General features: G+C 29.4%; 48 protein-coding genes and 1 other annotated feature. Of the genes, 10 read left to right on the forward strand and 38 right to left on the reverse strand.

Annotated features, from left to right (window positions below):
* A partial coding sequence (locus tag ACQ3F0_RS21565; RefSeq protein WP_428867605.1) for an IS3 family transposase occupies window positions 1–88 on the forward strand: 88 nt, incomplete at its 5' end.
* A 64-nt stretch (window positions 89–152) separates the two neighbouring features.
* On the opposite strand, the gene trpS is transcribed toward ACQ3F0_RS21565, so the two are convergent.
* The gene (gene trpS / locus ACQ3F0_RS21570; protein ID WP_428867795.1) at window positions 153–1,157 is read right to left on the reverse strand and encodes a tryptophan--tRNA ligase; all 1,005 of its coding nucleotides are present in this window, start codon (window positions 1,155–1,157) and stop codon (window positions 153–155) included.
* A 132-nt stretch (window positions 1,158–1,289) separates the two neighbouring features.
* Window positions 1,290–1,542: a binding site (T-box leader), on the reverse strand.
* A 256-nt stretch (window positions 1,543–1,798) separates the two neighbouring features.
* Here trpS and ACQ3F0_RS21575 point away from each other — a divergent pair.
* Window positions 1,799–2,014, forward strand: a complete 216-nt coding sequence (locus ACQ3F0_RS21575; protein ID WP_428867796.1) for a hypothetical protein — start codon at window positions 1,799–1,801, stop codon at window positions 2,012–2,014.
* A gap of 87 nt (window positions 2,015–2,101) precedes the next feature.
* On the opposite strand, the gene ACQ3F0_RS21580 is transcribed toward ACQ3F0_RS21575, so the two are convergent.
* From ACQ3F0_RS21580 to larE, 15 genes are all read right to left on the reverse strand, one after another.
* Entirely contained in the window at window positions 2,102–3,058 is a 957-nt protein-coding gene (locus ACQ3F0_RS21580) for a D-2-hydroxyacid dehydrogenase (RefSeq protein WP_428867797.1), read from the reverse strand.
* A gap of 229 nt (window positions 3,059–3,287) precedes the next feature.
* A complete protein-coding gene (locus ACQ3F0_RS21585; protein WP_428867798.1) occupies window positions 3,288–11,969 on the reverse strand; it encodes a glycoside hydrolase family 94 protein in 8,682 nt (2,893 codons plus the stop codon).
* A gap of 129 nt (window positions 11,970–12,098) precedes the next feature.
* Window positions 12,099–13,385 carry a diaminopimelate decarboxylase gene (lysA, locus tag ACQ3F0_RS21590; RefSeq protein ID WP_428867799.1) on the reverse strand — a complete coding sequence of 429 codons (1,287 nt, stop codon included), beginning with the start codon at window positions 13,383–13,385 and terminating at the stop codon, window positions 12,099–12,101.
* A 254-nt stretch (window positions 13,386–13,639) separates the two neighbouring features.
* A complete protein-coding gene (gene rfbG / locus ACQ3F0_RS21595; RefSeq protein WP_428867800.1) occupies window positions 13,640–14,719 on the reverse strand; it encodes a CDP-glucose 4,6-dehydratase in 1,080 nt (359 codons plus the stop codon).
* Window positions 14,720–14,750: 31 nt separating this feature from the next.
* Window positions 14,751–15,707: an NAD-dependent epimerase/dehydratase family protein gene (locus ACQ3F0_RS21600; RefSeq protein ID WP_428867801.1), complete on the reverse strand. Its 957-nt coding sequence runs from the start codon at window positions 15,705–15,707 to the stop codon at window positions 14,751–14,753.
* Window positions 15,708–15,711: 4 nt separating this feature from the next.
* The gene (locus tag ACQ3F0_RS21605; RefSeq protein ID WP_428867802.1) at window positions 15,712–17,964 is read right to left on the reverse strand and encodes a glycosyl transferase; all 2,253 of its coding nucleotides are present in this window, start codon (window positions 17,962–17,964) and stop codon (window positions 15,712–15,714) included.
* 28 nt (window positions 17,965–17,992) lie between these two features.
* Window positions 17,993–18,736: a sugar phosphate nucleotidyltransferase gene (locus ACQ3F0_RS21610; RefSeq protein ID WP_428867803.1), complete on the reverse strand. Its 744-nt coding sequence runs from the start codon at window positions 18,734–18,736 to the stop codon at window positions 17,993–17,995.
* 317 nt (window positions 18,737–19,053) lie between these two features.
* Complete coding sequence (locus ACQ3F0_RS21615; RefSeq protein ID WP_428867804.1) at window positions 19,054–20,496, reverse strand: lactate racemase domain-containing protein; 1,443 nt, start codon at window positions 20,494–20,496, stop codon at window positions 19,054–19,056.
* Window positions 20,497–20,532: 36 nt separating this feature from the next.
* Complete coding sequence (locus ACQ3F0_RS21620; protein WP_428867805.1) at window positions 20,533–21,369, reverse strand: ATP-binding cassette domain-containing protein; 837 nt, start codon at window positions 21,367–21,369, stop codon at window positions 20,533–20,535.
* Entirely contained in the window at window positions 21,323–21,979 is a 657-nt protein-coding gene (locus tag ACQ3F0_RS21625; protein WP_428867806.1) for an energy-coupling factor transporter transmembrane component T family protein, read from the reverse strand. Before ACQ3F0_RS21625 ends, ACQ3F0_RS21620 begins: the two co-directional genes overlap by 47 nt.
* Window positions 21,972–22,277 (reverse strand): PDGLE domain-containing protein, encoded by a 306-nt coding sequence (locus ACQ3F0_RS21630; protein ID WP_428867807.1) that lies wholly within the window; start codon window positions 22,275–22,277, stop codon window positions 21,972–21,974. Before ACQ3F0_RS21630 ends, ACQ3F0_RS21625 begins: the two co-directional genes overlap by 8 nt.
* Window positions 22,261–22,890 carry an energy-coupling factor ABC transporter permease gene (locus ACQ3F0_RS21635; RefSeq protein WP_428867808.1) on the reverse strand — a complete coding sequence of 210 codons (630 nt, stop codon included), beginning with the start codon at window positions 22,888–22,890 and terminating at the stop codon, window positions 22,261–22,263. Before ACQ3F0_RS21635 ends, ACQ3F0_RS21630 begins: the two co-directional genes overlap by 17 nt.
* A gap of 245 nt (window positions 22,891–23,135) precedes the next feature.
* On the reverse strand, window positions 23,136–24,191 hold the full coding sequence (locus ACQ3F0_RS21640; protein ID WP_428867809.1) for a LacI family DNA-binding transcriptional regulator: 1,056 nt from the start codon (window positions 24,189–24,191) through the stop codon (window positions 23,136–23,138).
* Window positions 24,192–24,333: 142 nt separating this feature from the next.
* Window positions 24,334–25,080: a nickel pincer cofactor biosynthesis protein LarB gene (larB, locus tag ACQ3F0_RS21645; protein ID WP_428867810.1), complete on the reverse strand. Its 747-nt coding sequence runs from the start codon at window positions 25,078–25,080 to the stop codon at window positions 24,334–24,336.
* Window positions 25,081–25,094: 14 nt separating this feature from the next.
* The gene (gene larE, locus ACQ3F0_RS21650; RefSeq protein ID WP_428867811.1) at window positions 25,095–25,907 is read right to left on the reverse strand and encodes an ATP-dependent sacrificial sulfur transferase LarE; all 813 of its coding nucleotides are present in this window, start codon (window positions 25,905–25,907) and stop codon (window positions 25,095–25,097) included.
* Between the two features lie 320 nt (window positions 25,908–26,227).
* Between larE and ACQ3F0_RS21655 the strand changes: the two genes are divergently transcribed.
* From ACQ3F0_RS21655 to ACQ3F0_RS21670, 4 genes are all read left to right on the forward strand, one after another.
* On the forward strand, window positions 26,228–26,989 hold the full coding sequence (locus ACQ3F0_RS21655) for a helix-turn-helix domain-containing protein (RefSeq protein ID WP_428867812.1): 762 nt from the start codon (window positions 26,228–26,230) through the stop codon (window positions 26,987–26,989).
* A gap of 114 nt (window positions 26,990–27,103) precedes the next feature.
* On the forward strand, window positions 27,104–28,339 hold the full coding sequence (locus ACQ3F0_RS21660) for a hypothetical protein (RefSeq protein WP_428867813.1): 1,236 nt from the start codon (window positions 27,104–27,106) through the stop codon (window positions 28,337–28,339).
* Between the two features lie 191 nt (window positions 28,340–28,530).
* Window positions 28,531–30,330, forward strand: coding sequence for a sensor histidine kinase (locus ACQ3F0_RS21665; protein WP_428867814.1), 1,800 nt, complete (start codon window positions 28,531–28,533; stop codon window positions 30,328–30,330).
* Window positions 30,331–30,349: 19 nt separating this feature from the next.
* A complete protein-coding gene (locus tag ACQ3F0_RS21670; RefSeq protein ID WP_428867815.1) occupies window positions 30,350–31,918 on the forward strand; it encodes a response regulator in 1,569 nt (522 codons plus the stop codon).
* A 79-nt stretch (window positions 31,919–31,997) separates the two neighbouring features.
* Here the strand turns inward: ACQ3F0_RS21670 and ACQ3F0_RS21675 are convergent, their stop codons facing one another.
* The 11 genes from ACQ3F0_RS21675 to ACQ3F0_RS21725 all read right to left on the reverse strand — a co-directional run bounded on the left by ACQ3F0_RS21675 (window position 31,998) and on the right by ACQ3F0_RS21725 (window position 43,379).
* On the reverse strand, window positions 31,998–32,702 hold the full coding sequence (locus ACQ3F0_RS21675) for a sulfite exporter TauE/SafE family protein (protein WP_428867872.1): 705 nt from the start codon (window positions 32,700–32,702) through the stop codon (window positions 31,998–32,000).
* A gap of 34 nt (window positions 32,703–32,736) precedes the next feature.
* Window positions 32,737–33,840, reverse strand: a complete 1,104-nt coding sequence (locus ACQ3F0_RS21680) for a class I mannose-6-phosphate isomerase (protein WP_428867816.1) — start codon at window positions 33,838–33,840, stop codon at window positions 32,737–32,739.
* A gap of 85 nt (window positions 33,841–33,925) precedes the next feature.
* Entirely contained in the window at window positions 33,926–34,783 is an 858-nt protein-coding gene (locus ACQ3F0_RS21685) for a class II fructose-bisphosphate aldolase (protein ID WP_428867817.1), read from the reverse strand.
* A gap of 18 nt (window positions 34,784–34,801) precedes the next feature.
* Window positions 34,802–35,614, reverse strand: a complete 813-nt coding sequence (locus ACQ3F0_RS21690) for a TIM barrel protein (RefSeq protein ID WP_428867818.1) — start codon at window positions 35,612–35,614, stop codon at window positions 34,802–34,804.
* 30 nt (window positions 35,615–35,644) lie between these two features.
* Entirely contained in the window at window positions 35,645–37,180 is a 1,536-nt protein-coding gene (locus ACQ3F0_RS21695) for an FGGY-family carbohydrate kinase (RefSeq protein WP_428867819.1), read from the reverse strand.
* Between the two features lie 17 nt (window positions 37,181–37,197).
* Entirely contained in the window at window positions 37,198–37,674 is a 477-nt protein-coding gene (locus ACQ3F0_RS21700) for a VOC family protein (protein ID WP_428867820.1), read from the reverse strand.
* Between the two features lie 32 nt (window positions 37,675–37,706).
* On the reverse strand, window positions 37,707–38,582 hold the full coding sequence (locus ACQ3F0_RS21705) for an alpha/beta hydrolase fold domain-containing protein (RefSeq protein ID WP_428867821.1): 876 nt from the start codon (window positions 38,580–38,582) through the stop codon (window positions 37,707–37,709).
* A gap of 54 nt (window positions 38,583–38,636) precedes the next feature.
* A complete protein-coding gene (locus ACQ3F0_RS21710; protein ID WP_428867822.1) occupies window positions 38,637–39,554 on the reverse strand; it encodes a carbohydrate ABC transporter permease in 918 nt (305 codons plus the stop codon).
* A 119-nt stretch (window positions 39,555–39,673) separates the two neighbouring features.
* A complete protein-coding gene (locus ACQ3F0_RS21715; RefSeq protein ID WP_428867823.1) occupies window positions 39,674–40,993 on the reverse strand; it encodes an ABC transporter substrate-binding protein in 1,320 nt (439 codons plus the stop codon).
* A 42-nt stretch (window positions 40,994–41,035) separates the two neighbouring features.
* Window positions 41,036–41,860, reverse strand: coding sequence for a carbohydrate ABC transporter permease (locus ACQ3F0_RS21720; RefSeq protein ID WP_428867824.1), 825 nt, complete (start codon window positions 41,858–41,860; stop codon window positions 41,036–41,038).
* A gap of 112 nt (window positions 41,861–41,972) precedes the next feature.
* Window positions 41,973–43,379, reverse strand: coding sequence for a sulfatase family protein (locus ACQ3F0_RS21725; RefSeq protein WP_428867825.1), 1,407 nt, complete (start codon window positions 43,377–43,379; stop codon window positions 41,973–41,975).
* 150 nt (window positions 43,380–43,529) lie between these two features.
* Here ACQ3F0_RS21725 and ACQ3F0_RS21730 point away from each other — a divergent pair, with 150 nt between their 5' ends.
* Complete coding sequence (locus ACQ3F0_RS21730; protein ID WP_428867826.1) at window positions 43,530–44,048, forward strand: uroporphyrinogen decarboxylase family protein; 519 nt, start codon at window positions 43,530–43,532, stop codon at window positions 44,046–44,048.
* A 63-nt stretch (window positions 44,049–44,111) separates the two neighbouring features.
* Here the strand turns inward: ACQ3F0_RS21730 and ACQ3F0_RS21735 are convergent, their stop codons facing one another.
* A complete protein-coding gene (locus ACQ3F0_RS21735; RefSeq protein ID WP_428867827.1) occupies window positions 44,112–44,924 on the reverse strand; it encodes an AraC family transcriptional regulator in 813 nt (270 codons plus the stop codon).
* Window positions 44,925–45,153: 229 nt separating this feature from the next.
* Here ACQ3F0_RS21735 and ACQ3F0_RS21740 point away from each other — a divergent pair, with 229 nt between their 5' ends.
* A complete protein-coding gene (locus ACQ3F0_RS21740; protein ID WP_428867828.1) occupies window positions 45,154–46,203 on the forward strand; it encodes a uroporphyrinogen decarboxylase family protein in 1,050 nt (349 codons plus the stop codon).
* Window positions 46,204–46,316: 113 nt separating this feature from the next.
* Here ACQ3F0_RS21740 and ACQ3F0_RS21745 read toward each other — a convergent pair whose 3' ends face one another.
* The 5 genes from ACQ3F0_RS21745 to ACQ3F0_RS21765 all read right to left on the reverse strand — a co-directional run bounded on the left by ACQ3F0_RS21745 (window position 46,317) and on the right by ACQ3F0_RS21765 (window position 51,228).
* Window positions 46,317–47,627: a M18 family aminopeptidase gene (locus ACQ3F0_RS21745; RefSeq protein WP_428867829.1), complete on the reverse strand. Its 1,311-nt coding sequence runs from the start codon at window positions 47,625–47,627 to the stop codon at window positions 46,317–46,319.
* Between the two features lie 15 nt (window positions 47,628–47,642).
* Window positions 47,643–49,004, reverse strand: a complete 1,362-nt coding sequence (locus ACQ3F0_RS21750) for an MATE family efflux transporter (RefSeq protein ID WP_428867830.1) — start codon at window positions 49,002–49,004, stop codon at window positions 47,643–47,645.
* A gap of 41 nt (window positions 49,005–49,045) precedes the next feature.
* Window positions 49,046–49,477, reverse strand: a complete 432-nt coding sequence (locus ACQ3F0_RS21755) for a hypothetical protein (RefSeq protein WP_428867831.1) — start codon at window positions 49,475–49,477, stop codon at window positions 49,046–49,048.
* Window positions 49,478–49,577: 100 nt separating this feature from the next.
* Window positions 49,578–50,273 carry a lysoplasmalogenase family protein gene (locus ACQ3F0_RS21760; RefSeq protein WP_428867832.1) on the reverse strand — a complete coding sequence of 232 codons (696 nt, stop codon included), beginning with the start codon at window positions 50,271–50,273 and terminating at the stop codon, window positions 49,578–49,580.
* Window positions 50,254–51,228: a DMT family transporter gene (locus tag ACQ3F0_RS21765; protein ID WP_428867833.1), complete on the reverse strand. Its 975-nt coding sequence runs from the start codon at window positions 51,226–51,228 to the stop codon at window positions 50,254–50,256. Before ACQ3F0_RS21765 ends, ACQ3F0_RS21760 begins: the two co-directional genes overlap by 20 nt.
* A 257-nt stretch (window positions 51,229–51,485) precedes the next feature.
* Between ACQ3F0_RS21765 and ACQ3F0_RS21770 the strand changes: the two genes are divergently transcribed.
* Window positions 51,486–51,956, forward strand: a complete 471-nt coding sequence (locus ACQ3F0_RS21770; RefSeq protein ID WP_428867834.1) for a 4Fe-4S binding protein — start codon at window positions 51,486–51,488, stop codon at window positions 51,954–51,956.
* Between the two features lie 96 nt (window positions 51,957–52,052).
* Here the strand turns inward: ACQ3F0_RS21770 and ACQ3F0_RS21775 are convergent, their stop codons facing one another.
* From ACQ3F0_RS21775 to ACQ3F0_RS21795, 5 genes are all read right to left on the reverse strand, one after another.
* The gene (locus tag ACQ3F0_RS21775) at window positions 52,053–52,820 is read right to left on the reverse strand and encodes a hypothetical protein (protein WP_428867835.1); all 768 of its coding nucleotides are present in this window, start codon (window positions 52,818–52,820) and stop codon (window positions 52,053–52,055) included.
* 367 nt (window positions 52,821–53,187) lie between these two features.
* Window positions 53,188–53,781, reverse strand: coding sequence for a QueT transporter family protein (locus ACQ3F0_RS21780; RefSeq protein ID WP_428867836.1), 594 nt, complete (start codon window positions 53,779–53,781; stop codon window positions 53,188–53,190).
* A 365-nt stretch (window positions 53,782–54,146) separates the two neighbouring features.
* On the reverse strand, window positions 54,147–55,319 hold the full coding sequence (locus ACQ3F0_RS21785; RefSeq protein ID WP_428867837.1) for a CapA family protein: 1,173 nt from the start codon (window positions 55,317–55,319) through the stop codon (window positions 54,147–54,149).
* A gap of 216 nt (window positions 55,320–55,535) precedes the next feature.
* Window positions 55,536–56,006: an LURP-one-related/scramblase family protein gene (locus ACQ3F0_RS21790; RefSeq protein WP_428867838.1), complete on the reverse strand. Its 471-nt coding sequence runs from the start codon at window positions 56,004–56,006 to the stop codon at window positions 55,536–55,538.
* Window positions 56,007–56,141: 135 nt separating this feature from the next.
* Window positions 56,142–57,011, reverse strand: a complete 870-nt coding sequence (locus tag ACQ3F0_RS21795) for a cation diffusion facilitator family transporter (protein WP_428867839.1) — start codon at window positions 57,009–57,011, stop codon at window positions 56,142–56,144.
* 209 nt (window positions 57,012–57,220) lie between these two features.
* On the opposite strand from ACQ3F0_RS21795, the gene ACQ3F0_RS21800 reads away from it, so the two are divergent.
* Entirely contained in the window at window positions 57,221–57,661 is a 441-nt protein-coding gene (locus ACQ3F0_RS21800) for a CBS domain-containing protein (protein ID WP_428867840.1), read from the forward strand.
* The last annotated feature ends 10 nt before the right edge of the window (window positions 57,662–57,671 follow it).

Here is a 57,671-nt window from a genome sequence, read left to right on the forward strand (position 1 = left end):
TATAAGATATTACAATAATTATAGATATCAATGGAACCTAAACAAGATGACTCCTGTACAATACAGAAATCATCTCTTAGCATCTTAACACCCTTTTTAAATTGTCCTTGACATAGGTACCATTTTATTTTGAGCAGACCCCCTAATGCTTTTTATCTAGGTATAAATCCTATTTTCTTTTTCATTTTTCTTAAAGTTTTATTAGCTATATAAGATGCTTTTTCTGCACCTGCTTGATATACACTTTCAAGATATTTTTTATCAGCTACTAATTCTTTTACTTTGTTTTGAACAGGTTGAAGTTCATCAACAATTACTTCAGCCACATCTTTCTTAAACTGAGCATATCCTAAACCTTCATAGTTTTTCACTATTTCTTCAGGTGTTATTCCTTTTATTGTACTCATAATATCAATTAGATTTTTAATTCCTGGTTGCTCATCAGTGTAATTTACAATACCGATACTATCTGTTACAGCTCTAGAAATTTTCTTTCTTATAACTTCTGGGGAATCCATAATTAATATATAGGAATTAGGATTTTCAGCTGACTTAGACATTTTTTTAGAAGGTTCTTGTAGATCCATTATTTTAGCACCAACCTTAGCAATATAAGGTTCTGGAACTTTAAATGTAGGACTATAAGTATTATTAAATCTAGCTGCTATATCTCTTGTCAATTCTAAATGTTGCTTTTGATCACTTCCCACTGGAACTAAATCAGTTTGATATATCAATATATCTGCAGCCATCAGTACTGGATAATCAAATAATCCAACTGCAATATTTTGTCCGTATCTCTGAGACTTATCTTTAAATTGAGTCATCCTACTTAATTCACCCATATAAGTAGAACAATTTAGCAACCATGAACCTTCAGCATGTTGTGGCACATGAGATTGAATAAATATAGTGTTCTTCTGTGGATCAATTCCTGCTGCTATATAAATTGCTAGAACTTCTAAAGTCCTTTGTCTTAAATCCTTTGGTTCTTGTTTTACAGTTATTGCATGCATATCTACTATACAATAAAAACAATCATACTCATCTTGAAGTTTAACCCAATTTTTTAAGGCTCCTAAATAATTTCCAATAGTCAATTGTCCTGAAGGCTGTATTCCACTAAATATTACCTTTCTTTGCTCTTTTTGTTCCATGTAAAAAACCCCTTTCTTTACGTGCTTAAGCGCGTGTATTATTACTTAGACCACTATAAAGTAAATTAAATTTAATTCTGCAGATAGCACCATAAAAACGTCCTAAATATTTTATACGTATCAGTATAGAATATTTAGGACGTTTTTCAAACGTGTTGCCACCTAATTTCGGAATTTATTCCCTCATTACAGACAGTTTTGCCAATGCACAATTGTGAATTGTTAATTGTATTTCTGTCCTATCCATTAACGTGGACATCCGTTTTAGTTTATTCACTAAAAATCTCCAAGATCCATTCAATCTAATCATAACTGCTACAATTCCAGCTACTGTAGCTCTCTAGAAGTCTGTTTTTAAATCTACTATTCTCTTCACTGATTATCATTTATTTATATATATTATTAGTTAAAGTAGTTTATCTCCACTATAAACATAATATTATATTTATTTAACATTATTGTCAACACCTTATATTAATATGCAGATAACTACCTCAATTTTCTTTTATTTTTTTAAATTTTCATATTAATAGCTTATTTTTTTTAGTGCATTTGGAATACTATATTTATACGTGGATATTTTAACTCAAGTATAAATTAAGTTTCTTTATAAATTCTCTACAATTAAAAGGAGTGACTTTATGACTAATAAAAATAAAACAGATAGAAAAATTTACGGACCTAAAGTAAGAGATTTTTTTGAGGATCAACCACAAATTATTAAATCACATTCTAAGAATGATTATGCTCTTCTACCCGATAATGTTACTGATCCTATAGTCACAAATAATATTTCTAATGTTGAATTTGATTATACTTACAACTGCGGAGACGATGTAGAAGACAAATTATTTTAATTAATCTTACATAATAAAAGAAAGCTTTTCTTTTCAATAAGCTTTCTTTTATTAGTTTGATTATACTGAATTTATTTTAAGAAATTATTAATTTACTACATTTTGGGGATTATCATTCAAATAAGCATTTAAATTATCAATAGCAATATTTATTAATCTATTTCTGGATTCTTTAGGTGCCCAAGCTATATGAGGAGTTATTATACAGTTCTTAGCACTAATCAAAGGATTATCCATTTCTGCTGGTTCTCTTGATAATACATCCAAAGCTGCACCTGCAACCTTACCTGTGTTTAGTGCCTCTGCTAAGTCCTCTTCAACAATTAAAGGTCCTCTTGATGTATTTATAATCATAACCTTATCTTTCATTTTAGAAATATTTTCTTTATTTATGATTCCTTTTGTATCTTCAAGCAATGGGCAATGCAAACTTATTACGTCAGAATTTACTAGTAATTCATCTAATTCAACATATTTAAACATATCATTCTCTAAATCTTTATTTTGAAATTTATCAAAGGCTAATACTTTCATTCCTAGAGCTTGAGCTATTTTAGCTGAATTTTGACCAATTCTTCCTGAACCTATAATTCCAAAAGTTTTTCCTGATAACTCTATCAGAGGGTAGTTCCAAAAACAGAAATCTATAGAATTACTCCATGCTCCCTTTTTTACAGCTTCACTATGCTCTTGCACATGATGGCACATTTCCAATAAAAGCGCAAAAGTCATTTGTGCTACCGCTGTTGTACCATAGGTAGGTATATTCGTAACTACTATACCCTTTTCCTTGGCAGCATTAATATCTACTACATTATACCCAGTTGCTAACACTCCAACGAATTTTATGTTTGGTATCTTATCAAATATTTCTTTAGTTAATGGAGTTTTATTTGTAAAAATTATTTCAGCATCACCTATTCTTTCAATAATTTTATTATTAGGTGTTCGGTCATAAACAACTAAATCTCCTAAATCTTTCAAACCTTCCCAGCTTAAATCTCCTGGGTTTAGAGTATATCCATCCAAAACTACTATTTTCATATTTTATATCCTCCCAATGGCAATAGATAAACTACTGCGTAGATTTATCTATTGTAGTTATAACTCACTTTCATTTTGCCACTTATTTTTAACATACAACTATTCTTTATAGCTATTATAACTAAAGACTAACCTGACGTAAACTTAAATCTTATACCTTACAACTATATAAATTGAGAAGCGTATTTCTTCGCAATTTATAAAAAAAGCCGACATTATGTCGACTTTTTTATTTACACATTTCTTCAATTCTAGCTTTTACATTTTTATAAACAACTTCAACATGATGTTCTCCACTTTCTCCGTACGGAATCAAAGAATCCTCAAGTTCCTTCCCATCAATTGAAATTTTACTCTGCTGACCTTTTTTCGCATCTATTATATAAGTAGCCCCTTTATGTTTATAAGTTATTTGGAATCCTTCCCAATCTTCCGGAACAACAGGATCTACAATAAAACCTTTATCACCCTGTAGTTTTAGTCCAAGAATTCCATCAATACCTACTCTATACATCCAACCTGCTGCCCCAGTGTACCAAGTCCATCCTCCTCGACCTGTATGAGGTTCTCTTTCATATACATCTGCTGCCATAACATATGGTTCAACTTTGTATCTCTCACATTCATAGTACGATCTTGTATGGTTGATTGGATTTATCATATTATAGATTTTCCATGCCTTATCTCCGTCTCTTAGTTTAGTTAATGCCATGACTACCCATGTAGCTGCATGAGTATATTGTCCTCCATTTTCTCTAACTCCAGGTACATATCCTTTTATATATCCTGGTTCTAATTTAGTTTTATCAAAAGCAGGTGTCAATAATAAAACCATTCCTTTATCATACTTAACAAGATATTTTTCTAAAGCATGCATTGCTTCTTTTGCTCTTTCTTCCTTGGCTGCATTAGATATAACAGACCATGATTGAGAAAGAGAGTCTATTTGACATTCTTCATTTTCTATAGAACCAAGAGGTGTACCATCATCAAAATATGCTCTTCTGTACCAGCTACCATCCCAAGCATACTTTTCAAGGTTTTCTTTAATAAACTCTTGCATTTCAGCATACCTTTGAGATCTTACATCATCATTCTTTTCTTTTGAGATGTCTTTAAAGTCATCTAAAATAGTGTAAAGGAACCATCCTACCCAAACACTTTCTCCCTTACCTTTGTTACCTATAGTATTCATTCCATCATTCCAGTCACCACAACCCATCAATGGAATGTTATGCTCCCCAAATTTCAAAGCTCTTTCGATAGCTTTAACACAGTGTTCATATATTGATCCTGTCTGATTTGATACTCTTGAAATTGTATATCTTTCATCTTCATCTTCTTTTAATGGCTCATCTTCCATGTATCCAGCCATTTCATCCAAAACAGAGTAATCACCTGTATTCTTGATATAATCAATAGTTACATAAGGTAGCCATAATAAATCATCAGAGAATCTTGTTCTTATTCCGCTTTCAACTACTGGATGCCACCAATGCTGAACATCTCCATCTGTATATTGTCTAGAAGCAGCATAAATAATCTGTGCTCTTGTAACTTCTGGTTTTATATAGCTAAGAGACATAACATCTTGAAGTTGATCTCTAAATCCAAATGCTCCTCCAGATTGATAGAATGCAGTTCTTGACCATAATCTACATGCTATTGTTTGATATAAGAACCAACCATTAAGCATAATATCCATTGTAGTATCAGGTGTTTTAACTTGAATTGTCTTTAATAATTCATCCCAATTTTGTTTTACATTTTCTATTTCAGCATTTATGTTATTAATACTGCTGTATTTTCCAATAGCTTTTTCAATATCTTCTACTTTTTCTTCTGCTCCTAACATAACGATTAATGTTTTTTCTTCATTAGGATTAAGAGAGAACTTTGTATTTTCAACCATACATGGATCTAATCCTCCACCTGAGTTATCAGATAATCTTGTGTATTTCATAAACTCTGGTGATTCTAAAGATTCATTTCTACCAATAAACTCTGTCCTATCACCTGTAAAACTCTCATTTTCTCCACCTTTGATAGTTAGATAGGCTAGTAAATTACCGAAATTAGCGCTATATGGATTTTGTGCATAAATATATTTTTTTTCTTTATTCAGCGTAGTTGCCACATGAATATTTGTATGTTGTGGAACAACACCCATAACAACTTGAGCATAGTAGCTTAACGATAATTTTCGTTTTTCAGAAGTATTATTCTTAAGTTTTACCAAACATATCTTCACCTTATCATCTCTTGGAACAAACATTTTCATTTCACCTATGATTCCATAAGCTTCATGTTTAAAGTTCGAATACCCATATCCATGTTCAACAATATATTCACCATTGTCTCTAACAGGTTTAGGAGTAATACTCCAATAAACGCCCATCTCTTCGTCTCTTATAAATGCTGCCTCTGATGGTATATCTTTAATCCAATCATTTGACCAAGCAGTAAGCTTATTTTCCCTACTATTTCTACACCATGTATAAGCTGAACCAGTTTCAGAAACATGGAACCCAAATTGCCCATTAGCTACTACATTTATCCATGGAGCTGGTGTATTAATACCATTCTTTAATCTAATAACATATTGATTATTTTGTAAATCAAATCCTCCAAATTGATTGAAATATTTTAGTTTATTTACTTCAAACTTATATCCACTTGTATGACAAGTAGCTTTCACAGGTTCCAGTTTTGCTCTCCTAAGTTTTTCTTTTTCATCATTTTTAATTTGGGTAAATACAAAACCTTTATCATTTTCTATTACTAACCTTGATATTGCCATTATTAAGTCTATATCTTCTTTATCCATGGTTGATTTACTTCTTAAGAAAACTCCACCTGACTTATTCAATTTATCTCTAGCATGACTTGTGCCTATTAAATCTCTCAAACTATCTTGAAGCGGTTGAAAATAAGCAGTGTTTTGTAGATTTAAAAACACTAAATCTACTTTTAATCCTTTAATACTCCAAAATTCATGAGCATTAAGCATCTGCCGTACTAAATCTTTATCTTTTTCTTCTTTAATTACCACTGTTACAATTGGAACATCACCAGAAATTCCATACTGCCACAGTGACGGTTGACTTCTCTTTACATTTTTAATTAGATCACTTCTCTTCTGAAGAGATTTATTCATAAATAAAATTCTAGAAGCCATTGCTTGATATAAATTCGCTTGAGGATACTTAATGCCTAAATAATTCATTTCAACTTGACTTTGAGTCCACGCAAGTTCAAATACCCTATCTATATTAGTAACCTCTCTATATTTTCTTGCTAAGTCTTTAATTCCATCTCTAGATTCTGCTACACCAGTAGAATAAGAAACTTTACAGGATTCTCCTGCAGCAATTTTAATTCGTCTTCTTATACTAATAATTGGATCCAATACAGCCCCAACGGTATTAGTAAGTGGTGTATCCCCTTCCATAGCTGTAGGACTATATAGATTTCTTCCTCTTCCAATAAAGTTCGCTCTACTCGTTTCGTATTGAATTTGACCAATAGAATTTCCGTCTACAACCACACTCTGCATAGCCCATGGTTTCTTAGACTTATGTTCTCTAGGCCTACGGTTAGCAATAATACAACTATTCTCTGCATCATACTCTGTTCTTATAAATAAGTTACTAAAAGCTGGATGCACTATATCTGAATTAAAAGGTGCTAAAGTCACTTCACAGTAACTGGTTATCTCAATGATTTTATCTTCATTTCCATGATTTGTAATTGTGATTTTTCTTACCTCAACATTGTCTTCATTAGAAACAGCAATTTCAGTTTTAGTATTTAACTCTCTATCAACTCTTCTGAATTCCGCTTTATCTAGAGAAAAAATAACATCATATTTTTCACCTATCTTTTTAGTAGGCTCATAAGTGGCTGAGAAAAATTCATTAGAATTAACATCTTTTATATAAAAATACATTCCTGTATTATCCATAGTGACATCTTCATGCCATCTATATACCGTCATATCATTTAATTTACTGTACCCACTCCCGCTATTAGTCATCATCAATGAATAAGAACCATTAGATAAAAGTTGAGTTTCTGGTATATCAGTTACTCCAGTAGAAAATCTTCTAACAATAACATTTTGCTTTTCTGCAATTGCATCAGATGCTTCAAATTTTTGTTCCCTTTCATAAACTATTCTCTTTGGCACTTTTTCTTGTAGTAATAATTCAGTAGCTTTAACTTCTGGTACAGAATGGAATCTTTTTTGCAAAATGTTTTGATTTAGTACATTATCCAACGAAAGTAAACTCATGCCCAAGTGGTGTACCATAAAGCATTTAACAACAGCTTTCTTTTTACCTTTAGGCATTCTATCCTTTGTGTAATCTATTGCTTCGTATAGCCCATATCTTCCTGACAATCCTTCGGATATCAATCTTTGAATATTACTCATTGCCGCCTGCTGATCAACCTGTAATGCCATCACAGTTGAATACGGTGAAATTACCAGTTCATTAACCAATCCTCTTTTTAACCCTATTCCCGGTATACCAAATGCTTTATACTGATAATTTAATCCTACATCAAAACTCCTGAAGGCAGATTCTGATATTCCCCAAGGAACTCTTCTATTTTTGCAATATCTCTTTTGACCATCAACAATAGATCTATATGTTTCATGAAGTAGGGTCTTTGGATAAGTTTTCATTATTAATAGTGGCATTAAATATTCAAACATTGTACCACTCCATGAAACTAGTCCTTTGCTTCTACCCATAACTGCCATTGCACGACCTAGTTTAAACCAATGTTTTTGATCTACATCTCCTTTAGCTATAGCTATAAAACTAGCTTGACGCGCTTCAGAAGCTAACAAATCATAATAACTTTTACCAATTGAATCTTTTTCAATATCATATCCTATAGAAAAAAGTTGCCTTTTTTCATCATATAAAATTCTAAAATCAGTGGCTGTAGCCATATTATTTATTCTACTTTTTAAATTCTCAATTTTAATAACTAATTTATTAATTTCTATCTTACTACTCTTTAATGAACTTAATAATTCTTTAGCCAAATATTTATCATCTTTATTTTTGAAATTAACCCTGTTTATATCTTTAGTTATTTTATCTAATTCCGCATTCAATTCAATTAAGCTCACTGAAGATGATACATCTTTTAATTTCTCAGAAACTTCTTTTAGCTTATTTGATCGTTCAATTAATAAATCTGCCCAAGGAAAAAGTTTTTGCATCTCAACCAAAAAGACTGTTAATGTATTTTTAACTTTTTCATTCCAATATAATTCATCTTTCTTTTTATTATCATTGGAAACTTTTATACATTTATCCCATAAATCAAGAAGTATTCTTTTATAATTTAAAATATCAGCATCTAAATTATCTACATCAACTAAAACACTCTGATAATAATTTTTTATTCCTAACTTATCTTCTAATTCTTTATTAGCAAGTAAAATTGTATCTTTTAGCCCACTGGCAAAATTTTTATCTATAATTGGTCTACTCAAATATTCATCCAATGCAGTTGAAGTCACCCACAAGTATCCTACTAAGTTACCACTATCAACTGTTGAAATATATTCTGGTCTTAGAATTTCTTTTGATTTTGTATTGTACCAATTATAAAAATGTCCTTTATATCTCTTTAAAGTTTCCATACTTATAATACATTTATCTATACGGTCAACACATTCTATTATACCTACATATCCCAAATCGTGGGCAACAACATTAGATATTATACCCATTCCCATATTTGTAGGCGATGTCCTATGAGCAACACCATTACTTGGGTCCTGTTGATAATTATCTGGAGCTAACCAATTATTGTCATCATCAACAAAATCTTCGAAATATGCCCAAGTTTCTCTTGCAAGTATTTTTAAAAGTTCCTTTTGATTCTCATTAAGTACATAATGAGTTTTTTCGATATCCTTACTAATATAGTAAGCAACATAAGGACTTACAAACCAAATAATACTTGAAGGCAACATAAATAATCCACTGTTAATAGATTGCATAAATGCCAACATCCCAATAATCAATGCTATTAAACTACCCGGCCACATTAATTTTACATAAAAACCAATATCATCCTTTGATTCAATATCAGCATCAGCAGCTGTTTGCCATTCTAAAAGATGTTTCTTGCTCACCTTAGTTCTATAGATTGTTCTTACAATAGCATCAATCATCAAGTAAGCTTTATGTGGCAAAAAACAGAATATCAGAAATATTTGTTCTATAACACTTTTCCAATTCTCTAATTTTCCGGTTAAATTCATTCCTCTCATAGGAGATACTATTACCTCTGTTACATCGAAAAGTAATGGTATCACTAATGCTACAACAGCAGCAATTATCCATTTATCAGTGCCATCAGGCAAAACATTGAAAGATAATGCAAACAATAGCATTATAGATGGTGCTAATAAACTACGTCTTAAGTTATCAAAAATTTTCCATATAGATAATCTATTTAATGACTGTTTATTTTTAAGCCATGGAATCAGCTGCCAATCCCCTCTAACCCACCTATGTAGCCTTTTTGCACTTGAATTATACGTAGCTGGATATCCATCAATTAATTCCAAATCAGTAACTAAAGCAGCTCTTACATAGGAGCCTTCTAATAAATCATGGCTTAATACTGAATTTTCCGGAATTTCTCTTTCCAACATATAATTAAAAGTATCCACCTCATATATCCCTTTACCCGTAAAGATACCTTCTTTAAATAAATCCTGATATGCATCTGAAACAGCTGTGGTATAAGTATCAATACCTGTTTCTCCTGAAAAAATAGTCGAAAACATAGTCTTATTTGCACTTACAGTACTTATACTTATTTTGGGTTGCATCAACCCATATCCTCTTGTCACTCTTTTTTGACCTTTGTCAATATGAGGAACATTCAAAATATGACTCATTGCACCAATCATTTTTTTAGCTGTATCTCTTGGTAACTGAGTATCCGAGTCAAGAGTTATAACATACTTTGCATTAATCAAATTATGAATATTTCCACTAACAATATCATAACTTGTATCTTTTGCTCCTCTTATTAGCCTATTAAATTCAATTAATTTACCTCTTTTTCTTTCCCAAGCTAACCATTTTTCTTCACTTTCATTATATTTTCTATATCTACTTAAAAAATAAAATATTTCATTTCCAGAATTACTATATTTTTTATTTAAATTTTTTACTGCCTCCAGTGCAGTTTTTATTAATTTACTATCATTTTTTTCTTCCTTTTTATTGCTATCTTTAAAATCTGCAAGTAAAGCAAAATATAAATTTTTTTCAGAATTAGCTAAATAATAAACCTCCATATCTGAGATCAATTCTTCAACTCTTTCTGGTGTATTAACAATAGTAGGAATAACAACTATTGTTTTATCTTTTTCCTCAATTCCGTCTTTTAATTCCATTTTGGGAATAAAATCTGGAACTGATAAATGATTTATACTCCAATTCAAAATTGATGTAACAATTTCACTGCATGGTATTAACAATGCTAATGCTGCAACAATATATCTCCATAGTGCTCTGTTAATATCATTTATGTAACTTATATAGAGGAAGAAACTCATTATTATTAAAGTTCCAACGATAATTATACCAACATATAATTGAACTTTATTTTTCTTATTAAAATCCTCATCTGCTTTTATTTTATTTGAATTTTTACCAATTTTTTCTTTTAATTTTCCAACACCATCATCTACCAGATAATATCCAACATGCTTTTTATAACTATATGCTTCATTAACATCACATTCTTCAGCACAATCAATAGCTTTTTTTGCAACAAAAGACTCTGGTTTATTTATTTTCTTTGACATTCTTTCAACATTATGTCGATAATAATCCCTTGATTCAAAATCCATTTTTGAATAAATATCACTTGGGTCTGTTCTCAGAATTTTTTCAACATAGCTTAATTCTTCAAAGCCATCTCTCCAATTTAATCCTTCTACCTGTCTTACTGAATGAACACAATTTCCCATTGATAGTTGATAATTTGCTTGTTTCTGGTGTTCTAAATTTATCATTTTTTCAGAATTTGTTTCTTGTAACTCAAGCTTTTCATCTATCCAAGTATATACTTCTTGATTATCTATTCCATTATCCCTAAGCACCTTCAATAATCTCTCACAAAAATGAGTCGAAAAAATTAACTCTTTTGAAGAAAGTTTATCAATTTCATCCTTTAAATTTCCTTCTTCAATTGAGTTTATTAAATTATCTGCAATAATATCTGCTTTTCTTTTTTCTTTTTGTGCTAGAATGATTTTTTCAGTAATCTTGCTAATATTTTGAATCAATGCAATTCTAAGCATTATAGGTAATGCCCACAGTTCTCCACTACTTAGTATAGTATTATTCTGATAAGCTTCTATAAATCTTAATATTGTATTTTCTTCAATTTTCCCATCAGTATGCGAAACCATTTCTACAGCTATGTGATAAATTCTTGGATATCCTTTCATTATTCCTTTATCTATTACCGGCAAATTATTATAGTAATCTTCAGGCATACTCTGTTTAATATGTTTATATTCTTTTTCAATTAAATATAAATTATCAAGTAACCATTCCCCTGCAGAAACAACTTCTCTTTTATTTCTAACATCTCTGTCGATGAATTCATATCCTTCGAGAATTTTTTTATAACTTCTATCAAGACTTTTAATAATTTTCCTTCTTGAATTTGTTATTTTAGTTTCTGAATACTCTTTTGAAATTTCTAGGGCATGCTTCTCTAAATCTTCATTTTTAACATCTATAGATGGTATATCATCTAATATATTCTCCTCGTTTTTATTCTTGCTGGAATAATACAAGTATGTAATGCCCGCTATTAGTGTAACTAAAATTGCTGCTAGTAAAAAATACATTTAATGTCACTCCTTTATTAATACATAGCTTGAGTTTACCTAAAGTATTATTCCCAAAAAATCGAGAAATTACTCAAATAGAATTTTGTTATAAAATAAAAGAGATGCGAAATTAATTTCGCATCTCTTTTATACTTCGTTTCTTATTAAATCTTCATAAGTTTCTCTTTTATAAGCGATTTTTACTTCTCCATCCTTAACCATAACAACTGATGGTCTAGGGATTTTATTATAATTATTAGCCATCGAGAAGCCATAAGCTCCAGTAGTAGACATTGCTAAAATATCTCCACTTTCAACATTCCCTATTTCTATATCATTTATTAATATATCACCAGACTCACAGCATTTTCCTGCTATTGTTACTTTTTGTCCTGAATCTTCATCCATTTTATTAGCAATTGTACATTCGTATTTTGCCTGATAAAGAGCTGGTCTAATATTATCTCCCATTCCTCCATCAACTGCAACATATCTCCTAATACCTGGAACATCTTTTATAGAACCTACTGTGTACAATGTTGTACCAGCATTTGCTACTATGCTTCTTCCCGGCTCTATAATTAATACTGGCATATCAAAACCAATTTCTTTACATACTTCTTCAGCAGTTTGAAGAATAGCTTCGCAGAATACTTCTGGTTCCTTCGGTTCATCTTCTTCAGTATAATAAATACCAAATCCTCCACCTAAATCTAATTCTTTTAATGTAATTCCATATTTATTTTGCACATCTTTCATAATATTTATCATTATTTTAACTTCATCAACAAATGGTTCAACATCAAAAATTTGAGAACCTATATGACAGTGAAATCCTGCTAATTCTACATTAGATAGAGAAATGCATTTTTCAACTGCTTTAAAAGCTTGATCTTCTAACAAAGTAAATCCAAATTTTGAATCTTCTTGTCCGGTTTTTATATATTCATGAGTATGTGCTTCTATACCTGGAGTAATTCTTAACATAATCTTTTGAATTTTACCCATTGTTTTTGCAATTTCATTGATTTTATCAATTTCATAAAAATTGTCTATAACAAATCTTCCAACTCCAAGTTCTATGCCCATACTTATTTCTTCCAAAGTCTTATTATTTCCATGGAAATAAATATTTTCTAATGGAAATTCGCTTTTATAAGCTGTAAATAGTTCGCCCCCTGATACTACATCTAAACAAAGCCCTTCTTCCTTAACTAATCTACACATAGATAATGTATTAAAAGCCTTACCAGCATACGCCACTTTATTTTTATCCTTAGCAAATGCATTTATATATCTCCTACAATTATCTCTTATCAATGCTTCATCCATTACATAGAGAGGTGATCCATATTTTTCTATAAGTTTTGTAGCATCAACCTCTCCAATATTGAGTTCATTATTTACTACTTTTGATGTACCAAATAATTTCATAAAAATTGCCCCCCTTTTTGAAAATATAATCATATATTATCACAATTATCAAAAAAAAAACACTTCTTATTTATAATTATTCATATAATTGCATAATTTATATTTTATTGTACTAAAACAATTTAAAAGTGCGGGGATTTATCCGCACTTCTATTTAGGAATCGTTTATGAACGACATCCACTAATTTCAAACAAAAATGCTTGAATATCACATATTTTTGATTGAAAAATAGAAGTAACTCATAAGCCGACCCTTAGCTACAATATTCTACAATTTGGTTTTCGCACATATCAAAAACATTTTTATTTAGATAATTTTTATACCATTCTACTATTTTTTCTACTGTTATATCTATATTCCAACGAGGATACCACTTCAAATAATACTTTGCTTTATTTATATCCAAACTTAATAATTTTGCTTCATGCAACTGTATTTTATTATTATTAATAACATAATTTCCTCCGCCCCACTTGTCAACCATCTTATTTGCCAAATCTAGAACAGTAACTATATTTCTATATTCTGGACCAAAATTCCATGCTCCAGAATACTTAATACCCTCTTTCATAAACTTAGCTCCAACTAGTAAATATCCACTTAAAGGTTCTAAGACATGCTGCCATGGTCTTACTGAATATGGGCTCCTAATAGAAATATTTTTCTTTTCTTGTAGCGCTTTTATGCAATCAGGAATTATTCGATTTTCTGACCAATCTCCCCCTCCTATAACATTTCCAGCTCTAACAGAAGCAATTAGCTTACCATGTTTCTCATATTTTTGTGGATTAAAAAACGAATTCTGATAAGAAGAAACTAACAGTTCTACGCAACTTTTACTACAACTATATGGATCATACCCGCCAAGTGCATCATTTTCTCTATATCCCCAAATCCATTCATCATTTCTATAACATTTATCACTAGTTATTACAATCCCTATCTTCGTTTCTTCACAATGTCTTATACATTCTAAAATATTAACTGCACCCATTACATTTACATCATAAGTGTATTTAGGCTTAGCATAAGAATGCATTACTAGCGGTTGTGCAGCTAAATGAAATACGATCTCTGGTTTATATCTATCAAATACTTTTTTTAACTTATCTAGATTTCTTATATCGCCTCTAATATCTACAATTTTATCCTTCAAATTAGATAAAACAAAATTATCATACTTTGTCTTGGGATCAAGTGAATACCCTATAACATTAGCACCTAGATTTAAAAGCCAAATACTTAACCATGATCCTTTAAATCCTGTATGCCCTGTAACTAATACATTTTTATTTTTATATAAATTTAGTAAATTAAAATCCAAATTTATCACCTCTGAAATAAACTTTAGTTCAATAGATCCATTAATAATACTCTAAATTTTTTTCAAACCAATTAATTGTTTTATTTAAACCTTTTTCAAAAGAAATTTTGATATCCCACTGAAGAAGAGTTTTTATCTTATCAACATTAGGACAAGGGCACCACATATCGCCCTCCCTCTGAGTATAATATCCGTATTTAGGTTTTAAATCACTTTTAGTTAATTCAAAAATTTTGTTTACATAATACTCTAATTTTTCTACCTTACCGCTACCTATATTAAAAATCTCATTTTTAATCCCACTCTTACAGGCTAATATCATCGCATCTACTAAATTTTCAACATATATATAATCTCTAAATTGTTGACATGAAGTTAATTTTACTTCTTGCCCTTTTAATATCGAAGTAATTATAAAAGAAAATATTTTGTGTTGTTCTTCCCGCTCACCAAATAACCCAAAAGGTCTAATAGTTACAATATTTTGATCATTAGTTCTTGCAATTTGATGCATAATTATAGTTGCTGCTGCTTTTGTGCTGCCATAAATATTCAATGGATTCAACACACCATCTTCAGTTTGAGGTCCATTTATTAATCCATATTCTGAACTACTTCCAATGTTTATAATTTTCTCACTACCTGTTTTACTCAACAACTCCATAATATTAACAGAGCCAACTATATTAGTTCTTATCGCCTTGTAATAATCTTTATTTTGTGAATTCACTCCATATGCCGCAAGATGAAACACATATTCAGGTTTATATGAAGAAATTATTTTTTCCAGACTATCTTTATCCTGTATATCCCCATAACAAATACTTATATGATTTTTTATATCATTCAGTTTCCATAGTTTTGTACTTTTTCTTACAATTACAGCTACCTGGGCCCCTTCTTCCAAAAGCCTTCGTACAAGATGAGACCCAATAAACCCAGCTGCTCCTGTTACAAGAGCTTTTTTACCAATTAGATTTATTTTTTTATTTTCCATTTTATTACCACCCAAAAGATAATTGATATAAATTTTGAGGATTCTTTTTATCTGATATTAGTTCATAAACATTTACTCCATTATTCACAAGATAATCCATTGTATTTATTAATTCTTTTAAATACGGTATATATATATTATTTACTACTTCTTCTTCGAAATCATTTGGGTATAATTTCCACAAATCAAATTCTTCATCCTCAAATATTAATAGACTTCCAAAATGATATACTATCAATTTATTATTATTAATATAAATGCCATCAGCTTTCTTATCTATTTTAAATTTATTATTCTCAACTATATTCCATGGCGCTGCATTGACTCCTAAATCTCTAACAACCTTTATAGATTTAAATTCAAATGGAATTTTATCTAGATATTTCTGATCTCCCCATCTTTCATTACCCTCATCAACATTATCGTAACACCATTCTAAACATCTATCCTTCCACCAATTCAAACATGGTATTCCATAATTGTCTCTTCTAAATCCAACAAGTCCTGCTTGGTAATATCCGTGTGTTCTTTGTAATTCACCCTTAGCTCTTTGATCACACATCAAGATTGAATAATCTTTCCATGATTCAAATATTTTACTAGGCTCATCAAAGAAATATAAATCTGAGTCTAAATATACAACTGATTGAATTCCATACTTGTCCATTACATATTTTATTAATGGAGCTTTTAATGTCCAGCAATATTCTTTAAGTGACCTGTGGCTTTTTATTTCATTCAATTCTTGGAATTCTTTTTCTACTGATAAATGCCTTATTAAAGTAACATTTACTAATTTTAGTTTTTTCAAAATATCATAAGCAGTATTATCCACACAAAGAATAAATAATTGGAAATTATTTATTTTATCTTTAATTGATCTATATAAAGTAATGGCTTTTATTAAATATTCTTTCGAAGTAATCGCACAAAAAGTATAAAACTCATCATATTTGTCAATTTTTTTTCTAAGATTATTGCACATATAAAAATTCTTTGCTTCATTTGAATTATCACTTGAATAGATATATTCCTCTACTCCACTTATATTAGAAGTTAATATATCAATTGATTGTCGTAAATCCCTAATATATTGTGAATATATATGGTTTTTAACTATTGAACTTATATTTATTGTCCATATATTCCATAAATCATATCGATCTTTATCAAAAATTGTAAATAAAGCAAAATGAAAAGCTACCAATTTATCATTATTAATATAAACTTGTTTACCTTTTACTGATATTCTAAAATTATTATTATAGATTATATTCCATGGTGCTGCATTCAATCCTAAATTATTTGATATTTTTACTCCTTTAAACATAGTAGGGATTTTATCTAAATATTTTTGATCTGCCCATCTTTCATTAGGCTCGTCTACTCTATAATAACACCACTCAATACATTTTCTTTTCCACCATTCCAATGCTTCCCTACCATTTGTATCATTCTTAAATCCTACTAAACCTGCTTGATAAGTTCCATAATCTTTTTCTACTGCTGGAACATCTCTTTGAGGACATAAAAAGATTGAATCTTCTCCCCACTCCTCAAAAATCACTGCTGGATTTGAATAAAAATACAAATCTGAATCACAATATAATATTGAATCTACGTGATATTCATTCATAATATACTCTATCAAAGAACCTTTTAATGTCCAACAATATTCACTCTCTGTTCTATCCATTCTAACATTTTTCAATTCCTCAGTTTCTAAACTTTCCAATTTAAATAAAAATAAGTTCTTTAGATTAAGCTTATTCAAAGCATTATATACCCTATCATCCATGCAACAAATCCAAAGCTTGAAATTATTAGAATTTTTTGATAACCCTCTATAAAAAGTTAAAACTTTTATCAAATACTTATAGCCTGCAAGTGTACAAAAATTATAGGTTTTTTTATCATTTTTATTTATAGGATAATATTCAGTAGCTCCATTATTATGCTTTCTTTCATACGGATATATATTTTTTTCTTTTACTTCTATTTCTTCTTCTTCCTCTATATAAAAATATTTATTATTATCTTCAAGTGTATATTGTGTATTATTATAAATTGTTTTTTGCTTTTCAATTTCTTTATATAATTCTGCCTTCAAAATTATATAAAGATTATTTAAAAAGAATAATTTAGCTTTAGTATTTAAATTTAATAAATAGATTAATTTAATACACTCTCTTAAATTTCCATTTTGAATGGATTTTAACAAATCATTTATATGATCGATTAATTCATTTTTATCCATTCATAATCTCCCCTTTCTAAAACTAAATTTATTTATTCCACTCCTGATTTGCTACTTGTAAATCTTTAGGTGTATCTATAGCATGCCAATATCCTTTATGTTTATATACAGCAAGCTCTTTTTCCTTTACTAAAGTTCTTAAAGGTTCTTCTTCAAATATGCACTTATCACCATCCAGATATCTAAAAATTTCTTTGTTTAGAATAAAAAATCCCCCATTAATATACCCATCTATTGAAGTCTTTTCACCAAAAGATGTTGCTAAACCTTTTTTGATATTTAAAATTCCATATTGACTTTTTCTTTCAACAGCCGTTAACGTAGCAATTTTTCCCTTTTTCTTATGATAATTATAAAGATTATCTATATTTATATCAGACAATCCGTCTCCATAAGTTAACATAAAAGTATCTTCATCAATAAACTCTTCAACTTTTTTGATTCTTCCACCTGTCATTGTGTCTAAACCTGTATCAATAAAAGTAATCTTCCATTTTTTAATATCTATATCTCCATAATAATCAATTTTGTCTTTTTCATAGTCTTTTATGAAATTGGAATTTTTCCATTTATAATCTATAAAATATTTTTTGATCTTATCTCCTCCATAACCTAAAGGGAGTATAAAATCATTATATCCAAATTTACTATAGCACTTCATAATATGCCATAATATTGGCTTGTCCTTAACTAATGCCATAGGTTTAGGAAGGTTGTTATTAGCCCCTCTCATTCGAAGACCTTTCCCTCCACATAAAATTACAACTTTCATATAATCACACTCACTTTTTAAAGTATAGTTTAATCAATGCACAGTTCACAATTATCAATTCACAAAATAGTTTATCTATACAATGCACCTACTGTTATTGTATGTAGTTTTATGTTCTCTTGTACCAACAAAATGCACTATAACCTATGAAATAAATCACTTATCGATTTATGTAAGTTAATATTTTACTACTTTCTCTTTTCTACAATCTTTCATAATATCCTAAAATCCTAAATAAAAAAACACTAAAAATCTATGGATATAGATTTCTAGTGTTTTTATTTAATTATTTATCATTTAATAATTTTAAATTTATGTTATATTCTTTCATCCCTCATCATTAAGTGTACTCCAGCAGTTCTAAAAGTTCTTGGCAATGCTAAAATATTAGGATTGTCTCCTACATATTTTCTTGCATCTTTCAATGCATCTTCAAAAGTTGCACGTGTTTTCATTCCCATTCCTCTAGCAAATCCTGGTTCGTACGCACCAACTATATATATTGCTGAACAATGCTTTTCTGCTATATGTCCACAAGATATCATTGAGAACCCATGGTATGGGTGATAACCATATCCATATCTATACTTATCTATATATTCTTTGTTCATTGATAATTGCTCACCGTATTTCTCTACATCTGGTAAAGTATAATTATAATCCTTTTGGAATAATTCATATATTTCTCTGTATGAAGGGAATTCTTCATCATGGAAATATCCATTACAAATTGATGAACAAATAACAACGCAATTATCATTCATAATTCTCTTATGTCTTATAATATTAGCTGAGATTGCTTGCAACATTAATAGTGGGTTTGTTCCATGACCATTTCCATAGTGGAAGTTTTGAGGCATTCCAAATACCATAACATCATATTTTTTCTCAGCCCAAGGAATAAAAGTTCTCTTATCTGCTACTTCCCAAGATATAGGTTGAATGACCTCTGCACATCCTGTAAAAACTGCAATTTGTCTCTGCTTCGTGTCTAATACTGCATCACATGTAAAGAATTTATTCCCCATTTTTTCTTCCATGTATTTACTAATTTGATCGAATTTTTGACGCATTAAACTTGTTTTCGTTACTGGAGTAAAGTCTTTTCTATGCATAACATGTGGAACGTGATGTGCTGCAATACATTTCCAATGTGTAATACCTGTAGCACTATGCTTATAGCCTCCTGAATATCCACCATAAGGGTTTCCAAGTGTATGTCCAATCAATACTGCCAAATCAGATTCATAAACATCTTTGTTCATAATAACATGGTCATAATTTTCATTATACCCTAAATCAACAAGGTTGTCCCAATCTTCACTATCATGATTAATTATTTGATTAGTATACCAGAACTCATTAAAAACTTTTTCTCCTAAAATACTTTTAATTTCTTCTTTTGTATTTTTTCTGTGTAATCCGTTACTACATATTAATTTTATATCCTTCTTTTCTACCCCAGCTTTCAAACATTCTTCAATTATTATAGGAATAGATATTTTTCTGTGAGAAGTTTCTTGGAAACCACCTTTAACTCTATCAGGGAATATAATAGTTACCTTTGATCCCTTTGATACCTGCTCTGATATTGGTTTAACTCCAATTGGATTTAAAATTGATTTTCTTGTTACTTCTACAAGTTTATCTTCTGGTATAATTTCTGGGTCAGCAACTGTTTCTCCTGGGATAAATACATCTGTATTATCCGGTAAAGTTGCCCCCATAAAGCCTTGACCATATTCAAATTGTAATTCCATAATTATTTCCTCCTCATTTTTTATTAAATATATGTATTAATTTTCATCTATACTTAAATATTCATTCCATATTATTTGATTTACCGCATCTTTCTGATTTACTGGTAATTCATTAAAATTAAATAATCCTGTTTTTTGAAATACTTTTGTCACAGTAGTCAAATCTATGTTAGCTTTTTTCACCAAATCCTTATCTAAAAGAATTCTTTTATTACCTTGTTTTAAAACTTCACCTTTATTCATTATGACTAACTCATCTGCCCATTCTACAGCGAAATCAATATTATGGGTGGTAATAATGATAGTATGACCTTTTGAATGTAATTCATCTAAAATTTCACATATTTTTTTCGTTGTGGCTGGATCAAGAAAAGCAATAGGTTCATCTAGGACAATTACATCAGGTTCCATAACTAACATACCTGCTATAGCTACTTTCTTTTTTTGTCCATAGCTTAAATGGAATGTATTTTTATTTAAAACTTCTTTTATTTGAAAAATATCAGCTATATAATTTATACGCCTTTCAATTTCTTCTTCTGGTAATCCCATATTATTAAGGCCAAATGCTAAATCCTCATATACAGTAGATGAAAATATCTGGTCATCTGGATCTTGAAACACTAATCCAACTTTTTGCCTTACATACCTCATAGTTTTTCTATTGATTTCCATATCCTCAATTAATACAAACCCCTTTTGGGGTAAATATACACCATTTAAATGTAGTAATAATGTTGATTTACCCGCTCCATTTGAGCCCAGTATTGCAATTTTTTTATTTTTATCAATAGCTAAAGAAACATCTTTTAAGGCTGGTGTTCCATCATCGTATTGAAATGCTAAATTCTTTATCTCCACTGCTCTGCTCAATTCGAATTTCTCCTTCAACTCTTGGCTTATCAAACTTCATTTCGTATCCTCTTGACTTCATAGCTGTATATATTCGATTGCTTCTTTCATATGATCTTACAAATAATATAGCTACCATTTGAGATATATCCTTTAAATCCTTAAAGTTTAAAAATCTCTTCTTTTTATATGCCCTAGATATTCTTGCCATATACATTCTACTTGCCTCTACTTTTAGCACTTTAATGTACCTAATATTGAATTCTATTACACTTAAGATTATGTTTGATACTTTTATTATTCTAAGAGCATTGAAAAATTTATTAATCTTTACACTATAAATCATTGTTATGCATGAAATTATTGAAATTAAAAATTTTATAGCTATTATTCCTGTATATAGCCATCCTTTAGTAAAAGGTAATGGTATTAATAGTACTCCTCCTCCAAAAACTAATGCATATTTTATTCTGCCAATAAAGTACTTTACTGGAACCTTTACTATTGCCATATTAATAAATAACAACACCAAAACAATCATCAATATTCTTGGATTACTAAGTGTAACTGAAAAAACTATACATAATAAATAAAAATAAACTTTTAATTCATCTCTATATTTCTTAATCATTTGCTGAACCATTCGATTTTTTTAGCAATGACGTAAACAATACAACAATTGAAGCAGTTATAATAACTCCTATAACACCTGCCAAAGCTGTTGATAAATATGGATTATCAAAACTTTTAATAGCATAATCTGGCATAATCTCAAACATATTATTTTTAACCAACTCAATAAACATGAGATCTTCTGCTACCCTTTCTAATCCATCTGGTTTTGCTGATGCAAAAGGAGATAAAATAGCTGCTATGAGCAGTGCAGCAACAAATATACTGACTACGTTTTTTTTAACTCTCAACACCATTTAAATTCCTTCTTTCTAATAGGTTATTGATAAAGCTATATGATAAACATGTAATAATACCTTCTCCAATGCCAATAATACAGTGCCAAAAAAACATCAAAGTTAAAACTTTTCCCAATTCATAAGTACCTGATATTTGCAATTCTAAAGAAATAATTACAGCTGATATAACTACCGATATCCAAGAAACAATAAATATTTTACTCTTTTCAAAACCATCAATTTTACTAAGGAATCTTTGAGCTAAATAAACTATTACCACAGGTAAAATAGCTATATTTAAAAGGTTTGCCCCAATAGCCATAATACCTCCATCTTGAAAAAAGAATGCTTGAACACCTACTACCCCTGTTAAGACAATAATTGCTTTTAAAGGTCCTAGTAGTATTGTTGCTAAAGCTGCACCCAGTAAATGCCCTGATGTTCCAAAGGCAATAGGGAAATTTATCATTTGAGCTGCAAAGATAAAAGCACTTACAACTCCCATTTGTGGAATATCTTTATCACTTATATTCTTTTTCAATTCTTTAACAACAAAACTTATAGATCCCACACTTAATATTCCAGCACCTACACATGATTTAATATCTAAAAAACCATCAGGAATATGCATAATCTCATCCTTTCAAATTAATATAGGTATAGATAAACTACTTAGTAGCTTTATTTATCAGTTTACGGTTGACAGTTAACAGTTCTCAGTAATGGATGATTTTCTTACAGAAAATCTTTTGATTTAATTAGAAGCTTTCACAAACATTGCCCCAATCGTTTGGATACAAGTTAAAACTTTAAGCAAAAATGAAATTTTTGCTTTTATGTTTATGAATTTTTATCTTAATAGATAAACTACTTCAACTATGATTTTATAAACTTACAGCTATCCCTTTCTATCAACTCAAAAGGTACATTTACTCGTACGGGAAAATCATGTCCATTTTCAATTTTATCAATTAATATTTTTACTGCAAACTTACCAAGTTCTTCTTTTGGAACCTTTATTGTTGTCAATGATGGTGTAACAAAAGCAGACATTTCTATGTCATCTAGTCCAATAACAGATATGTCATCTGGAATTTTGATGCCCTTTTCATTTAAAGCTTTCATAGCACCTATAGCAACAACATCATTCGCACAGTAGAAAGCTGTTGGTAATTTTTCTGATGCAGTATTTTCTAAATACCCTTTCATACCATTGTAGCCAGCTGTTGTTGAAAGTTCTACCCCAATAATATTTTTTTCATTAAATTCTAAGTTTCTTTTTTTCAAAGCAGTTTTATAACCCTCATACCTATGTTCATTAACAACATCTTCTTCTGAAGGAAGTGATCCTATGAATCCAATATTTTCATGACCTAAACTTACCAAATACTCTACAGCTTCTTGTGCACCTTTGTATCCATCACAAATAATTTCATCAAAACCTGCATCTACATAGTTAACTCCTGCGTACACAATATTTTTTATATTTTGCTTTAGAAATTTAAGTACATCTTCATTGAAACGACCTAAAATCACTGCTCCATCCACTGGATTTGAAGTTAAATTATTATAAAGAGCTGAGAATGACATATCACAAGATGAAAATGAATATCCTAGTACATATCCTCTCTTTGATACTTCCTCTTGAATACCTCTAGCTATTTGTGAGTAGAAAGGATCATTATAAGTATCTTGAGTAGAAGTAAAGATACATCCTATTGCTTTGGTAGGTAAACTAACCTCTTCTTCCTTACCTTTAATTAAATTTCTAGCATTTTGGTTAGGAACATATCCAAGCTCTCTAACTATTTTCCATATTTTATCTTGCGTTTCTTTGCTGGCAGGCTTCTTTGTATCATTATTAATAACTCTAGAAACAGTTGAAACTGATACATTAGCCTTTTGTGCTATTTCCTTTAAAGTAACTGTCATTAATATTTCTCCAATCTTCCAATTACATTTCCAATCGTTTGGATTTCTTTGTGCAATTATACCACAGCTAATTATGAGATGTCAATCTTCTAGTTTTAAGTGGTAAGTTATAAGTTATTGACACCTTTCGGTAAACCGAAAGCTAAATATTATTTATCATACTTGCCAAATATCCTGCGCCGAATCCATTATCAATATTTACAACACTAACACCACTTGCACAACTATTTAGCATAGCTAACAATGCGGACAATCCTCCAAAATTAGCTCCATATCCGATACTAGTTGGAATTGCTATAACAGGTTTATCAACCAAACCACCGAGCACACTGGCAAGAGCACCTTCCATACCAGCAGCCACAATTACAACTTTAGCGCCTCTTATTATTTCCAACTTATCAAATAATCTATGGATTCCAGCTACTCCAACATCTGAGATGGTTACAACCTTATTTCCTAGAATTTCAGCTGTTACGGCTGCTTCTTCAGCAACTGGCAAATCAGAAGTTCCAGCTGTTATAACTGCAATATATGTGTCCCTTTTCTCAATCTCTCTCTTCTTAACCACAATTGTTCTCGAAAACTTATTATAAATTGCCTCTGGACACACTTCCTTTACGGCATCGTACATCTCTTTACTTGCACGGGTTCCTAAAATATTTGTGTTTTTCGTCAGCATAAACTCTACTATTTTTTTGACTTGGTCAACAGTTTTACCTTCACAATAAATAACCTCAGGATAGCCTACTCTTATTTCTCTATGATTATCAATTTTTACAAATCCCAAATCTTTAAATGGGAGATCCTCAAGCTTGTTCATTGCCTCATCAATATTTACTTCTCCACCTTTAACTTTTTGCAGTAAATTTTTCAAATCATCTGAATTCATAATGTTAGCCTCCTCTATTTTTTATCTAAATCATTTATAGTTTCGTTTAGGCTGCCTACCCTATACCCTTGCAAATCCAAGGTGACATACTTAAAACCAAATTCCTTTAACTTACTAGATATTTTATCGAAAAGAACTTCATCAAAGAGACTCTTTCTCTTATTTCTATTTACTTCTATTCTTGCTAAATCACCATGGGATCGAACTCTTACCTCTCTAAATCCTAAAGTCATCATATATACTTCTGATTTTTCAATTCTTATTAGCTCTTCATCCTTTATTTCACTACCATAAGTAAGCCTAGATAAAAGGCATGCATATGCAGGTTTGTCCCAAGTTGGAAGATTTAATTCTTTTGATAATTCTCTTATTTCTGATTTAGTGAGTTCATTTTCTAACAATGGACTTTTTATTTGTAATTCTCTCAATGCTTTTATGCCAGGTCTGTAGTCTTTTGTATCATCTAAATTGGTTCCATCTAAAACATACTTTAATCCATTTTCTTTAGCATAATTCTTTATAGTTGAAAAGATACCTTTTTTGCATAAATAACATCTATCTTCTGGATTGAATTTTATAGCTTGATCTAATGAAACTTCTATAAATTCGTGCTTTGTATCCATATCCTCAATTAATTCTTTTGCTTCTGTAATTTCCCACTTTGGAATAAATGGTGATACTATTGTTACTGCAACTGCATTCCTGCCTAAAGCTTCTTCACATGCTTTTAATAAAAATGTACTATCTACTCCCCCTGAAAAGGCCACGACAACACTTTCTAATTCTTTTAAGTACTGTATCAAGTTATTATACTTAATGCTTTTCATTTGTTCCCTCCTAAGTTTATATTAGTGCACAGTCCATAATTCTCAATTATGAAGACCTTTCGATAAATTCAAAGCTTCTAATCAAAATTAAAGATAAAAAACTTAGAAAACAAAACCAATCCAATTCCATCATTATTTGTTCCAAACCTTTGGATTAATTTAATAATACCTTTTTTATTACTTAATGTCAATATCAATTGTCCTCTCTATGATATAATATAATAAATAAAAGCGTTACTTCTATAACAACAAAGCAAATTGATGAAAATTTCATACAATTAATTATGTCCCTTGAGTAAACGAAAGGAATGTTTGATAATATGGATAAACATATTCAAATAGATAAATTATTGTTATATGGACTATCACAATGTCAGCGTAACTGGTTTGTAGAAGAAGAATCCTGTACTTATCATAGAATATATTTTGTATATTCTGGTGATGCTGTATATGAAAGTGATATGGAGAAAATTACACTAAAAAAAGGATGTTTATATATATTCCCTATTTATAAAAAGTATAAGATTACTCATAACATAGAAAACCCTCTCAAGTGCCAGTGGTTTCATGTTACTTTAAGCGACTTATTATTTAATAACTTAATTGAAGATAAAATATATAAATATGAGATTAATGATAATTTACTTAAAGCTTTAGAAGGACTTGTAACTAAAAATAATGAAATTTATATAATTATCAATATATTAAATAGCTTGTTAGCATTAGTATTTAAAAATATAAATCTTCTGTTTATTGAAGATACGAGGATAAAAAAGATTATTGACTATATTTATTTAAACTACAATAAAAATCTAACCAACAGTGAACTTTCAAAAATTCTAAATATTGATACAAGATATTTTATTAGATTGTTTAGTAAATATGTAGGACAAACCCCACAAAAATATATATCCTATATTAGAGCTCTTGAGGCATCTAGATTATTAATTAATGGAGAACAAGTTAAGTTTGTTGCACGTAAAGTAGGCTTTACTGATACAAAGGCCTTTACAAGATTCTTTAAAAACCAAAAAAAAATAGCACCCTCACTATATAAAGAAAGTTACTTTAAGCAACCTTAAAGTAACTTTTAGTAGTTTATTAATATTTTTATACTCCTTATAATTAAAGTATCAAGAGGTACAAATAATACAGTTTTAAAACTGTATTAAATATATCTAAGGAGAAGATGAAGAATGAATAAAAAAGAAATGGAAATTCTGAGGAAATTAGGACGACAGTACGCTGAGATTATAGCCTCACCAGTCAATGATGCTAAAAAGAAGCTATGGCAATCTATAAATGATTTTAAAATGGAGAGACCAATGGTATTAATTGATCAAATACCTTGGCATGAGATGAATGTAAATGATGAACTCACACTAAAAACAGAAGATCCATTTTTACGTATTATTGAAAACAATATGCGCCAAACTATCTATAAGTGGAATCACATGAGAGCTGATATGGTAGTTGACCCATATATATCAATTCCAAGAGCAATTCAGAACACTGGCTTTGGTATTAAAGCAGATGAAGATATTTCAGTGAGTGATGAGGCAAATGATGTAGTTGGGCATAGCTATAATAATCAGTTGAAAACTGAAGAGGATATTCAAAAAATTAAAACTCCAATTATAAATGAAGATAAAAAATGTAGTAAAGAGCGTGAAGAAATGGCCAAGTTAATATTTGATGGTATCGTTCCAGTAAGAATGGAAGGGCATGTTCCTTCATTTGCTCTTTGGGATAAACTTGCTAAATGGATAGGACCTCAGAATGTATTATATGAAGTAATAGATAGACCAGAGTTTATTCATGCAATTATGGATCACTTTACAAAAGTTAATTTAGAAATGATAGACCAGTTAGAAGCAAAAGGATTATTGGATCCATTTATACCTTATACACATTGTTCTCATAACTATACAAAGGATCCGCTAACAAAAGATTTTAATCCAGATATGCCTAAAGCAAAGGATTGTTGGACAAGTGGTATGGCTCAAATATTTGTAAGTATTAGTCCTGCTTTACACCAAGAATTTGAGTTTAATTATGTAAAAAAGATATATGAGCGTTTTGGTGCTGTTTACTACGGATGTTGCGAGCCATTACACAATCGTCTTGATATGATTAAAGAAATACCTAATGTAAGAAAAATTTCTTGCAGTCCTTGGTGCGATATTGATATTGCAGCTGAAAAAATTGGTTCAGATTATGTAATATCCAATAAGCCAACACCAGCTAATCTTGCTACAGATAGAATGCAGTGGGATATTATTGAGGATGATATAAAGCATACTATGGATGCAGCACGCAGAAATAATTCACCATTAGAGTTTATATTAAAAGATATAAGTACTGTAAGGCATGAACCACAACGCTTATGGGAATGGGAAAAAAGGGTTATGAATTTAGTGAAGAGATGGTAAATTAGTTAAAGGGGTCTGAAGAATCTATTGATTGTTCAGACCCCTTTAATTAATTTTATGTTTTTTGTTCCAATCGTTTGGATTTTTATCAAATTTAATTGATTTTATTACATTTTGTCTATATAATATATACTATATGATATATTATACAATTATGTTTAAGCTTTCATTATGATAAAGAGGGTGTTGCCTTGATTAAAAAGCTCAGGAATTCTATACACTCATTAAAAATCAAAATACTTTTAATATTAATTCTTATAATAGTGATTCCATTTTTATTAGTTTCTTTTACTGTATATAAAAAATTAGAATCATTTTCCATTAACAAAGAAAGTCAATTGCTGCATAACAATTTAAAAATCACATCAAACCATATTGATGATATTCTTAATTCTGCAAAACACTCTTTTTATGCAGCATTATCGGATGAGGAATTCATTAATAAATTCCCTAAAATTGTTAATATTGATGAAGTAACTAGTTACTCAGACATATCAACAATTAATTATCTACATAGATATATTTATAATTATTCGCAAAATCAAAAATATGTTGAAAGTGTTTATTTATATAATATTAATAATAATGCCTTTTATACCTCCTCAGATATAAACTTCAATATATTCCGATATGATATACAAAATACAGATTGGTTTCAAAATTATAATCATGGAAGGAACGTAAATAAATGGACCATTTCAACCCCCGTAAACAACAATGACGATTCATATATAGTTTCATATTATAGTAAATTACGTTTATTCCAAAATAATTCCACTGGGATTATTTCAGTCAATATCTTAGAAAATATAATATATGATTTATTAAAAAATATAGATATGTCCGATAACACAAATATACATATAATTAGCAATGAAGGAAAAATAATTTCATCTACAAATCGAGAAATTATCAATAAGCATCAAAAAAACACTTACTTATCTAAACTAAATTTTAAGGAAGCTACTAAAAATAATTTTCATTTTGTAAATGTTTTAAATGGTGAAAATAAATTAATCACTTATTATAGCTCTCCTTATACTGGATGGACATATTTCTCCGAGACTCCATATAACACCATAGTTCAGGGAGCCTATACATCACGAATTTATATTTTATATTTATACTTATTTATAATATTCCTTTTATCAATTATAATTTTCATTATTGGTAAATTATTATATGCGCCAATAAACCAACTTTTTAATCATATGAAAAAAATTGAACAAGGTGATTTCACATTACAATTACCTATAAACAAACATGAAGAAATAAACTATATTTATGATAAGTTTAATGAAATGACCAAAAACATTAATACTCTTATTAACGATAATTATATACAACAAATTCAAAAACAAGAAACTGAAATAAAGTATGTTCAAACTCAAATAAACGAACACTTTTTATATAATACATTAGATTCTGTTTATTGGCTTGCACAACAAGAAGACAGCACAGACGCAAGTAATATGATATTATCTTTGTCTAGATTTTTTAGAATAAGCTTAAGTAATGGCAAAGATATTATAACTGTTGACGAGGTTGTTTCTATGTTGGATAATTATGTGAATATATTACTCTATCGTCACAAAGAAAAATATAAAATTATATTTGATATTGATGAAAACGTTAAACATCTTTATGTTCTGAAACATATTTTTCAACCTATAGTTGAAAATGCTATTATTCACGGAGTTGATAGAAGAAAATCTGGAGGATTGGTCTCCATTCAATTTATGAAAATTGCCAACTCTATTAGGTTTTGTGTTAAAGATAATGGTCCTGGAATGGATCAAAAGGATTTAGATAATATTAATTATTATTTTAAGAATGGGTTTCCAGATAATAATAAAAATTTCGCACTTAAAAATATATATACACAAGTCAAATTATTCTACAAAGAAAATTTTTATTTTAATATAGAAAGTAAAGAAGATGAAGAAACTATAGTAACTATCGAAATCCCTTTTATAAATAACGAAAATTAGTAGTAAAGGATGTGAAGATATGTATACAGCAATTATCATTGATGATGAAGAAATAATCAGAAATGGACTAATAAATAACTACAATTGGGACAAAGACAATATTGAAATAGTTGGGTCAGCTCCTGATGGAGATGAAGGATTTGAATTAATATGCGCTAAAGAGCCCGACATTGTATTGACTGACATAAAAATGCCAACTTTAAATGGCATTGAAATGATAAAACTTTTACACAACGCTAATTTATTCCCATATATTATTTTCATTTCTGGTTACAATGATTTTGAATATACTCGCCAAGCTATTAAACTGGGAGCATCTGATTATATTCTAAAACCATTTAATCCAGCAGATTTAGAAGAAACCTTAAAAGACTGTATAAAAAAGATTAAAAACGATAGAAAACAACTATTGCTAAAAGAACATACTGAAGCTGAAAAAATCATGACCCATATTTTCATAGATACTGAACCAGTCTTTCATAAAATACAATTGTCCAATTTATCAGATTGTAGAATTGTAGATAATAATGAATACTTTGTCCTTTCTATACTAGCAATTAACAATTTAGATAAATTTGATGAAATTATAAGTGAAGATATTAATTATTTTTCATATGTAGATAGTTACATAAAAGATAGTTTAATAAATAAGAAAATTGTAATCAATATTCCTGAAAAGAGGCAAATAGTATTTTTTCAAGTAGGTAATGACAAAGACTTCTTACTTAAACAAATAGCTGAAGAAGCTAAAACAATTACTACTAAGTTATATTCAAACTTAGGTCTTGACGCAGTAATAGGAATCAGTACTGCGCATAAAGAGATTTATGAATTAGAATTTTCATACCATGAAGCCATTAAATCATTAAGATATTATATATTTGACAACAATAGCTCTATAATTTCATATGAAAAACTCCCTAATATCTCATTACATTTTAACAAAGGTATTTTTGATAAGAAACTTATAAATCATATAAAATTAAAAGATACAGAAACATCACTTCATTTATTGGAAGAAGCTTTTAAATATTTTGTATATAACAAAGATGATATACCTCCATCTGAATTAAAACTTTATTGCATTAAAATATGCAATCGTTTAGAAACATTTTTTGAAAATACCGACATATCTTCAATAAATCAACCTAAAGAAGATTTTCCAAATAAAATAATCAATACAAAAAGCGTTAGAGATTTGTATAATATTATGAAACATCTCGTTATTAAAAATATCGAACATTTAAGTTTTCATAATAATATTAATGCTTCAATACAAAAGTCTTTAGAATATATACAAAAGAATTATTCTAAGCCTATAACATTACGTGAAGTCTCAAACAGTGTTTATTTAAGTGAATCAAGATTCAGTACTTTATTTTGCAAAACTACTGGACAACCTTTTTCCAAATACTTAGCACAATATAGAATTGACATGGCAAAAGATATCTTGAGAAAAAACAGATATATGAAGATTTATGAAGTTTGTGAAGCAGTTGGATATACTGATTCACGATATTTTAGTACTTTATTTAAAAAGCTAGAAGGTGTTACTCCATCACAATTTGTTAAAGCTTTATTTAAATGAAAAAAAAGAGAAAAGCAGTAGTTTAACTTAATCACTAAAGCTTTTCTCCTATTTAATTTATTATTATAATCTAGCCATATTACAAATTCAAAATCAAAAGTAATCCTAAAACTAACATCAATATGTTCACTGAAACATTCAAATTTTTATTATTTATTTTTCTGAAAATCTTCAATCCTATCATAGTACCTATTAAAGTTCCAATAATACCACTTAATGAAAGTTTCATAATACTTAAATCAATATTCCCATAAATAAAATGGGTAATAACTATCAGTAAGGAACGTAATAAAAAGCTAAATTCCAGAGTGGCTTTGTATGACATTTTGTCTTTAGCTCCATACAAATAATATACAACTAATGGTGGCCCTCCTACATTGAACATTCCACTCATTATACCGCTTAGCGAACCTGAAATTATTCCATTCTTTATATTAGTTTTTACTTTAATTTCTTTTTTACTATTTATAAATAAGAAAATCGAAATAATTATTATTGTAAATCCAAGCACTTTTTTTAAAATATTTTCATCACCAAAAACTAAAATATATACACCTATTGGTACAAAAACAAGTGAACATATCAGAGGAACTATTGCTAATTTATAATCAATGTGTTTTTTGAACTTAGTTAAAACATAAGCACCCATAAATAAAGTCTGCACCCCTGTAACAACTGCCGCAGCTTTTAGTGGCATAATAAATGGTAAAAAGAACATCACAAACATAGCAAACCCAAAACCTGAGAGTCCTTGAATCAATGAACCTCCCACACATATTAGCATTACATAAATGTATGTTATCACTATACCATCCCTTCTAATCCATTTTTGGTGGGAATCCTACTATAACTTCTAATTTTTCATCTTTTAAACTTTCAAAAGTAACTTTTTCTAATCCATTAGGTATGAATATACCTTGTCCTTGATTAACTTCTTTCTTCTTTCCATTTCCACATATATAACCATTACCCTTTACAACAATTGCGATACTGTGCTCAAAATTGTTATCAATTGTATATTCACCTTGAATATCAACTTTGTTCATAGCAAAACATCCGGTATAATCATGAGATAATAACTCATATTCTTTTGAACCATCAGCACTATTTATTTCTTTTTCATTAACAATTACTGTGTTTTTTATTTCTTCATCAGTATAAGTTGTGTAATCAAAACAATCAAATAATTTTTCATAACCCATTCCATAGTGTATTTCTTGCTCATTAAAAGTTCTTATTCCAAGGTAATCTCTCTCTAATCTTAGGGTATAATCACTTGGCTCATGTAATTCTAAGAATACAGCACCAGGACCCATAGCATGAGGCATTCCTGCTTTAACATAGATTACATCACCTTTATTTATATAAATTTTATGCATTGCATCAAGCATTCCTTGAATATCCTGCTTCTCAAATAAATCTTTCCATTGTTCTCTAGTTACCCCTTCTTTAAATCCTGCATAAGTATGAGGTTTTTCTCCATCTATTTCTCTCGTATCTACGATATACCAAACCTCTGACTTTCCGCTTGGGAAATTCAGATATTCTCTAGCACATTTTGCATCAGGGTGACACTGTATAACTAATCTTACATTAGAATCACCTACTCTTGCTAAAACTCCAATTTGATTCCCATTTTTGTGAAAGTATTTTTCACCTAAGAAAGCTCCAGGATTTGAATCTATTATTGCTTTTAATGAAGCTTGACTTCCATCATCAAGGTCAGTCATACTTAGACCTTCCCCATCATATTTATCAACATTTGTTACTTCTACTGTAGATATCAAAAATTCTTCTGACATATTTCCATCTTTTTCAGGCTTAATTCCTTGCCAACAATCAAGAAGTTTACCACCTGTATATGCTCTTTTTATACGATTATGTTTTAAAACCAATGGTTCATTATTTAAAGTATCAAACAAAGATAACACCTCTTTCTTTTTATAAAAATTAGCAAAAATCATATGATTTTCGCTAATTTTTCGTGATCTTAATTCTGATAAAAGTTTATTTATATAATTCTGCTTTACCTGAAGTTCCGAATAATTGAATCTTTTCTCTTGTTAATTGACATACTGCATCCTTAGCATTATTGAATACATCTGGTGGATTGTATGCTTCTAAGTCATTTGTAAGTGTATCTCTAAGTGTACGACTAAATACAATCTTAAGGTCAGTAGCAATATTAAACTTAGATATTCCTTCTGAGATAACTTCTTTAGTTAAGCTTTCCTCAAGGTCTGAACCACCATGGAAAACTATTGGAATGTCTACCTTCGCTTTAATAGCTTTTAATCTTTCTACATCAATTTTTTGAGGACCTGTGTATAATCCATGGCTGTTACCAATAGATATTGCTAATACATCAATTCCAGTTCTTTCTATAAAGTCAACGGCTTGATCTGGATCAGTCATATTCTCTGATCCGCTAACTCCATCTTCTACCCCTGATAAGCTACCTATTTCACCTTCAACAGATAAACCTTTAGCATGAGCTTTTTCAACTACTTCTCTAGTTAGACGAACATTTTCTTCATAAGGTAAATGAGATCCGTCAAACATAATAGATAATCCCATTTCTATTGCAGTATCAATATGTTCCATATCTCTTCCATGATCAAGTAAAACTGCAACTGGTGCTGTACTCTTTTTAGCAGCTTCTAAACATATTGTTGTTAACATTTCAAGCCCAAAATAATGTATCATACCTGATCCTATCATTAAAATTGCTGGTGCATTTTCTTCTTCTATTCCTCTAATAACTCCTTGTGTATATTCCATGTTGTGAACATTAAATGCTCCGACAGCGCACTTTGATTCTTTAGGTATTTTTGATAATAGTTCTTTTACTGTATATAAAGCCATTCTAAATCATCCTCTCTATTAATATATTTTTGATTTCATAAACTTTATTGCATCTTCAGAATTTTTAAGAATATCGTCACCTGAAAAAGCTTCAACATTTAAGTAATTTTTATAGTTTATTTCTTTTAACGCACCTAAGAATGAATCAAAATCAAAATGTCCTTTTCCAGGAACTAATCTATTACTGTCAGCAATATGTATATGTTCAATCATACTTCCAGCTTTTATTATTGAATCTTGAACAGACGCATCTTCTATATTCATATGGAAAGTATCAGCAAGAATTTTGATTTTTGGTAAATCATATTCGTTAATAAAATCCACACATTGTCCAACAGTATTTATATTATTTACTTCATATCTATTAATAGGCTCTAGACATATAGTAACTCCGTGATTAGCAGAGAAATCAGATAAATCTCTTAAACTATCTGCAAGCAATTCATAATGCTGTTGTAACGATACACCCTCATCCTTCATACCTCTTAAGAAGCCTACAGCCATTCTTTTAGCCCCAATTTTTTCTGCACATAAAATTTGTTTTTTATACTCTTCTATACCTTCAATTCTTTTTGCTTTATCTTTGTTAGAGAGATTAACTCCTATTTCAGCAAGAAAAATAGCTAACATCATAGGTATTTCAATGTTTTCTTCTTTAAATAGTTTACCTAGTTCCTCAAGTTCACTATTACTTTTTCTGTCAATAAATAAGTCAACACCTTCATAACCTAATTGTCTTATATTTTTTAAATCTTCTTTTATATTTCCACCTCTAAAAATAATAGGACCAAATTGAGTTTTAAAAGTAGAAACAGTAATTCCTAATTTCATATTTTTTCATTCCTTCCGATATAAGCTTAGTTAAGAAATATTATCTAATCTGTTATTAATACCTGAGACAGCAACACATGCATCCTTAAATATCTCATATAACTCATCATATTTCTCTTTTATCTCAGGATTTGGATAGTATCTTTTCTTTATCTTAGCTACTTTCATTGAAGCTTCATGCATATCTTTGTATACACCAATACCTACTCCTGCCAATAAAGCAGCTCCATGCGCAGTACCTTCTTCTACGGCTGGAATTTCTATTACTTTACCTGTGATATCTGATTTTATTTGTTGCCATAGTGTAAAGTTAGTTCCTCCACCCACTGTACAAATAGATTCTGCAATCACTCCAGCCGTTTTTTCCTGTAGTTCCAATATCATTCTAGCTTGAAAAGAAAGTCCTTCAAATACCGCTCTTATCATTTCATTACTTGTAGTTGTCGCATTTAAGCCAAGGAACGTACCTTTGTCAGCTGGGTTCCAAGTTGGAGCTCCACTTCCTCTAAGATGAGGTATATACATTACTCCATTTGCACCTACAGGAACATTTTCTACTTCTTTAACTAGTTCTGAAACCACATCATTATAAGAAACACCTTTTTCTTCTGCTATTTTCTTTGCAGAAAGAATATTATCCATAGCCCAAAGTACAGATACTCCTGAGGATATAATCCCACCCCATGATACATAATATCTCGGATCAAGATGCCTAGCAATTCTAAGACCATCAAATTTATCTGGAACTTTTGAATCTACTTTTGATACAAATAAAAAGCTTTCAGCTGTACCTGATGAATCCATTACTTTCATTCCTGGCTTTATTCCTGACGCTAAAGTAGCACATGGATGGTCATGCCCTCCAACAACTATAGGTGTATCACTAGATAATCCTGTTTTTTCACAAGCCTCTTCTGTTACATTCCCTAACACAGTTCCACTTTTGAATATTTCAGGAAATAAATCATTTCTAAGATCTAACTTATCAAATATTCCCTCTGACCAAGCATTTTTATTTAAATCCATAGCCAGTGTTCTTGATGCAATTGTAAAGTCAGTAGCAAATTTTCTACACAAACACCAATAAATATAATCGGCCATTTGCAAGAATTTCACTGATTTATCGTATACTTCTGGATAATGGTCTTTTATCCACATTATTTTGAAAATAGGAAAAATTGGATTTGGTTCTAAACCTGTTATGCTAAATAATTTTTCTTTTCCTATTATTTCAACAGCTTTTTCTGCCTGTTCTCTAGCTCTGGTATCAAACCAAGCCATTATGTTAAAGCAAGGCTCTCCATTTTCATCAATAGGAACAATTGCCTCTGTCATGCTTGTTACTGATAAAGCATCTATTTTTGCTCCATCTAATTCTTTTACTACTTCTCTTATTAAAGTAGCTGTTTCATTCCACAATTCAATAGGATCATAATATCCTCTTTTTTGATCATCGTACTTTGTTTTAGTCGGTGTTTTTTTTAGGGCTAGTATTTCACCATTCTCATCAAAAGCTACCGCTTTCCAATTCGTAGTCCCAATATCTATTCCTAGTAATATAGCCATTTATTTATCACCTTTTCTTATTTTTTTACTATTTCATTCATCATCTCAAGAGCAAAACCAAGAGTATCATCAGTATCATAGAATACCCACTCTTTTCCTGCGTTTTTCCCTACTGATGATCCCATTTGTGATATATTAAAACCATTATCAAGTAAGTATTCTCTACTCTCATCGTGGGTAGGAACAAGGAATTTTATGTGATGTAAACCAGGTCCTTTTTCATCTAAGAAGTCTCTCCAAATTGTTTTACCTGTTAATGGTTGAATTATTTCAAATTCAATATTTCCTAGATTATAAAAACAAAACTTAGCTGTAAATTTCTCATCCTCACCTTTATACTTCATTGTTATATTTTCTTCACCTTCTGGTGGAAAATCCACAACTCTAAAAGGTCCTATCCCAAATATCTTTTCAAATTTCTCCAATGTAGTATCCAAATCATCAACAATTAAACCTATTTGTATCGGATTACTAAAAGTCTCTTTTATATTCATAATACCCCTACCCTTCTCTTTTTTAATATTTTTTAATTTTCTCTAATTAAAAACTCCTCAATAGTACCTATAACATTAAATATTCCTGGACTATTGTTAAACCATCCATGTCCTTCACCTTCAAAAACCAGTAAATCACCTTGAGAACCTACTTTTGCTATTTCTTTGTACATATCTTCTGCAATCTTAATTGAAACTAATTCATCTTTATCACCGTTTAGTATTAAAGTATTTGCCATATTTTTACTAACATAATGAATTGATGAACCAATTTTATAAATTTCAGGATTATTAATGTATTCACTCCCAAAATAGATTACTAATCGTTGGTCTTTCCTTTCACAAAGTTCAACACTACTAGTAAAATCAAAAGGTGTTCCCATACATACAGCTTTATTTATTCCCCAAGGAAATTCTCTTTCATTATCAATAAAATCAATTTTTTCTCCATTTGAGGCTGCCAACATGGATGAAATGCTGCCCCCAATATATCCACCCACTAAAAATATTTGTTCTAGATCAATTGAATATTCTTTATTATTTAAATATATCCAATTAAGCAATCTAACCCCATCTTTGATACCTTCCGGGAATTTCCTGTTTTGAAAATCCCTTAAATCCAAAATAATACTTACTACATTATGCTTTTCTGAAAAATAAGCTGCTTGAGGATAGAATTGAGTTTTATGTTCCGAAAAACCTGGAACAAATATAATTACTGGTCTATTTGTTTTCGTTTTTTTTTCATTATAAAAGATATCAGAATATACATTTACCTCTCCTTGATAAACATTTACTTCTTCTTCAATGACAATCTTTTCAGGTATAAACCTACACTCTAATCCTTTTTTTCTAAATTCACCAGTTTTTAAGCTATCAAGAAATTTATCAAAATTAACTCTCACCATTATCTCTATCCACTCCATTCAATAAATTTAGTACTTTATAGTTCAAAACTAATATTAATTATCAATTGATTTCTGATGTTTACCATAGAAAACAGCGATTACACTAGTAAATAAAAGTATAATAACAGCTAAAGCTGATGCTTTACTATATTCATATTCATAAAAAGCCAATTTGTAAAGATATGTTGCCATTGTTTCTGTAGCACCAACAGGTCCACCACCTGTGGTTAACCAAATTAGTGGGAATAATCTTAAAGTAAATATTATATCAAGTAAGCCAACACTAATTAAGATAGGTTTTAATTGTGGAATTGTAATATGAATAAAACGTTGGAATGCATTTGCTCCATCAACATTTGCTGCTTCATTTAATGATGATGGTATACTTTGAAGTCCCGCTAGAAGTGAAATCATCATAAATGGATACCCTCTCCATATATTAACAATAATTAAAGAAACCATTGCGATTTTAGGATCTCCAAACCATTCAATATTCGCACTTATAATATGAATATTTTTCAATATATAGTTTACTATTCCAAGTGGCGATAATATAAGTTGCCAGTTTACAGCTACTACTGCAGCAGTAAATATCCAAGGTAATATAAATATTGTTCTAAAAAAAGATAAGGCAATTCTATTCATTTTTCTATTAAGTAATTGGGCAAATGTCAATCCCAATATAACATGGAAAATAACACTAAACAAAGTGAATACCAACGTATTCCATGAAGAGTTTATAAACTTCTCATCTTGAAAAAGTTCAACATATGTTTTTAACCCGACAAAAGTGGATTCTTTTACTACAAGTACATTATCAAAAAAACTATATCCTATAACTCGTATTATAGGGTAAAGCAATAACATTACTAATATCAATATTGCAGGAAGTACATAACCGTATGCAGCATACTTCTTTTTGAATTTATCCCTATTAGTTATCTGCCTTCCAAAAGTAACTCTATTTTGCATTATATAAACTCCTTCCATAATGATAATCAAAGTATACTAAACATTCTTATTTAATATACTTTGATTTTTCATCCTAATTGCTGTTAAAACCAGGGAGTGGCTTTTTAATTAAATCTTAATTAATTACCTGCAAAAATGTCATCCCAACCCTTTTGAATATTCTCAACTGCTTCTTCAGGAGAAATGTCATCAAGGAACATCTTTTGAACTTCTTCTGTAAATACTCTCCATGTGTCAGTTGATCTTGGAGTCAACATTAATTCTTCAACTACTTCTAGTTCACTCATCATTTCAAAAGTTTTCTTAATTAATGGATCGTCATTAATATAATCTGCACTTGCATTAAGATTAGCTGGTAATTGTCCAGCTTTTTCTGCTATCCATGCGTTAATTTCCTCACTTGTAAGCCAGCTAATAAATGTCCATGCTAACTCTTTATTTTCACTACCACTTCCAATACCTACTTCCCAACCATGTAATCTTGTTGCAGGTACTCCACCTTCTTCAGGTACTGGTACTGCTACTACACCAAAGTTCATATCAGTTCCACTATTTCTTACTGTATTTATGTGCGTTGAAGGTTGAATCATCATTGAAGCTGTTCCACTGATGAAATCATCTATACTTTGATTGGCAGCTTTTGTAAGAACTCCAGGTAAGAATACCTCATCTGCATATAAATCGTTGAATAAAGTAAGAGTTTTAAGCATTTCTGGTGTATTAATATTTGCTTTTCCATCTTTCATTGTTCTTCCACCAGCAGTATATAACATTGGGTATATTGAAAGGATAGGTCCATTAGCTGCTCCAGATGATGACATAGACAATGTCAATCCATATCTATTGTTATCAGAATCAGTTAATTTTTTAGCCGCAGCTTTCATTTCTTCCCATGTTGTTGGTGGCTCTAAACCAGCTTCTTTGAAATGATCTTCATTATAGAACAAAACAAAATGCATAGCTGTTAGAGGAAGCATATATGAATTTCCATCAATCTTTTGCATTGGCTCTTGTACCAATTTACTTGCATCAAAAGTTTCATCTGCTGACATTAATTCATCTAATGGTTCTAGTGCACCTAAATCAACTAATTCTTTACACCATGGCATATTAAGTTGATATACGTCTGCATCTTGTGCTGCCGCATATCTAGAAATAATTTGTTTTCTAACATCTGCAAATCCAACACTTACTGACTCAACTTCAATACCTGGATACTCTTCATTAAATTTTTCAATGATTAATTCTGCCCCACCTGGGAATTCACCCATCCAGTTTACCCACTCAATTTTTCCTTTAAGTTGCCCAGATTCAGTAGTTGATGTTTCAGTATCACTATTATCAGTTTTTCCAGCATTCACTGTGTTGTTTCCACCACAAGCCACTAAAGAAATACTAAGTAATCCAACCAGAAACAAAGACATAACTTTTTTCATCATAACAATAATACCTCCCTAAAATTTTTATAATAAATCTAATTATTAACCTTTTACAGACCCTGCTGATAACCCTGAAACAAAATATTTTTGTGCTACTAAATATAATATTAATATTGGTACACTACCAACAATAGCCATACTCATCATAACGCTCCAATTAGTTTGATTTTCTCCTTGAAGCAATGATATTCCTATAGGAACTGTTCTCATAACGTCTGACTTAGTTAATGTCAATGCAAATAAATACTCGTTCCAAGAGAGCATAAATGAATATATAGCTGTAGAAACTATTCCCGGTATAGCTATAGGTACTAATACTCTCCAAAGTGCATAAAATCTACTTCCCCCGTCTATAATTACAGCTTCATCTATTTGCTCTGATATAGTGTTGAAATATGATATCATCATAAGCATACAGTAAGGTAAACAAAATGAAGCATATGTAATAACTAATCCCGTATAAGTATTATATAATTTAAAAGAAACAATCATTATATAATATGGAATTAGAAGTGAGATTGGTGGTATAGTCTGTGACATTATTATAAACACATTCATAATCTTCTTACCCTTAAATCTAAATCTAGAAAATCCATATCCTGATAGTATACCTAAAAATAATGATACCAATGTTACCACAATACCTATAAAATAACTGTTAAAGAAAAATCTTAAAGTTTTAGAATCTGTGAAAATTGCTCTATACGCTTGCAAAGTGAATTTTTTAGGTATAATATGTGGCGGTACACTAAATATTTCTGCATTTGGACGTATGGACATTAAAATCATCCAAACAACAGGAAAAGCAATAAATACTGATAAAATCGACATAACAATATAGGCTCGTCTATTATTTTTTTTCTCCATTAAATTATCCCCTTCTCAAATCTAGTTAGTAAATGTAAACCTTTAAGTAAATTATACTTACTGTCCTTTGATTAGACAATGTGACAAATATCTTATTTTGTTTGATATTATTTTATATTGATTTATTCTTATATCTTTCCCAATATTTTTTACCTAATGGATGCTTTTCATCGTCCCAACTATCTTTAAATTTCAATAGTTCTGAAGTCAGATTATCAACAATTCCTAAAAACTCTTCTTTGCCAAATAAATCGTTAATCTCTGCGGGATCATCAATAATATCAAACAATTGACTTTTGCTTATATTCGAAGTTCTATACTCAATAAGTTTATACCTGTCATTTTTTATACTCCTTAACATATCAGTATAAGCAAAATATAAGTGTTCTCTCACCTTAACTTCTGAATTCATTATTGTCGGTAATACACTTTTACCCTCTACAGTTTCAGGTTTGTCCACATCTAATATTTCACATACAGTTGGAAAAATATCCAATAAGTAAACATAGGTATCTCTTTTCTCACCTTTTGGTATTCCTGGCCCTGAAAAAATCAATGGTACTCTAATACTGTGTTCATAGTGATTTTGTTTACCAAACAAGCCATGTTGACCTAACGCTAATCCATTATCTCCAGCAAAAATGAAGATAGTGTTTTCCAACTCACCTTTCTTTTCTATTGACTCTAAAACTCTCCCAATCTGATTATCTAAATGAGAAATCATTCCATAGTATTCAGCAATATGTCTTTTAACTTCTTCTTCTGTTCTAGGATAAGCTGCAAGCTTCTCGTCTCTACAATTCTTAATCCCAAAATCAAATAAATGCTCTTCTCTATAATTTTCAGGTAATTTTATATCATTTGAATTATACATATTTAAAAATTCTTCAGGCATAGTTCTAGGATCATGGGGAGCCATAAATGATATATACATAAAAAAAGGTTTCTCATCATTATATTTCTCAATAAACTCAACAGATATATCTCCAAATAAATCTGTTGAGTGTTTTCCCATAGTCATATGATCTGTATAATTTATTTCTACTTTATTAGATAAACTTGGATTCATTACTACTTTCCTTGATTTATCATACTTTCCAGTTGGATCATAATTATAAGCTGGTACATTCCAATGATCCCACATTCCTCCAAAGAAAATTTCTCCACCATCTGTAAAACTTCTTGCAAAAGACTCTCTACCATTATGCCATTTCCCAGTTCCAAATGTTCTATAACCCACCTTTTTTAATGTTTCTCCAATGGTAGCATGTTCCTTTGGTATACTTTGGCCTTCTTTTTCAATATGAAATAAAGTTCTTCCTGTATGAAGCATTGCTCTACTTGGCATACATACTGCTCCTGATGTACCACATGGTATATGTGCCTGAGTAAATGAAGTTCCTTCTCTAACTAGTTTGTCAATATTGGGAGTGCTGATTTCAGTGTTCCCTAGAGCATTGATGGTATCAAATCTTTGATCATCCGTAAAAAAGAATACAATATTAGGTTTTTTATTCATTATATTTTCCTCCTTGCAAAAAATTTAGCGCTGCAATATCTATATAGCCAAGGTTATAAATAAATTATATATTTATAATCCTCCTAAACTAACGTGGTAAATATCCTATTTTGTTTGAATTTATTTTATATTTAAAGTTTATTTAATAGAATGGTTGAATTTGAATTAGAGTATTATGAGAGAATTCTAATAGCTGGAGATGGTCAAATTGACATTATAAGACCTCATGATGATTATGGAACCCAGATAGGTTTACTCTTTAGTGTAGATATATGGAGAAAATATATGAAGGAGAATACAATAAAATTAGTTGATTTAGCACATAAATACGGGGCTTTCTATCAACAGCATTCATGTGGTGCTATTCGAGAAATAATACCTGAACTTATTGATTGCGGAGTTGATATTCTTGAGCCTATCCAAAAGGTAAAAGGTATGGAACCTGTAAAACTCAAAAAGGACTTTGGACATAAATTGACATTTCATGGAGGAATAGACACTCAGAAAATACTTCCTAAAGGGCCAGTAAAAGATGTAACAAATGAAACGAAACATTTTATAGATACATTTAATGTTGAAGGTGGATATATACTGATGGCTTCTCAATGTTTTGAAGGTGATGTACCTATAGAGAATATTGAAGCTATGTATGGTGTTTCAAGGAATTAATATAACCTTATCTACAGTTTTTTTGTATTCTCAAAACTGGTTTAAGATTAAAGATATTTATTTCTATAATAACTTATATGTAATATTATAATTTCTAGCATGCTTCCTGAATTCATTAGGTGTTAATCCTTCAATATTTTTAAAGTTTCTAATAAAATGGCTTGTATTGCAGAAACCTAAATCATTAGATATATTTTCAATTTTTTTATCTGTGGTGCAAAGAAACTCTTTAGCTTTATTGATTCTTCTATTCAGAATATACTTACCAGGTGTTGTACCTGTAATTTTTAAAAATAGCCTAGCAAAATAAGCAGGACTATAGTTTGATATTTTCGAAAGATTTTCAATACTGAGGTTATCTTCTAAATTATTTTCAATATAGTCTAATACTCTTTTCAATTTTGATTTACTTGAATTTAGGGATTCACTTTTATAACTATATTCACTTATTTCAATTATATATAAAAGTATTGAGTACAGAAATTTTGAAATTATATAAATATTTTTCTCATTATAGTTATTCAGAAAGAAAAAAATTCTTCTTAAATAGTTAAGAATTCTATTATTCTGTGGAGCTTCAATAATTGGGCTAATATTATTTAAAACTGAATTCATAATATTTGCAGAGTCTCCACCTGCAAATTCAATCCACTCTAAAGAAATGAAATCATTACAGTTGATCCCGTAATGATGACTATTATATGGATCTAATAGAAACATATCTCCCTTCTTAAGTAAAAACTTTTTAGATTTATAAAAGAGAAAAACAGAGCCCCTTGATACATAATGAATACTACAATAAGGATATGCACTATTTCTTTTTATATTTAATTCTGTATTCGCTTGATTTCTACCTGCTCGATTAATAAAATACACCAATGAATCTAAGTTGGTTATATATTTATTTATATAAGAAAAATTATTTATATCTATTCCTCCCAAAGTTTTTTTGTATATACTATGTCAAGAATATACTATTTCATGTCAAGTTTATATCTAATAACAACTCTAATGTATTGATATAATCATTATAACAATAAATTTATTTAAAAGTAAATAATTATAAACAAAATCAAAATTATACTATTAATTGGAGGGATATTTTATGTTGTCAAGAGAAAGAGTAAGAAAGGCTATTATGCATAAACAACCAGATAGAGTTCCAACAAATTTCGAGTGTGTAGATTCAGTAATGGAAAAATTATTAAAACATTATAGTTTCAATAATGCAGAGCAAGTTTATCAAAAATTTGAAATAGACATTAGAAGTATATCTCCCATATATTGTGGACCAGAATTGAAAAGCTACACTGATATTGATGGGAACAAAGTTCAGGAGAATTTTCTAGGCTTTAGTAGAACACATATTTGGACAGGAAAAGAATATAACCATATAACTACTTCTTTCCCAATGGATTCATTTCAAACGGTAGAAGATATTGATAATTATAAGTGGCCATCTCCAGACTGGTTTGATTATGAAAGCATAAAATATCAATGTGAACAGCATAAAGATAAAGCAATAATAGTAGGCCATGAAGGACCATTTCAAATAGTCACCAATCTAAGAAGAATGGAAAACTTATTTATGGATATGATTTTAAATCCTCAGTTTGCTAAGCGTTTATTTGATAGAATGGTTGAATTTGAATTAGAGTATTATGAGAGAATTCTAATAGCTGGAGATGGTAAAATTGACATTATAAGACCTCATGATGATTATGGAACCCAGATAGGTTTACTCTTTAGTGTAGATATATGGAGAAAATACATGAAGGAGAATACAAGAAAATTAGTTGATTTAGCACATAAATACGGGGCTTTCTATCAACAGCATTCATGTGGTGCTATTCGAGAAATAATACCTGAACTTGTTGATTGCGGAGTTGATATTCTTGAGCCTATACAAAAGGTAAAAGGTATGGAACCTGAAAAACTCAAAAAGGACTTTGGACATGAATTGGCATTTCAAGGAGGAATAGACACTCAGAAAATACTTCCTAAAGGTTCAGTAAAAGATGTAATAAATGAAACGAACCATTTTATAGATACATTTAATGTTGAAGGTGGATATATACTGATGGGTTCTCAATCTTTTGAAGGTGATATCCCTATAGAGAATATTGAAGCTATTTATAGTGTTTCAAGGATTTAATATAACCATATGTATGAGTTTTTATATCAAATATATAATATTAATTTAGATAATCCATTACAAATTAGAACACTAGATATCTATAAAAATAGATTTCTAGTGTTTTAAATCCACTAATTAAAAAAAGTTTTTAAACATTTATACATGTAAAAATGATCATCAACTCCAACCAACTCTCGAATAGAATGCATAGCTAGCATTGGTATGCCAATATCTACTGCATTTATATTTAAGTGAGTTGAACTTATCGGTCCTATAGTTGATCCCCCTCTTTCATCAGACCTATTTACAAACTTTTGTAACGGTACTTCAGCATTTTGGCATATTTGTGTAAATATTGCAGAAGAAAAACTATCTGAAGTATATTTCTGATTTGCGCTTATTTTAAGTGCAGGTCCATAATTTATAATCGGCTTGCTTGTAGGGTCACTTTTATCTGTTTTATTTGGATGTACTGCATGTGCCCCATCTGCTGAAACCATAAAAGAATTAGCTATCGCTCTAAAAAACTCTTCTCTACTTCCAGCTAAAGAGTATACTATCCTTTCCAAAATATTCGATAGTAACTCTGAATCCGCACCTTGCTTTGTAGAACTACCTATTTCTTCATTATCGAAAAGTGCTAGCACATTAATACCATTTTTCACTTTAGTATCTGTTATTGCTTTTAACCCTGCATGAACTGCTTCTAGATCATCTAATCTTGATGCTGATATAAATTCATCCTTTAGCCCAATAACTTTACCATCTTCAAACTCATATAAGAATAAATCAAAATCTAAAACCTCTTCTATATCTACATTTAACTCTTTAGATATTAATTTCATTAAAAAATTTTCTTTTTCAAATTCATCATTTATCATTCCTAGTAATGGCAATGTATCTTTTTGAGGATTCAATTCAATGCCTTTATTAACATCCCTATTCATATGAATGGCAAGATTAGGTATTATCATCATAGGCTTTTTAAAATTAACAAATTCTATTCTCGGCTTCATTATATTTTTACTTTTAAGAGTTACTCTTCCTGCTATTGATAAAGGTCTATCCATCCAAGTGTTTAAGATTGGTCCACCATACACCTCAGTATTCAATCGCAAATATTTTTTTTCTTCTATCATCTCAGGACATGGTTTTACTCTAAAACCAGGAGTATCAGTATGAGCTCCAACTATTTTAAAACCTTCTTCTTCAACTTTTCCTTCTCCTATAGCAAATGCTACTAAAGCCGAATCATTTTTCGTCGTAAAATACTTGCCATGAAACTTTAAATTCCACTTATCGCCTTCTTTTAGTTCATTAAATCCTTGAGATTTTAATAATGATTTTGCTTTAATTACAGCATGAAATGCTGTAGGACTTTCACTTATAAAACTAATAAGTTCCTTAGCTAAATCTAATTTTTCATTACTTTTTTTGCTCATATTTTCCCTCCAAATTTACTCTTGGTTAACTAGATTTTTAACCCATTTTTTTGATATAACTCTTGGTATACCTATTGCCAACTTTATTATTTCTTCTAAATTTGCTAAAAGTACAACAATATACACTGGCAATTTCCAATACCATGCTCCTAGAAAAACTAAAGGAACTCCAATAAGCCAAATAGAGCTCATTTCTAAAAACATTGCATATTTTGTATCTCCACCACTTCTTAAAACACCTACAATTATAATGATATTACAAGTTTTTACAACAATAAACATTGAAATTATTTTCAATATAATTACAGTGTTTTGAATTACTCCTTTACTAACATTGAAAAAGCTCACAATTAGAGGTGCTGAAACAAATAATATTACTCCTAGAACAAATGAAACAATTATTCCTACAAAGAAGAATTTTTTAGAATAATCTATAGCTTTTTTTTCATTGTTAGCCCCAATCTCATTACCCAATATTACTGTACAAGCATTCCCTAAACCAATTGAAAGAATAAAAAACAAATTCTGAATGGTGTTCCCTATCTGTACTGAAGCAATTGCCTCAGTGCTCATTCTTGCATAAGCTACTGTGTATGCAGTCATTCCTAAAGACCAGAAAAACTCATTAATTATAACAGGAGCCGCTGTTTTAAATATTTTTATTACAAATTCACGAGACAAATCTAAGAGTTCTGAAATCTTAGCAGCTATCGCAATATCGCTTCTATACACTATAACTAATATTAAAACAACATCTACTGTTCTAGCTAATAAAGTTGCATATGCAGCTCCTTTCACGCCTAGGGCAGGCGCTCCAAAATTACCAAAGATTAATACATAGTTAAAAAAAGTATTGCACCCAAGCGAAATTCCACTAACAAACATAGGAATTTTAGCTTGACCTATGCTTCGAGATGAAAAACCATAGGCAAAACTAACAGCCGTAAATACATAACTTAAAGCAACTATAACAATATACTCAGTTCCTAGCAATATAACATTTATATCCTTAGAAAAGATACTTAGTATACCTTTTGGAAAAATCATAACTAATATTGTGAAAATTATTGCAATAGATATCCCTGCAGTCAAACACACCCCAAGAACTCGTCTAATATTTTTCACGTCTCTTTTCCCCCAATATTGAGAGGTAAAAATCGAAGCTCCACTAAAAACTCCAAATAATATTACTACAAACAAGAAAAAAACTTGATTTGAAAGACCAACAGCTGCAATACTTTGATCTCCCAATTTTCCTATCATAACTGTATCTACCATATTAAGTGATGAAGATATAAAGTTTTGAATGACAATTGGCACTGCAACAGCAATTAACTTTTTATAAAAATCCCAATCTTTTATTCTACCATCCTTCATAAAAATCCCCCCATGATTCAGTGCACTGACCACTAATAAACTTATCTTGCACTCTCTTTTACTTTTTCATCCTTCTTTTCCCGTAAAGATTTTACCAATTTCTTAACAACATATACTCCTGCTCGAATTAATATATATATTGAGAACATATAGACAAATCCCCATAATCCAGCTATAATATCCTCAAATTCCATCATTCCACCACCGGTAATCTTTTGTTCAATTTCAATGGCAAATACTAAAACTATAAGCACAGTTATTGTATAGATAAATGAAACAACTTCAACACTTAATTTTACTAAAGCCTTAAAAGCTTGATTCACCACTAAGAACATTATAATGCCAATAATCCCAATAATAATAAAATGTAGTTCTTTATCCGTAAAATCGAACCCCATTTTTTGAAATATTCTAATGAGTAAATGGTGTATTTCATTTAATATAAAACTCAATAATTCTAATACTTTTACCACTTAACCACCCCTTTTTTCAATTCACAATTCACAGAAAAGAAACTTTCCCAAGTGAAAACAAAAAATTAATAACTACAACTATTTTAGCAATAGAACAAGATTAGTACTTCTCCCCACTTAAAGAGAGCAAAACCTGTGATGGTAAGTAAAATACCCAAATAAAATACCTACTTACATTATTAATATTATTTATTATTTCATTATTTAAATCCAAATAAGTAAAATAGTTAGTTAATCCTACACTTATATCACATAGCAAGAATAAGATCATTCCATAGCGTACAAGCTTTCTATTAAAGGCTAATCTATATCCATAATTTTTGCAAAAATAAGCAGCTATTGTACTCCCAATAATTAAAAAACCATATAAAACTACAGCTGTCCATATAACTTTATCTCTAAAAACATCTAATATGTACAAAATTTGAATACCTAAAACTAGGCCAATCAATAATTTTAGAAGAATATTTAATATTCCACCACTCTTTACTTTAGCATGTCTATAAATATATATAATTTGTACTATACTGAAAAGCAAAACACCATAATAAAATTTATCCGTAAGTAAAAGGAAATAATCTGTTATTATAGTCAATAGCCTAGCAACCCTTAATAACACTATATCTCTATTGCTAATTATTTCTCTATATGAAAATGTTAAGACAAAGCAAAGTACTATACTAATAAATTTTATTTTATCCGTATTAAATATATTTTTGTAGTCAACTATTAAAAATATGAAATATATTAATATCAATACAATAAGTATAGTTCTTTTACATGAAATTTGTTTCATTCAGCATCCTTCTTTTTTTAATACTTCTTCTTTTTTTTACAAAGGTATAATTTATAGCTATAATACCCATAGAAACAAAAATTAATGCAATTAAAGTATTTATTGTAAATACCTCCCCCTGAAGAAAGAGAATAGATAAAATCATTCCTGATATAGGAATCATAAATCTATAAATAGCAATCTCACCAGCTTTATTGTATTTTAATAATGAATACCAAATTGAAAAAGCAGTAGCTGATAAAAAAGCTGCATAACCCAAAAGAATGTATCCCTTCAATGTAAATGTTATAGCACCTTCAGATAATCTTGGAACTCCGAATATTAGAACAATAGAAGAACCTATAAACATTTGCCAAGCAGTAATAACAAATGGATTAATCTCTTTTGATAATTCTTTTGCTAATATTGCAGCAATGGCTCCAAATACACAGGATAGCATTATAAATCCTTCTCCAAATAAAGTAAAGTTCATATTAAAACCTTTGCCCCAATTAACAACTATTATACCCGTAAATCCAAATAACAGACCTAATATTTTGTTTATATTCATCTTATCATTATGGTAATAAAAATGTGCTATTAACATAACAGCAAATGCCTCAAAGGAAACAAGTATAGATGCTTTTGATCCCATTATGTTCGATAGTCCAATATAAAAAAAGGAATATTGTAAACTCGTTTGAATTATTCCTCCTAAAAATAAAAACTTGATATACTTTTTATTTATTTTTAAAGATTTCTTTAATATAAAACGTGTAAATAAAAATATCATTATTGAAGCTATAAAGAATCTTAGACCAGCAAAAACTATTTTTGCTACCAAATCTTCATTCCCTATGCCAACTTCTATATAACTTACTTTTATAGTTGGAAAAGCACTTCCCCATAAAACCGCACATATAATTGCAAGTATTATTACATTAATCTTCTTAGTTAAAATATTTTTGCTATCCATAGTACACCTCGTTTTTTCATCATCAATAGATTATAACATAAACAAAACAAATTGCGTCATCTTTCTGAAATTTATACTAGCTGTATGTTTTAAGTTATAACTTGGACTTAATTTAAAGATTCTCTAAAAGAAAATAATCCTTTACTTGCGATGTTTTCAGAATTTTTTTAATATAACAACATTTCAATATACCATTGACCCGATTACCCCCTATAGGTATAATGAAAAAGAATCAAATATACACCTAGGAGGTATTTATGATTAAAGGAAAATCACATCAAAAATGGTCTTGGATTATAATGGTTTCATTTATATTATTATCAATATTGGATATAAGATTTGGATTATTAGGCATTCTATGCATGACAATGCCAATGTACCATGCGTTAAAAGGTAGAGGTAAAATTCATTGTTCTCACTACTGCCCAAGAGGCTCTATACTACAAAAATTTTTGAAGGAACTAAGCTTTAATAATACACTTCCAATAAAAGTTAGAAAACATGGTAAAAAAGTATTGTTAACAATAATGGGTATTCTATTTTCTATTTCAATGTATCATGCAGGTCCAAATATTTATAAAATAGGTTTTGGATTATTTAGATTAATGACATCATCTCTAGCTTTAGGTGTGATTATGGGAATAATATTTAAACCAAGAAGTTGGTGCCAAGTATGTCCAATGGGATATGCTACTGAGTTAATCTCAAAATGTAAAAAAGCAGCTTAATATAAACGATAACTTAACATTTGTTAACTACTCAAAATGAGAACTCAATTTTGAGTTCTCATTTCAGTTAAGTATTTCCTTAATTAATTCAGCTTTCTATTTATCATATCCACTACCTTCTTCATTCAATGAATAACCTATCTCAAAGGTATTACCATCACTTATAAATGGTTTCTGAAACTGAACAGTCCCTACGCCTTCTTTAATTCTTCTAAATTCAAATAAACTATCATCACCATATTCATACTTTATATCATATACTCTTTTACCATTTTCTAATTCTATCTTTGTTATAGTTCCTTTAACTTCCAAGTGATTTCCTTCTTTATCAACTGCCCTTTGAATCCAAGTATTTCCTACTTTCAATGGTGCTTTTATTATAATTAAATTATCAAATATAGAATCCATCATTATTTCCTCTTCTTTAATTTGAACCAATTCACCATTTTTTAATAAGTATTGAAGCTTCACTGAAAAATCTAACTTAGATTCACCATCAGACATATCTTCTACTTCACCCTCTAAAATATATTGGTAATCTGGAGCCTCATAATTAATTCTTTTTAATTCTAATATATTCCCATACTCTGCAAAACCATTATATACCCATCTAAATCCAGTTTGGTTAGGTAATAAATCTTTTAAAATTTCATTATTTTCATTTTTAGGGTTACTAATCTCAATCTCATTGTTATCGCCATTACTTTTACTATTTTGATTGTTATCTAACTTATTAGAAATTTTATTTGATGACCCTATATTATCTTCAATCTTATTCTCTACTTCTTTCTCTGCACATGCAGTAAGTATAATTAGACCAGTGGTGATTAAAACAATTGAAAATATTTGTAACTTTTTATTCATTATAAAACCCCCTTTAGATAAATTGCGAAGAAAAGAGTTTCGCAATATATAGTTGACAGTCTACAGTAAAGGTTGATTTTCTTGCAGAAAATCTTTAATTAAACCTTTGTTAGCTTCGCTAACTGGAACAAGGAACTTTTGCTAAGGCAAAAGGAAAGAAATTTTAATTTAAAGCTTTCACTTTAGTGAAAGTTGTCCTTTACTGTAAACTGAAAACTGTCAACCGTCAACTAGTTCGTAATCTATTTCTACGAAGACACAAACTATATAACTATATTATACATCAATTACTAAAGTGTTATTTATACTTGTATAGAAAAAAACTGTAAACTAAAAAAGCTCTTCTCAAAGAGAAAAACTTTTTTATCTATTCACTAATTTTTAATATACTAATTAATCTCTTGTTTTTAAAAATGCCATACTTAAATAGTGGATATCCAGCACATGTAACCACTACAAACTCTCCAAAAGCAATCCATGCTGCTGTTTCCAAAAACGGAAGATTAAAGGCAATATATAATTCTGCTCCAATTAAAATAGCATTGAAAATTGATGGCCAAAGTGAAGCAACAAATAAATTTTTAGATTTATTTATCATATAAACACTAATAAGCGTTGCAAAACTACCAATAATTACATCAACCAAACCAAATGGGCTTGCTATATTAGCAATAACACATCCCATAAATAATCCTGGAATATAAAGTTTGTCCACAAACGCTAGTAAAACCAATACCTCTGAAATTCTGAATTGAACTGCTCCATAACTTATAGGTGCCACTGTCCAAGTCATAACTGCATAAATAGCTGCTATTATACCTATATAAGCTATCTTCTTAATTTTGAGGCTTGTATTCGTAGAATTTGTTTTTCTACCTACCCAAATTAATGAAACAATAAAAATTATTATTGCTGAAATTATACATGCTATTGCTGTTGTTGTATCAATATTGCTAAACATATTTTTCCTCCTAGACTTATAGGAACATTCCAGAACAATCTCCTGTTTCTTTAAAAACTAGGCTCAAAACTTTTTTTATTTATTCAATTTATCTACACAATTAAAAGTGGCTGAATTAAAAACAACCACTAAAACTCAAAATAGTTAAGTTTTGGTGCCTTAGTTTTGTTTAGCAGATAAATATGTTCAAGTAATAATTTACACAAATCCTCATTTAACTGAAATCTAATATTGGGGAAGTATATAATAAATTGAAGTAATATTTATCTTAAGACAGGAGGCTTTCGAACTGTCCTATTATGTTTTACTTAATTTTATGAAATTTGCTATTTAAAAATACCATAAAATAATTCATAAATCAATAACTAAAAATTTGAATATTTTTTAATTCTATCTAATATTCTATTCTTTTCATCACCAGTACTTATTGTTGGCTTATAATCATTTCTATTTTTAACTGAAGAGATACTACAAGGGATAATCTTATTTTCATTATCTACTAAGAGTTTTCCATCTTCAAAATTAAATGTTTGTTGAAATATAAAAGTGTCTTTATCAGAAGGATTTTTATTTCCTCCAAAGCAAAAATTTCCCAAACTATACAATATATTTTTGCCTTTATATTCTTCAATTCCTTGAATGACATGGGGATGATGCCCTATCACTAAATCAGCACCTGCATCAATAGAATAACGAGCTAAATTCTTTTGTGCTTCATTTGGGTAATTTTTTCGTTCAACTCCCCAATGAAAGCTAATAATCACAAGTTGTGCTCCATTATCCTTCAGTTCGTTAATGCTATTAAAAATTTTATCTTTCAAATTCTGCGTATAAGACCATCCTTCATAACCAATCATACCTACCATAACACCATTAACATCTTTTATACTTTTATTTTCATAACCAAAATAATCTATACCTGCATTTTTTAGATTTTTAATTGTATCATCATAGCCTTGCTGAAGGTAATCATGTGAATGATTATTAGCAATATTTACTGCTTCTATACTTCCTTCTTTTATTATATTTGTAAACTCTGGATTACCTTTGAATCTAAATTTTTTGTTTGCACGTGCTGTAGCCTCAGTAAAAGTCGTCTCTAAATTAACTATAGTTAAGTCATCGTTATCAAATACTTCTTTTACATTTTCAAAAAAGTATCCATAATCTTGCTGTTTTTTATATTCATTCATAAAACTTTGTCCACTTATGTAGTTTATATCTGATCCCAATGTACAATCACCTGCTGCTGATATTGTTATTGAAATTTTTTCTGGTTCTTTTTGTGGTTCTTTTTCTGCATCATCTATTTTTGAAGTCTCCCCATTATCTGAAGTTTCCTTTTCTACATTAGCTTCTTCATTATGACTTTCTGTCTTAGCAGTTACAGGAATTTCATTTTTACTTTTCAAGTATAATTTAGTAATCCAATAACAACTGAAAAATGTTAAAATAATTAATAATAATAAAATAAAAATCCTTCTTTTTTGCTTTTTTTTCTTTAGTCTTTCTTCTTTTCTCTTTTTAATTTTTTCCATTTATTTCACCTTTATCATAAATTTATATAAGTTCATATAATTAAGATTAATATAATTGCCAATACTTTTCAAGCTATTTTTCCTCATTTAAATAATTTCATACAAAAATAGTTTTCACTAAAAAATATTTATAAAATAAAAAAAGGTTACAATCAATAGTTTAGATAATAACCTTAATAATTTTCTATTCATTTTACCATGAGTTATAAAATTCACTTAAACACATTCATCTACCACTATTGCAATAGCTAATATCAATGCTTGATTTTCCACTTCTAGTATGTCAATTGCATACTCATCTATTTGAGCTAATGGTTTTCTAAATGATTTAGCTATTCTTAATCCATTTTTTCTTATTATATAATTGTTATGTTCAAGATTTCCTTTATGTTCAATAACATCATATTCGTCTCCATACATACTTCTAAAAAGAATCTGCTTATTAACATAATCCTTCATATTTACCTTAAGTATCATTCTACCATAAAGGCAAATCTTAAATTCTTTAGCCTTTTCTAATTCACTTGCAACTATTTTGATTATTTCTTCAAAGTGAATATTAGAAATATGCAATTCCTTTTGTCCATTACTACTTACTAATTTAGTATTATATTTAGAAATTCCATCACATTTTATTTTAAATTCACTTTCTAAATCAAATAATTTTTTTTTCATTAAATATTGCATGATACACCTCTCTTTTTTAATATCACCAAAGAAATGGAAATATTATATCAAGTTTTTAGTTCACGATTATTGTAACATTTAAATGAATTACTTTTCAATATTAATTCAAATAGAATATTTATAAATCTACCATTTCTAAAAAGGGTTCACATGAACCATACAATGTTTTACAGTATCTATATTATTTTCTATACCAACATGTACTGTTTCTGCAATATTATGAGCATCACAAAATGTTGTATTCTTATTTACTGAAATTTCTACATCTACATATAATTTATTTCCATGTTTCCTAGTCTTTAAATCATCAATTTTAATAACTCCTTCAACATTAGTTATATAATTTACAATTAAATCTATAGCTTCATCATCCGCTGAACAATCCATCAATTCATTTGCTGAATTTAAAAAAAGTTTAGATGCAATCTTAATAATAATTATAGAAATTATTATTGATACGATAGGATCAAAAATTGGATGACCATACCTTGCAATGAATGCCCCTAACAAAACTCCAATTGATGAAAATGCATCAGCTCTATGATGCCAAGCATCCGCTACTAAAGCTGAACTACCTATCAGTTTTCCACCTTTTTTTGTGTATCTATACATCCACTCTTTTATTATAACTGATAAAGCTGCAACAAATAATGTTATTGCTAGCGGGCGGGGATAATTTCCATTATTTATGTTTAAAATTGAATTATAAAAAATAAATATTGCTGTCACAAATAAAAAAATAGCAAGGATTTTTGTGATTAATGGTTCAATCTTTTCATGCCCATAAGGATGTTCTTTATCCTCAGGTTTCACAGCATACTTAATTCCTATAACTACTCCAATAGTAGTAAATATATCAGATAATGAATGAAATCCATCTGCTACAACTGCAGCACTTTTACCCAAATAACCAATGGTGATTTTTACAAAAGCTAATAATAGATTTAGAACAATTGTAGTTTTACCAATTTTATTACTTATACTAAGTTTATCAATTTCTGTCATTTAATCACCTCGAAACACTTCATTATTTTAGTATATGAAACATCAAGTAATATTGACCAAGTTTTTGTATGATAACCTCAGTGTTAATAAAAATTCAATAATATTTAATATAAAATTAATTTTTGTTAAAGAAATTCCGTCAAAAAAATGTTATAATTATAGTACGGGGATTGTTCAGCTTTCAATAAATTTAAAGGATGGGTGAATAAATGAATATTGCATTTTTTTTAACTCCAAAAAGCGAGGTAGTATATGAAAAGCATACAGCTACTATGAGACAAACATTAGAAAGAATGGAGTTCCACAGATACACAGCAATTCCTCTAATCGACTCAAAAGGCCATTATATTGGCACTTTAACTGAAGGTGACTTGCTATGGAAAATCAAAAATTCAGAGAACTTCAATTTTAAAAATGCTGAAAAAATTCTAGTTAAAGATATTCCTAGAAGAATGAAGGTTCAACCTGTAAAAATAAATTCAGATATAGAAAACTTAATAGAACTTGCTAAATCTCAAAATTTTGTTCCTGTTGTAGATGACAATAATATTTTTATAGGAATCATTAAACGAAGTGACATTATAAATCATTGTTACAATATGATTTATAATAAACAAAATTATAAAAATCTATTTGTAACAGCCAATTAGCAAAAAGAAT

Source organism: Clostridium sediminicola (assembly GCF_050402865.1).
In the GTDB taxonomy this organism is placed as follows: Bacteria; Bacillota; Clostridia; order Clostridiales; family Clostridiaceae; genus Clostridium_AF; species Clostridium_AF sediminicola.

Excerpts from the sequence above, each read along its gene's own strand:
- ACQ3F0_RS21695 (WP_428867819.1), bottom strand. The coding sequence starts at position 37,180 with ATGGCTATATTACTAGGAATAGATATTGGGACTACGAATTGGAAAGCG.
- ACQ3F0_RS21715 (WP_428867823.1), bottom strand. The coding sequence starts at position 40,993 with ATGATGAAAAAAGTTATGTCTTTGTTTCTGGTTGGATTACTTAGTATT.
- ACQ3F0_RS21710 (WP_428867822.1), bottom strand. The coding sequence starts at position 39,554 with ATGCAAAATAGAGTTACTTTTGGAAGGCAGATAACTAATAGGGATAAA.
- ACQ3F0_RS21670 (WP_428867815.1), top strand. The coding sequence starts at position 30,350 with ATGTATACAGCAATTATCATTGATGATGAAGAAATAATCAGAAATGGA.
- ACQ3F0_RS21635 (WP_428867808.1), bottom strand. The coding sequence starts at position 22,890 with ATGCATATTCCTGATGGTTTTTTAGATATTAAATCATGTGTAGGTGCT.
- larB (WP_428867810.1), bottom strand. The coding sequence starts at position 25,080 with ATGAATTCAGATGATTTGAAAAATTTACTGCAAAAAGTTAAAGGTGGA.
- ACQ3F0_RS21795 (WP_428867839.1), bottom strand. The coding sequence starts at position 57,011 with ATGACAGAAATTGATAAACTTAGTATAAGTAATAAAATTGGTAAAACT.
- trpS (WP_428867795.1), bottom strand. The coding sequence starts at position 1,157 with ATGGAACAAAAAGAGCAAAGAAAGGTAATATTTAGTGGAATACAGCCT.
- ACQ3F0_RS21655 (WP_428867812.1), top strand. The coding sequence starts at position 26,228 with ATGGATAAACATATTCAAATAGATAAATTATTGTTATATGGACTATCA.
- ACQ3F0_RS21725 (WP_428867825.1), bottom strand. The coding sequence starts at position 43,379 with ATGAATAAAAAACCTAATATTGTATTCTTTTTTACGGATGATCAAAGA.
- ACQ3F0_RS21760 (WP_428867832.1), bottom strand. The coding sequence starts at position 50,273 with ATGAAACAAATTTCATGTAAAAGAACTATACTTATTGTATTGATATTA.
- ACQ3F0_RS21700 (WP_428867820.1), bottom strand. The coding sequence starts at position 37,674 with ATGAATATAAAAGAGACTTTTAGTAATCCGATACAAATAGGTTTAATT.
- ACQ3F0_RS21690 (WP_428867818.1), bottom strand. The coding sequence starts at position 35,614 with ATGAAATTAGGAATTACTGTTTCTACTTTTAAAACTCAATTTGGTCCT.
- ACQ3F0_RS21630 (WP_428867807.1), bottom strand. The coding sequence starts at position 22,277 with ATGGTGTTGAGAGTTAAAAAAAACGTAGTCAGTATATTTGTTGCTGCA.
- ACQ3F0_RS21660 (WP_428867813.1), top strand. The coding sequence starts at position 27,104 with ATGAATAAAAAAGAAATGGAAATTCTGAGGAAATTAGGACGACAGTAC.
- ACQ3F0_RS21730 (WP_428867826.1), top strand. The coding sequence starts at position 43,530 with ATGGTTGAATTTGAATTAGAGTATTATGAGAGAATTCTAATAGCTGGA.
- ACQ3F0_RS21580 (WP_428867797.1), bottom strand. The coding sequence starts at position 3,058 with ATGAAAATAGTAGTTTTGGATGGATATACTCTAAACCCAGGAGATTTA.
- ACQ3F0_RS21600 (WP_428867801.1), bottom strand. The coding sequence starts at position 15,707 with ATGGAAAATAAAAAAATAAATCTAATTGGTAAAAAAGCTCTTGTAACA.
- ACQ3F0_RS21780 (WP_428867836.1), bottom strand. The coding sequence starts at position 53,781 with ATGTTTAGCAATATTGATACAACAACAGCAATAGCATGTATAATTTCA.
- ACQ3F0_RS21585 (WP_428867798.1), bottom strand. The coding sequence starts at position 11,969 with ATGTATTTTTTACTAGCAGCAATTTTAGTTACACTAATAGCGGGCATT.
- ACQ3F0_RS21790 (WP_428867838.1), bottom strand. The coding sequence starts at position 56,006 with ATGCAATATTTAATGAAAAAAAAATTATTTGATTTAGAAAGTGAATTT.
- ACQ3F0_RS21615 (WP_428867804.1), bottom strand. The coding sequence starts at position 20,496 with ATGGAATTACAATTTGAATATGGTCAAGGCTTTATGGGGGCAACTTTA.
- ACQ3F0_RS21775 (WP_428867835.1), bottom strand. The coding sequence starts at position 52,820 with ATGAATAAAAAGTTACAAATATTTTCAATTGTTTTAATCACCACTGGT.
- ACQ3F0_RS21785 (WP_428867837.1), bottom strand. The coding sequence starts at position 55,319 with ATGGAAAAAATTAAAAAGAGAAAAGAAGAAAGACTAAAGAAAAAAAAG.
- ACQ3F0_RS21745 (WP_428867829.1), bottom strand. The coding sequence starts at position 47,627 with ATGAGCAAAAAAAGTAATGAAAAATTAGATTTAGCTAAGGAACTTATT.
- ACQ3F0_RS21740 (WP_428867828.1), top strand. The coding sequence starts at position 45,154 with ATGTTGTCAAGAGAAAGAGTAAGAAAGGCTATTATGCATAAACAACCA.
- ACQ3F0_RS21685 (WP_428867817.1), bottom strand. The coding sequence starts at position 34,783 with ATGGCTTTATATACAGTAAAAGAACTATTATCAAAAATACCTAAAGAA.
- ACQ3F0_RS21765 (WP_428867833.1), bottom strand. The coding sequence starts at position 51,228 with ATGGATAGCAAAAATATTTTAACTAAGAAGATTAATGTAATAATACTT.
- ACQ3F0_RS21605 (WP_428867802.1), bottom strand. The coding sequence starts at position 17,964 with ATGGATAAAAATGAATTAATCGATCATATAAATGATTTGTTAAAATCC.
- ACQ3F0_RS21575 (WP_428867796.1), top strand. The coding sequence starts at position 1,799 with ATGACTAATAAAAATAAAACAGATAGAAAAATTTACGGACCTAAAGTA.
- ACQ3F0_RS21625 (WP_428867806.1), bottom strand. The coding sequence starts at position 21,979 with ATGATTAAGAAATATAGAGATGAATTAAAAGTTTATTTTTATTTATTA.
- ACQ3F0_RS21610 (WP_428867803.1), bottom strand. The coding sequence starts at position 18,736 with ATGAAAGTTGTAATTTTATGTGGAGGGAAAGGTCTTCGAATGAGAGGG.
- larE (WP_428867811.1), bottom strand. The coding sequence starts at position 25,907 with ATGAAAAGCATTAAGTATAATAACTTGATACAGTACTTAAAAGAATTA.
- ACQ3F0_RS21720 (WP_428867824.1), bottom strand. The coding sequence starts at position 41,860 with ATGGAGAAAAAAAATAATAGACGAGCCTATATTGTTATGTCGATTTTA.
- ACQ3F0_RS21675 (WP_428867872.1), bottom strand. The coding sequence starts at position 32,702 with ATGCTAATATGTGTGGGAGGTTCATTGATTCAAGGACTCTCAGGTTTT.
- ACQ3F0_RS21750 (WP_428867830.1), bottom strand. The coding sequence starts at position 49,004 with ATGAAGGATGGTAGAATAAAAGATTGGGATTTTTATAAAAAGTTAATT.
- lysA (WP_428867799.1), bottom strand. The coding sequence starts at position 13,385 with ATGAAATTATTTGGTACATCAAAAGTAGTAAATAATGAACTCAATATT.
- ACQ3F0_RS21770 (WP_428867834.1), top strand. The coding sequence starts at position 51,486 with ATGATTAAAGGAAAATCACATCAAAAATGGTCTTGGATTATAATGGTT.
- ACQ3F0_RS21640 (WP_428867809.1), bottom strand. The coding sequence starts at position 24,191 with ATGACAGTTACTTTAAAGGAAATAGCACAAAAGGCTAATGTATCAGTT.
- ACQ3F0_RS21800 (WP_428867840.1), top strand. The coding sequence starts at position 57,221 with ATGAATATTGCATTTTTTTTAACTCCAAAAAGCGAGGTAGTATATGAA.
- ACQ3F0_RS21705 (WP_428867821.1), bottom strand. The coding sequence starts at position 38,582 with ATGGTGAGAGTTAATTTTGATAAATTTCTTGATAGCTTAAAAACTGGT.